Source organism: Streptomyces sp. NPDC037288 (assembly GCF_055603265.1).
Genome location: NZ_JBVJVY010000051.1, coordinates 1 through 40,834, shown reverse-complemented (window position 1 = coordinate 40,834; position 40,834 = coordinate 1). Strand labels below are relative to the sequence as shown.

The following is a 40,834-nucleotide window of genomic DNA, read 5'->3' as shown; positions in this document are numbered from 1 at the left end:
CTGTTGTTGCCTTTTTTTTGTTGTTTCCCCGTTGTCCAAAACACAACGAGAAAAGTCGCCGGGGACCGGCGGGGCGGGGCCCGGTTTGCACCCCCTGCCCCCCGGCACCGTCGCTCTCGCTACAGGCCCCGCGCCTGCTCGCCCGTTGCCGCGTATTCCGTCCGCGTCTGCTCAGGGGACGCCGCATATTCCCTCTGCGTCTGCTCGGGAATCGCTGCGTATTCTCTCCGGAACAGCAGGCAGAGACAGAGCGCGGCCAACGGCATGCACAGAGCAGTCAGAAAGTCCGCGAAGATCAGGTGCTTGTGAAGGTCGGACGCTCCCTCGGTCAGTACCACGGTCCAGAACTGGAGCACCAGGGCGAGTACCAGGCACACTGTCATCCGGCCCACGGCCCGTGCCGAATTCCGGGCCCAGGTCCGGCTGGCGAGTACGGCGCCGAGCGCTAGGGTGACGAGCCAGAGCAGCGGAATGAGGGCCGGCATCACATCGAAACCGTCGAAGATCTCGCTCACCACTGCGATCCGGTGCTCCTTGGCGTAAGGCGAATGACCGGATCCGGCCGGATAGGAGCCGAGGTACTCAAGGTCCAGTCGGGTCATCCCCTGCACTCCGCGTGCCCCCATGGCAACCACCCGACTTGGGTTCTCCAGGAAGTGAAGAACGATCTTGGCCGGTGTGACGTGCCTCTTGTAATCGTCCCAATAGGGCGTCCTGGCAGCGGAATTCTCAGAGATCATCGTGGTGTTCATGGCGGAGATAAGCCGGGGATCGGCGCCCAGCGCCCGCAGATCCCCCACCGGGTCGAGGCTGTGCGGCAGCATCTCTTTGAACACGGCGTCGTACCAGACGAGTTGGTTGAGCCGCTTGGGCTGAGACGCGGCGAATCCGGCGCCGACCCCGCAGAGCAGGACGCAAGCGATCAGCGCAGGCCAGCGCAACGCCAACCACCGCGTGAACCGCCGTTGGCGGCCATCACCCGCGTTCGCCTGATCCTCGCCCTTCTGCCGCACGCTCGGCATCCACAGCAGCGCCAGCATGGTGACCGGAAGCAGGGAGATCAACTGGGGCTTGGACGTCATCGCGAAGAGCACGGTGACAGTGGTCAGCACGATTCCGCCCAGCGACGAGGTCGGGTGCCGCCACAGCAGGAGCAGGGACGGACAGAGCAGGAGAAGCCCCACCAGTCCGGCCGGCTCGCTGAAAGGTGAGATGAAGAAGTCCGCGAACGCCGAGTCGCATACGACCATACCGAAGCCGGCGGTCGCCACAAGCCGCAACCACACAGGGCCCGGCAGCAGCACAACCAGCAAGGCGATGATCGCACCGAAGGCCAACGCGAGCAGCAGCCCGACCGCTCTCAGGTCGAGTGCGCCGGGCAGTCCGAGTACCGGCGTCAGGGCCTTGGCGAGCCCCAGCACCAACTGCTGCGACGAGTAATACGGTTCGCCCGAACCCTGCGCACCACATGTCTCCCCGTACCACGTGTGGGGCACCCACGTCGGATAGACGTAGGCCGATGGCGCGGCGTCCCAGGGGTGGTTGCTCACCACGCCGAACACGCAGAGCAGCCGGTCGGCGTCTCCGTTGTCCCCCATGCCGACCACCCCGCCCAACAGCAGGCGCAGCAGCATCACGACCGTCCAGACAACCCCCGCGGTCGCGGCTGCTGTTCGCACCGACCGCCGGCTGGGTTCTCCCATCGCCAGACGGCGTACTGAGGCCTTGGCCAGAGCAGCGCGTGCATAGTACGTGGTCATGCCCGTCCCTTCGCTCTCCCGCTGAGGGTGCCGACGATGGCTGTGCCCGGTTGGGCCGGGCCGACACCGCACTTCACCGTCCTGATGCCCTTCTCCCATTCGTCCCTGCCCGGCGTCTTGGCCTTGATCGCGAGATCTGGTGCGCGTTTCAGCTGTTTGTGAAGGAACTCCTCCACGAACGGCTTGCATACTTTGGCCGCTGCCGACTGGACGTCCGTGAAGCGCACCCTTCCATCAAGGTCGAGCCAGGCATTGACCTCCTCACGGTCATGCCCTTGATCGCAGGTGACGGCCATGCCGCCGTACTCGCAGTCGCGTACGGCCGATGACTCGGGCTTCTTCAGCACGTTGCGCAGCGGGAAGGCCACGAGAGGCCCGTGCTTGGCCTCACGAACCGGGGGCACAGCGTCGCAACGCAGGGTGCGCACGCCTCTGGCCCATTCCGCCCGGGTTGGATACCTCGGCCAGATTGAGAATGAGGTGGTGTCCCGTGGCCCGGCGCCCAGATACTGCCTGAGCATCTGGACGTCGCACCGGTCCAGCGCGTACGCCTGCAGTTGCTCCGGGTCGGGCCGTTCCGGGTAGGTGGCGAGTCGACCTTCGAGGGAGATCACCTGGAAGGTCTCGCTGCGGTGTGGCCGGTCGCAGGGCACGGGCGGCGCGATATCGCTGGGCTGGACCATTTCCTGCGGTGTGCGGAAGGTGTGGCAGCTGCCCACGGCCTGCATGACTGTCGGCACGGCCGCGGGTGCCGAATTGGCAACCGTGCAGCCGGTCAACAACACGAGCCCGGCAGCACCCAGCGGAACAGGATATTTGCGCATGTCCATCATCTCGTGTGTCGCGGAATGGGGTGGTCGCGGATGCGTCAAGCGTCTTTGGCGACCGGCTGACCGAGGGCGAAAACCTCGGCGTTGCGTCGCGTCTTGGCCCAGCCAACGCGGCCGATTAACAACCGTCCGAGGGCGCGCCAGGCGATGACGTAGAAAAGGTAGATCATCGTCGCATAGGCAATACCCCAGCCGAGGCACCGGAGCAGTCCGAGTGAGGGTTCACAGTGCCGGTGGTACAGATAGCCCCAGACCGCGAACTGCGCGATACCGAAGACCAGATAGAGCGAGAACTCGACGGCACCGCCGGTCCGGAGGAAGGTCAGGGTCGGCTCGGGATACAGGACCAGATTGTTCAGGAAGATCAGGATCGGCAGCGGGTAGATCACCGTTCCCACCAGCCATAGCCAGGGCTGGACCAGGTAGTACGAGATCTCCACGACCCCGGAGTTGGTCAGATGCGGTGAGCGCCACGCCTTGGACAGGTAGCGCATGCACTGCATGGTTCCCTGGCACCAACGAGTCCGCTGCGTCATGAAGCGAGGCAGGCTGTACAGCGCCTCCTGATCCACCCAGGCCTCGGTGGCGTAGCCGGTGCGGTAGCCCGCCAGCATGATGTGCAGACCGAGCTCGAAGTCCTCCAGCAGCGAGCCGCGCCAGGGCTCACGGTCGTGGCCTGCGAGTTCATCCAGCGCACTCATCCGGCTCAGCTGGCCGTTCCCACCCATGCACACGCTCTTTGTCGTGCGGCGGGAAATCTGAATGGCGGAGATCGCCGCCCGGAACTCGATGTCCTGTAGCCGGACGAGCGTACGGCCGAACCAGTTCTGCAGCTTGGTCCCGTCCGGCAACGGCTCACGGATGTTCCGGTTGACCATGCGGACCTCGATCTGCACGGCGCCCATCTCAGCATCACCGAACAGGCTCGGCCCCGCGCATACGTCGAGGGCGTTGATGGACGGACGTGCGTCCGCGTCGAAGACAGCCACGATGACAGAGGTTCGGTTTATGTCGGCCGGCAGCCAGTCGTCGAGTGCCTTATATGCGGCGTTCAGCGCATGACTCTTGCCAGTACGGGCGTGCGGGCGGCGCCGCCGCACCAGGTGCACATACGGTGAACGCTTGGCATGGTCGTGGACGATGGCCGCGGTCTCGTCCTCGGAGTCATCGTCGATGACCCACAGGTGCACGTCGGGGAAATACTCGCGGAGATAGTGGAGAGTGCCACCGATCACGCTCTCCTCGTCTCTGCATGGGATGAAGAAGTGCCATGAGAAGTCATTCGCGTCGCCCGGCGGTTGTGGCTTGGTGCGTAGGTATGCGAGGACCAGCAGGATCACATAGAGGGTGAAAGTTGCGCTGATGACGAGGGCCAAGGCCATCGCCAGGCCGACGAAGCCGCTCTCTTGGAAATGGTTCACTGTGATGATCCGTTCAGCCGGCCGTCCCGCTGCGGCCGTCGCATCGCGACGAGCAGCAAAGCCGTCACCGAGGCGGCCACACCCACCAGACTGAGGAGGGAGCCGACTACGGCGTGCGCCCAGCCGAAGCCCTCCTCTCCCCATCTCTGGGAAAACGATGCGATCAAACCGATGCGTACCTGGTTCGTCGCGATGAGCAAGGCAGCTCCGATGCCTGTTCCCGCGAGAATGCGGGAAACGGTGGAACGCCGGCTGAGCATGAAGCCGGCGCCCACCAGGAGAAGCGGGATGATCAGCATCGCCGAGCTGCACCCTGCTGTGATCCGCAGGCCCATCGCGTGCGGCGTGCCGAGACCGAAGAAGGTCACCGCCTCACCCCAGTCCAAAGCGGTGGTTCCCGTAGTGACCAGCCCGATGACGTGCTCGCCCGCCGCGGCCTCGGCCGAACGGAACCACTCGTTGAAGCCGAAGAGCGCACCAGCGGTGAGGAGCAGAACAGCTGCGAGTACGAGCCGGAGGTAGGGCGGCTGAGATGGCCGTGATGTTCCGAGACCGAGGGTCGGCACCGGTGGCTGCCCATCAGCGGGAAGCACACTCACCTGCGGCCCGGGGCGACGAGATGTCGGATTCGGGTGCACTCTCAGGCCTTTCTGACACAGCGACGCCCGCTGCCCGGACGCCTCTCGCACGAAAGGAGGGCTCGAGGGGCGAACGATGACGCCAGGCGAGGACAAATTCAGCACAGTAATGCGGCACATGGATTACGGAGCAAACGGCGCGCCCGCGCGGGGTACGGACCGGCGTCTGCTGCCGTGTTCCTGGAGAACGGGCACTGGAGGGACGTTCGGCTTCACCGCGGGAGGCCGTTTCACCTGCGGTGTTCCCGTTGTTCCGGTGTTCCCGGTCACCAGCAGCAGGGAAAGAGCCGTGCAGGAGTGTGCTGGCTGGTGCCTGCCCGGATTCTGTGCTCAGCGGCGGGATGACCCGTGCCTGTGACGCTTGACGGGAAATACATTCTGCTTGAATTCTCCAGCAAGATTGCCTGGATTCTCGAATTCGACCGCGATGTATCTCTCGTAGTGGCCGGGCTTGCCTCCAACTGCCCGTGCGGCTCCGATGCGTGTGCTGTCCTTCCACACCAATTGCGTGAAATGACCTGTCCGGGCGCTGAAGCCGGCGGAATTGAAATCATAGTCCGAGACCTCTGCGTACCATCGGTCAACGGCGGTACGTGCATCGACGGATCCGGAAGGCTTGCGGCTGGCACTGGCCCAGTAGAGAACTTCCCCCGTCCGCGATCGAAGCCCTTTGTGACCCTTGTCCAGTCTGTGCCCCTGCGACACCTCCAGCAGTCTCGCCTTCGCGTATTTGGTGAGGTTGTCGTCGAGGCGCACCGGAGGAACGCCATGCCTGGCTCGAACCGCGTTCACGGTGACCACGATTTGCTTGAGGAAGGCGTTGTCGGTCGCATCTTGAAAATCTCTGGGCTTTGAAATAGGAAATGCTGAGGCACTCAGGAGCCCGACAGCTCCGAGGAGTGAACCCACTTTGCTTAGCACCTACCCTCCATTTGCTAATGTCTCCACCGCCGGTCAGGCGAGTCACTACTGGCTCATTCACGCCAGGTGCCCCTTACCGCTTCCCTCGCCCTCCGCCCTTCCAAGCACGGGGCGCCTCCTGTCATCTATTGTATTGATAGAGCTCACGGAGTCGGGCGGCTTGCGTGTCGCGGGTGTGACTGTGGAAGGCGCGCCTCGCGCTCTCGGAATGCACATGGCGATCGGTGGGGGATCTAAGGAGACGCTGGACCGTAGCGGCCAGATCCTCGGGATGGGGAGCGAGACCGGGAAGCCGGAGAGCTTGGAGTGTGGGAATCGATCGGGCGGCGATGGGTAAACCCACCTGTGTTGCCTGCAGCAGAGTGTCGCAGCTCCCTTCCCACGCCGCCGTATGCACGTATACATCGGCCTTTTGCAGCAGTCGGAGTACGTTCCTTCGAGGCAGTTGGCCTGTGACACAGACTCCTGCCTTCTCAAGGAGGCGTCGATAACGAGGCTCGCCTTCCCCGATCCACATCCAGGTGGTGTCTGTTTTGGCCGCGGCTACCGCAGCCTGAAAGAAAGCTGGATCTCGCTGAGGGCCCAGCGGACCCATGGCCACTGCGATTGGCGCTTTCGCCGGAGGTGATGACCCGTCCGACAGACCGAGGGCGTTGCCGTGCGGCACATTGGGTACGTGGACGATTCTTCCGGTGCGGTGCAGACGAGCGGCCAGATGTCCTTCGCGAAGATTGCATACCGCGACTGTTCCGGTACGTGGTGCGAGCAGGTACTCGCAGGTGACATTCAGGATTCGCGAAGCCCTGGTGAGATCCCGGCGCTCGAACGTGTAGCAGTGCGGACTGTACACGATGCATTCTGCCGGGATCCGGGGCGCAAGGCGGACGTATGCGCCGGCGTTGAAAGAGTGTGCATGTACCCAGGTGGGCTTGACCGCGAAATATGCCTCGGTGATGGCGCGTACGCGTGCTCGATGCCCAGTGGGTAAGGACGCAATCCCAGCAGGCTGGGCGCCCGGGGAAAGCCTCAACGGCTTACAGGATTCCCAACCCACTAGCAGCCAATGCTCCATATGCCCCATAGCAGTGAGATATTCATTCAGGGCAATGGAGACATCCTCGTCAAGTGGATCAACAATGTGCAGCACCCGGTCCGGGGGGTGGTCCAAATCACAGGATGCGTTTCTCATCGATTAGATCTCCGGGGAGTCGCAGTGCATGGCATAGCACCCATAGCACATTGGCGATCGTCTGATGATAAGCGGCACCCGTGGCGCCTCATGCGTACGCGAGTTGGCGTACTCCTCAGGTGCGTCTGACGAGAGGCAGGGACCGATCTCGCACCCGCGGCGGTCATGCTGCGGCGGTCGGGGCGCAGGAGAGGGCTCGAGTGTGCCGACCGTGATCGTGACGACGGCTTCCCGCGAGCGGTCACCTGTCTGGATGGCCGACCGTCATGGGGAGGAAGCGTGAGGATCTAATACGCAAACCCCTTCCGACGATGCATGGGAAGGGCCCCTTCAATCCGATAGGTGAGTAAGACATATGAAGAAGCACTCAAGGCGGATGCTTGGCATCGCGCTCACGGTGGGCGGTGCTGCCGGCGCGTTGGGGCTGCTGGCTGCTCCGCAAGCCGTAGCGGCTGCGAGCGGTGCCGATCTGTCCGTCGCCAAAGCCGGTCCGGCGCTGGAGAATGCGGGAGACGCGGTGAAGTACGAGATCGTGGTCACGAACTACGGTCCCGACGCGTCAACCGGGTGGACGCTCACCGACCAGGTCCCGACGGGACTGCTCAACGCCAGTGTCAGTAGCTCAGACGCCAATTGCGGAATGAACGGCGGCACCATCGTGTGCCAGGGCGGCGGTTTAGCCGCCAATTCCAGCGCCATCGTCTATGTCACCGGCACTGCCGGCCCGAACGGTTTTCGGCTGACGAACACCGTCACCGTGGATGGAGCCGATCCGGACCCCTACACTGACAACAACGTTTCCTCTGCCAACACGAACATCCTGGCGATTCCCGTGATCGATCCGACGGTCGGAGCGGCAGCTGCCGCAGCCGCTGCCATCACCACCACGGGTGTGGTTCTCCGCCGCCGTCGGCGCATCGGGGGCGCCGCCCTCTAACAGCTCTCCTCGCCAGGCGCTTCAGCGGGGCACACCGGGGCTTTAGGGCTCAAGAGGACAGCACGAAAGGGATCAGTGCTCAAAACTGGTCCCGGCCCGGGGCCCGCCTTTGGGCACTATGTGTCCCGCGAAGCAGTCCTGGTGCCAACCGGCCCATGACAGATGGCGTCAAGGATGCCGCGTCATGACCCACGGCAGGAGGTGTTGTCTCGTTGCCGGGGGACGACCATGGCGTGGGCGCTGACCTGAGGTGGCTGGTCTTGTGAAAGCCGCGGATGGTGGGTGACCTGCTGCTTCTGCAATGACATTTTCCGTTGCTTCGACGCAGCAACATAGCAAATGCTGAGGTATGCGCAGAGGAAGGCCACAAAGAGGGACCAGGAGAGCACGAGGGCCGTAATGACGTATTTCATGATCGGTGACCATTCTCCGGTAAAGGGAAAGCATCGCTGATCAGCTTGGCATCGACTCAGTGGTGCCAGAATCGTTTCCCATCGCCGGGTGCGACGGGCTCATTCGTGTGCGCAGTACATGACCGGGGTTCTCCGTCGGCCACACATGAACATCACCTGGACGCCGCTGGGACGCATAGTCGGAGGCGCCTTTAGCCATGCGATGATGGATTTCTTGTATCCCTCCTCGAGATTTAGACGGTGCAGCTCATGGGGGCTGAACAGGCCGAACTGCTGGTGCTCGCCGCTCAGTACGGGTTCGGCATGAGGTGTCAGCACTGGACACCCGTACGTGACCGTGAGGACACTGCGGCCGGGTGCCGGCTCAGATGACCAGACGTCCAGGAGGGGGCCGGCCACCGTCTTCCAACCTGATTCCTCGGCGATTTCACGCACCACGCACTGCTCTGGTGTTTCACCCAGCTCAAGGCGTCCTCCGGGTAGTTCCCACTCGTCGCGTTCATTCAGTAAAAGAAGGACACGCAGATCAAGACTTAGGGTCACCCCCCTGACGTTCACTGAGTAGGCAGGTCGTGCGTGGGTCATCGTAGTCCTTCAACGCTGTGCTGGCCCGTAAAGAAGCGAGTTGAACTAAAATTCGAATTTATTCAGATAATAGGTGCGCGTAGGTTGCTGTGCCAAGTGCTACCGACCAGCGCCAACAGAGGCGGTGATTACCTCAAGCTCCGCTTCGGTGAAGGAGGTCTGCTCCGCTGCGGCGCACAACTCGTCTAGTTGCGCAGGGGATTCGGGAGTGATGATGGCTGACGACACGCGACGGTCCCGTAATACCCAGCTCAGAGCCAACTGTGCGAGGGTCTGACCCCGAGCCGAGGCGACCGTTTTCAGGAGGTCGAGATCAGTATGGTCTCTCATTGGCCACGCCAATTGGCCTCGATGGCTATTCACATTCGGGAACGTCTTCGTGTCGAGTAATCCGTTCGCCAAAGGGTTGTCGGCGACGAAACTGACTCGATAGAAATCGAGGACGTCCAGGAGCGCTTCTTCCGCCCATCGGTTGAGTACCGAAAAGGAACCTTGACAAACGATGGGGGAACTGCCGAGCTCATAAAGGATCTCAATGGCTCGGCGGGCCATCGTCGGCGCGTAGCCGGCAAGCCCGATATAGAATGCTTTCCCCTGGTTCACTGCCGAAACCAAGGCTCCCATGGTTTCTTCGAGAGGAGTGCTCGGATCATAGCGATCCGAGTAAAGGATGTCGACGTACTCCAGCGATAGTCCACGTAGAACGGAGTCGAGTGATGACATCAATTGCTTGCGAGAGCCGAAGCCGAATGACTGTCCTTGCCGGGTTCCAAACCCTACGTGCGCTGCCAGCACGATCTCATCACGCTGGCGGCGAATGCCTGCCAGTGCATCATTCATGCGTCTGCTGGACACTGACCTCCGCGCCATCCAGGAAGCGGGCAGGTCGAAGTGGGAGATGCCACGATCGAAAGCTCGTTGTGCCAGGGTTTTCCGTAGACCGGGCTGACGCCTGTTGCTGGCGCTGAGCGGCACGCACAGAGAGATAGCCGACACATGAAGACCGCTGTAGCCGCAACGGCGATAGGGCATGTGCGGCGTACGGGATAGGGCGGATTCATAAGCCAAGAGTTCCCCCTGCATGTGAGCAGTCCGTTCATTTCGACGGCAATGTTCAGGCACTGTCGATCGGTACAGATGCCGGTGGGCGCCCGTGATGGGAGGTGCACTTCATATCGAGGAGAGGAACTCACGGCCGATACATGACGGCGTGCGCACCAGACAAGGTGATGCGCGCCAAGGAGTGGCCCCGTACGGGCGGCGCTCCGCGGAGTGTGGCGCTGTGTGCCTGGTCAGCTGCCAGGCCGGCGGTGCGATCTCTGCGCTGATCGAGTGGTATTTGACCAGCTGGCAGCACGGTGGTTCGTAGCGTGATGTCATCCCTGCCTGCTCCAGGCGGTGGCATCTTCTGCCAAACGCACGGCGTGGAGTGACGTCAGGGAGAGATCGAGGCCCTATAAAGGGGTGGCAATCCGCCGCTGCGATCATGGGAGCCAACGCGTTGATGTCCTGGATCGACTCCTCGCCCCTTCTTGATTTGTGCCGTGATCCTAGCCATCGTCCTTCCTCGGTCCAGTGCTGAGCAATCCCATCGAGGGCACGAACTCTATGGTTCTTCCATCAGTGACTGATGCGTCGGTCCCGAATTGGCTGGACGCCGTTTTTTGTATACGTGCTGCGCGCGGAAATGAGCTGAGTCAGTCTTTCGGAATATATTTAATGGTCTTCTTCGAGCCTCGGCTGTGACGATTGATACGTAGCCTGGCATGGCGGCTCGCGCGATTTACCACAAGAAGAATTAAGTGGACTTCGCGAGCCGTGCACGTCCCTTTGGTGCATATCTAGTCGAGATCGAGGCCGACCGTCAGGTTTGCTCGCGGCGAGCCCTCATTCAGGAGCCGTCATGTCATATTCAACTGGACAAAGCACGCCGCAGGTCGGTCGTTCGGGCGGTGTCACTGCTTCCGGACGCGAAGCAGTGGAGTCCAGCGATCAGGAATTGGCTCAATCAGTGCGCGACGGTGACACAGAAGCCTTCGGCGTGCTTTTCCTCCGTCACCGAAACGCTGCCACTCGGCTTGCGTCGATGTACGCCGATGATGCGCATACTGTACAGGATTTCGTCGCCGAAGCATTTTCACGTGTGCTGCAAGCGCTCAGATCAGGCGGCGGTCCGTCCAGTTCCTTTCGAAGCTATCTGCTGAAGGTCTTGCGCAACGTGGTGGCCGAATGGGGGAGGAACGCCGGTCGGCAGGTATACGTGCCAGACGTCAGCCCTTATGAGATGGAGTATGCAGAGTCGGCTGGATGCGAAGCTCTCAAGAACTATGAATACGGGTTGGTGATAGAGGCGCTTACGTCCCTGTCCGAGCGATGGAGAACCGTTCTGTGGTGCACTGTTGTGCAATCTCAGCAGCCTGCCGCGCTTGCCAACATGATGGGTGCCAGTCCAAACGGCGTCGCAGCTCTGGCCTACAGGGCGAAAGAAGGGTTACGGCAGGCATATTTGAGTGTTCATTTGGATCAGAGGAGATGTCCCGGCCAGTGCTCCTATTTTGTGAGCCGGCTGGCCGCATTTTCTCGAGGGCGGCTCGGTGAACGCGCATCGGAAGAGGTGAGGCTGCACGTCAAGGGATGCGATTCATGCAGAGATCTCTATCAAGAGATCAATGAGTTGAATCAGTTCTTCCGAGTCTGAGATTGTCGAAGGTGGCGCGTGCTCGCGTCAGCCATCCTAAGTGATTACTGGAGCTGATCATTCGTGTATGAAGAAAATGACATCGCGGTAGTACTGGGCACCCGCCCGGAAATCATCAAACTGGCCGGAGTCATCCGGAACCTGGGGGCGCGTGCCTCGATTCTGTATACCGGGCAGCACTATGATGCTGAACTGTCTGAGAGTTTCTTTCACACATTCAAGCTGCCGCCGCCGGATTTACTGCTGAGTGGCATCAGTGGGTCACATCGCAGTATTCAAATCTCGAGTGCCACTTATCAGCTGGCTGACTATTTCCGGCAGACGCGACCGAGGCTGGTGATTGTTCAGGGCGATACAAACTCCACGTTGGCTGGAGCACAAGCAGCCAACTATTGCGGGATCCCGGTGCTTCATGTCGAAGCCGGCCTTCGTTCCAACGACCGTTCCATGCCAGAGGAAGTCAACAGGCGCCTGGTGTCTGTGTTGGCGGACATTCATTGCGCGCCGACGTCGTGGAATGCTGCAAACCTGGTTTCCGAAGGGATCCCCTTGTACGCTGTCCGCGTCACCGGAAATACCATCGTGGAAGCTACATGCGAGTCGCTGCCCGGGCTCGAGGAATCTCGAGAGATCCTTGCGAGATATGGGCTCTGTGAGAATGAATTCATTCTCACAACGATCCATCGACCGGAGAACACTGACGACCCTGAGAGGCTCGCGGAAATCCTGGACTCATTGTCCGAAACTCCCATCCCAGTGCTCTTTCCGGTCCATCCTCGGACGGCTGCCAGCGCTCACGGCTTTGGCTTGACGGAGCGACTTTCGATGGTTCGGCACGTTCCACCCATGGATTATTCCACGTTCCTTGCATTGGCGAGTCAGGCTCGCTTGCTGATTTCAGACTCCGGTGGGATTCAGGAGGAGTGCACAATTATCAAGAAGCCTCTGATTGTGGTGAGGCGAAACACTGAGCGGCCTGAAGCGATTGCAGCAGGGTTCGCCGTACGGGTGAGTCATCGGCGTGAGATTTCTGAGGAGATCGCCCGAATCCTGACGATGAGTGAGCTGGCGCGCGCTCTGGTCAACAGACCCTGCCCCTTTGGCGATGGAAAGGCCAGCGAGCGCATCACGGAGATTGCCCTGACCATGGCGGAGGGCGGGGCTCTTCCACCGAGTCAGGCATTCGGTGAATTCTCGTACTCCCCTGAACTGCATGGCACTCATGGCGGGGCTGCGGGAAGGACACTGCGTCGTTCCCCGGTTGAGGGGGGCTCGCTCGCACAATAGACGTGCGCTCGCCGGCAGCCACAGAGTGGAGTAGGGGCTCGTGCCCGCCGGCGATCGCGGTCAATTTCCGGCTATCGGCGCGACGCAGCTCTCTCGCGTCGGTAAAGAATGGCCCCCCCGGTCAGCAGGGCGGCAGCAGCGGCTGATCCTGTGAGCAGCACTTCAGTTCCAGTGCTGGCCATTCCGGCCCTCGGGACGGGGGGAGCGGCAGATACCGGGGCGGCCGGGCCGTGATTCAGCGTGACAGGTGCGATCGGAGTGCCGGGAAGTGCGGGGTCCATGAAGGCTCGAGTACGGGGACCACGTCCAGGGGAGGCGGGTGCTGTGGGGGCGCTTGAGTCTTGCTGCGTGGTCTGGCGTCGTGATGGGGTGGTCGCCTTTGCCGGGGCAGCCGGGAGTACTGAGGTGTGATGCCCCGGCGCCAACGGCGTGGAAGTGCTCGACGCTGACGGTCGTGTGCGGGGCAGAGACGGTTGCGAGGTGGTGGAGCCGTGGCGTGTCGGCTGCGGTGCTGTTGGCGTGGAGGGGGCTTGGTATGCCGGTTGCGAGGTGCTGGGCAAGAGGGGGGTGGTGGAAGCCGCCACGAGGTCTGCAGGCAAGTCGATTGCCTGGAGGGTGGGTGCGAGGGGTGGTGAGGTGGTCAGCGCGGAGAGAGGGGCCGGTGCCGAAACCACAGGTGCCCAAACCTGAGGTGCCGTCTGAGGGGTGAGGTCCTGCTGGGTTGGCTGGGCCGTTGTCGGTGTGGCCGCAGGACGGCCCGACGGCAGAGGTGCCGTCGGTGCAGCAGGAGTCTCAGTGGTCGAGCCCGTCGGAGTGATCGGGCTCAGGTCCGGCGACGGTGCTGTCCTCGGAGCCGTGGGGCTGTGACCCGGCGGCGTGAGCCGGCCGTTGCACGGGGGCCGATGTGCGGCGTGGCCTTCGGTGCCGTTCCTCTGGTCGGACCGCGCCGGGGGGTTGGACGCATGCGCGCAAGTACTGGGCGAGGCAGCATGCTGTTGCGTGATCACGGCGACGGCCATGTCACAGACGTTCGCCGGCAGCTCCGACGGAAGTTCCACTGTGTTGCCCGACAGGACGTCGGGCAATTCGAGGGTAGAGCTTTGCAGTTGGGCGGCAGCCTGCGCCTCGGAGCCGCATACCAGGACGCTTGTCGCGGCGGCGGCGATGACCATGCGCCTGCTCAGGGTTTTTCGCACTGTCGTTGTCTTCCTACTCGAAGAAGGTAGAAGTCGGCCTCGGGGCCAGTAGTGAGTCAGGAGTCGATACCGATAAGCACGCCTGACCGGTGGGTGATGGGGTCAGGAGTTGATATCGGTGCCGATCGTCAGGCTCTGCTGGTCGGCTGGTTTGTCGCACAGGCTCATGTGGATGGCCTGGAGCTGGTCCTTGCTGAGCCACAGCCGAGAGCCGTCTTCCTCCTGTGCGTCACCTGCTTCCCCTTCTTGTTTCTCAAGGGCCATGGACCGTCATGGTTTAAGCCGAGCGAGTCGCAGCGTGAGCGTCCCGCACCATGGCCTGCGGGCTGTAAACGAGTGAAGAGGGCTTAAGAAACCGATGGATTCCTGCACCGCCGGGGAATTCACTCTTGTCGTTCGTGGAGGCCGGTGCCGTGCGAGCGATGGAGCAGAAAGGATCTTTCGTTAAGTCACTAAATATCGTCGCACGGCGACACCGCCATCAGTGGTTGGGCAGGCCGCCCCCCTCCAGTCCGGACTGTCCGGACTCGACGAGCGGGAGACCGTCTGGCGGTGCTGGAGCAGCACACGCTCAGGGCGCGCGTGGCGATGCGAGACGGACGATCCCCATCAAATTACCCTGTTTCGGACTTCATGTAATGGGGGGGGCGAAATTGACGCTTGTACGAGCCCATCGATCATTCGGCCGGTCTGGCCACAAAGCGGAGAACGACTATGGACATCACTCTTGAGCAGCCGGTCCGCGCTCGTCTGGTCACCTTAGAGGACCCGGGGTGCCCGGCCGCCGCTACGCTGCGGTACACCTCCAGGGACCCGTTGGCCATCCACATGGACTTCCCGGCCGAGCTCTCACTCACCGGTGCTGACATCACTTGGTCCTTCGCCCGAGACCTGCTGTGGGCAGGCCTGACAGCCGTGGTCGGCGAGGGTGACGTTCATATCTGGCCCTGCGATCGGTCCACCACAGTGCTTGAGTTCTACGGGGCGGACGGCATGGCGCTGGTCGAGTTCGAAAGAGATGTCCTGCACTCCTTCCTGCTGCGTACGTACGCTGCCGTGGCTATGGGGCAGGAAGACGTCGGCCCGGCCATCGACAGCTGCCTGTCCGCGTTGATGGGCGGTGTGTGAGCGCATCGGGCGCTGTTGTGGTGTGTGGGGGAAGTTGCGGTGCGGACAAGCTGGGTTCGGCCGCGTTTTGGGGATAGAATTCGCGGATCGCGGAGCGACAGTGCAGCTGGCGCTCTTCAGGCGTGCCCAGGTGCACTCGGGTTCCGGGAGTGCTGGGGATGAACGGAGTCGGCGCCGGTCATCCCTGCACCGGTCATGGATCGCCAGTGATGGGGATCGTCCCTGGTGCTACCGCCGTTTACATGAAGGCACTTGCCCGGCGGATCAGTCGGCCACCGTCGCCGATACTGCTATGGAGCAGATCAGGTCCAGGTCCCGGCCGACGTCCCTGTCTTTTCGCCTCAATGGCTAACCGCACTGTTCAACCGGCGCGGGGTAGTTGCTCCGAGGCGTTGTATCTGGGATAGACAGTTGACGGCCGGGTCGGAATCGGAGGCCGTTCATGTCAACCCCTGTCTTTCATGAAAGGCTTCCATGCGTAGTTGGTTCATTACCCGTTCCTTACAGCGACTGACGTGCGGTTCACGCATGCAGGTTCTGGCCCTGGCCTTGGGCATCGGGGTGTCATGCTGCGCTCTGGCACTGGCCGGCAGCGACGGGGACCGTGTCAAGCCACGGGCCATCACGACCTCAGAGGCCCAGCGGCTGGCCATGGTGCGGTTCAAGGCTTTTGAAGCCAGCCCGCAGACAGTGACCGTGAAGATCGACGACGGTACGGACTCCTACGCGGTGCGGGGACTGATCGACTACGGCACTCGCCGTGGTGTGGGAACGTACGTCGCCGGGGCGACGGGCCAGAAGCAGCAAGCGGGACTGGTCGCCTGGGACAGCAGCGGTCTGGCCGTTGCTCTCGGATCGGGCGGAACGTCCCCTTCGTCGAAGTCCCCGCAGATCGCACGAGCTGCCGAGAAGGTCCGGGCCCGACTCTGGTCACCACGAGCCTACGCCGGGTATCCCCTGGACACCGCGCTGCGGGTGGTTGCGGCGCTGGGGGAGGACCGGCCGGACAACGCACAGCTGATGGCCCAGTTCGGGGCTCGGCGCCTTGGAGAGAGCACCCTGCGCGGTAAGTCGTACACGCGCTTCTCCGGGCCGCGCCCCCGGCCGCAGTCCAGCGGCGCGGCCGGTGCGCCGCGACAGCGCATCGCCTCCTCTTCCCCGCTGACGTACTGGGTTGACGAGGACGGAAACCTGGGCCGCTTGGAGATCAAGGGCTCGGCCATGGAAGAGCCCGTCACCATTGACTTCCTCGGGCATGAGGCACATGCGAAGGTGCCGGCCGCGCCCTGGCGGGGAACGTCACGGCACGCCCTGTGACGGCGACAGTAGTATGACGGGGAGGAGGAGAGACAGCGGGCTGTTCCTCCTCCCCCTCCATGGTCAGCGGCGCGGTCCGGGCAGGCCGTACGCCGCCAGGGTGACCTTGCCTGGCAGATGGAGCGCCGGACGGGCAGCCGCATGGCGGGCGTCGCGCATGCCCGGCTGCGGCGGGGGAGCCGCGACGTCGCGGAAGGAAACCCCTGGCGGAACCGCGCCAACCGTCGGCAAACGGCCAGGGACAGGCATGGCAGTGTTCCGTCCCGGGCAGGTCGTCAGGGCACGTGGCAGTGGGTAGGGGCTCGTGGGTGCTCGGCCGTTGTCGCTGTAGCAATTGTTCGCAGTGCGGTGCGCCATCACCACAAGTCCCAGCTGGCTGTCGTCCACGGCGTTGCCCTTGATCTGATTGCCGACGGCCGGATAACCCTGCACGTCCTGCAGGACGAAGGCACCCACGTGATTGCCCTCGACCCTGTTGTGTTCGAAGATATTGCGCGTACCCCCACCGATGCCGACTCCAATGCCGAAGCCCCCATCGGCCTGCTCAGGGCTGCGGTCGTCATTGTTGTCGCTGATCGTGTTGCCGACGAAGACGGCACTGTGCTGTGGGCCGAGCGCTTCCAGGTTGTTGGAGAGCACGGTCAGGCCGACGCGATTGCGATGGATGGTGTTGCCCAGCAGATACAGGCCCTTCGAGGCGTTCGTGACCTCCACACCCACCGCGTTGTGCTCGGTCAGGTTGTTCCGCACGATCGTGTGGCAAGGATTGCACTGGCCGACATAGATGCCCGAGTCTGCTTGTCCGGAACCGTAGGAGTTCTCGATCACTCCGTCACGGGCGTCGAAGGCGTAGATGCCGTAGAGAGCATTGTTGTAGGCCGTCACGTACGAGGCGCGAAAGCCGCGGAGCGCCGGGAACTTGATGGTGTCCAAGGGGTCGTAGTTCGCGCCGCCGCCGGCGCCTGCGCCCTGCAGGGCTTCGTCGGTGACACCGGTGAATAGCAGTCCATTGGCGAGATGGTTGCGTACGGTGAGGTTCTCGACGACCGATGCCGCTCCGGTGACGGTGATCCCGTTGGTGCGCTTGAACTCGCCGTCGATCACCACCCTTGAGCGGTCGGTCCCCCTCAGCACGATCTGAGGTTTGCTGATGGCGACGCTCTCCCGATAGACACCCGGAAAGACCAGCACGGTGTCGCCCGATCGAGCGGAATCCACTGCCTTCTGGATGGACGGGAACTGGCCAGGAACACGCAAAACCGTGGGCCGGCCGCTGGGTTCCAGCCGGTCTTCGGTCACCGGAGCGGCGCACGCCGCCAGTCCGAGCAGGGCGATCAGAAGGCCGAGGACGATACCCAGGAGCCCTGGCGAGGCGGTGCCGGCATGAGGCACGCGGTGTTTCGTGACGAGGAATCGCATGGCGCCCAGGTGTAGCCTGAGGCGCGCCGCAGCCGCTCATGATCGCCCCTCTCTGTCTTCGAGGCTCTCGTGCGCCCATGCGTGCATGCCTCGTGCGCCCGTGTGCTCACGAGGCAGCGCTGTCGGCGACCTCGCACCTCCTCGCGTGACGAACCCTGGAGCGCCGGTGATCAGCACGCCCTCCGATTCTCCTCCGCCGACCCGCCGCTCGTTGCTGGCAACGGGCGCGGCATTTGCTCTCGTTACGTCAGGCTGTGCGCCCGGGGGGCAGCACCGCGACCGATCGGCATCGGCCAAGGGCCAGCTCTCCGAGACACGCCCAGGTGAGCGAACAGCGCCGTCCCGGCAGCAAGGCATCAGTGGTCCCCAGCCGCTGCATGTCCTGGTTGCGGCCTATGACCTGGCACCGCATCAGCGTGGGTCAGACGGGCGCGGAGCTGTGCGCGGGGTTCTGAACCAGTGGTCAGCTCTCTCTCTCCCGGGCACTGCCACCCGCACCGTGGCGCTGGGCCCCGCGCTGTACCGCAAAGTCGGCCTTGCGGCCCCGGCCCGACTCCGGCAGATCCCGCCGTTCCCCCGTGACCAACTCGATCTCGGCCGGAGTGGCGGGGACATCCTGGTGCAGGTGTGCGGTGACGCTCCCGAGGCCCTCCACGAGTTTTCCAGCCGGCTCACCGCCGCCTCCGCCGGCACGCTCACGCGTCGCTGGCAAGAGCGCGGATTTCTGCCCGCGCACGCCCAGGGGGAGACGCCCCGTAACCTCTTCGGTTTCAAGGACGGCACGGAAAACCCAGCCGGAGCCGAACAGGAGCGCTGGGTCTGGAACCCCAACGGCAGTACCTATGTGGTCTACCGGCGTATCCATATGGATGTCCCCGCGTTCGCCGCTCTTCCGAGGGCCGGTCAGGAAGCGGTCATCGGACGTGAACGCAGCACCGGTGCACCGCTCGGGGCACACCGTGAGCACGATCAGGTGGATCTCTATGCCAAGTCTCCGGAAGGCCGCTACATCATCCCTGCCGACGCCCATGTGCGTCTCGCCAACCCGCGGTTGGACGGCGGCGCCCGCATGTTGCGCCGCGGATACTCATACGACAACGGGTCCGACGACCAGGGGTTGCTGTTTCTCGCCTACATGCGCGATCCCGCTGTCTTCACACGCGTGCAGGAACGCCTCGACCGGTCGGACGCGATGGGCAGGTTCATCGAGCACCGGGCTTCCGCCGTGGGCTATGTGCCACCAGGCATGGGCTCGGTGTGGCTGCCGGGCCGGTAAGGCGGACCACTCCTCAGGACGGACCCGGCACAGTCGGGTGTCAGCCATACGACAGGTGGGAGCACAGGTCGTCATCGGCGGACCGGGCGTCGTTGGCCACCGAGGTGGGCACGGTGGGCAGGCCGGACGAGGAAGAGCCGCTGCTGTACGACTCGCCCAGGATCACGTCGAGCCCTGACGAGTCGACCGATTGGAGCCGGGCGCCGGGAAACAGCCCGGCGACTGTCTGCGCATCGGCCCTCAGGCCTGAGCCGTACCGGATCACGGTGGTGCCGTGGTTCGGGTGATCGGCGTTCGTGATGTCGATGACCTTGAAGCCGTGCTCGGTGAGTGTCGATGCGACGCTGTGGGCCAGGCCGGAAGTGGTGGTGCCGTTGTAGACCGCGACATCGATGCCGTTGCCGATCAGGGCCTTCGTGCTGTTCGGCCGGACGCGCACGAACGGCGTCGCCGTGGCCTTCGCGCCCCTGGCATCCCTGCCGTCCATGGTGCGGTCGGCCTTGAGCGCGGCCCACAACTCGTCGGCGTCCGGTTGGACGATGGCGACGCGTGCGCCCTGATAGCGCCAGGGAGCCGTCACGAACTTGATGTCGTGCAGGTCGATGTCCTTCAATGACATGGCGAAGGAGATCAGCTTGCCCGCATTCCCCAGACCCGGGTCCACGGTCATCGACTTCGCGGCGGCCTGGGCGAGTGGCAGCAGCCTGGCCGGGGTCAGACCCTGGCTCTGGATCTTCCTGACAAGGCTGGCCATAAAAGCCTGCTGGCGCTTGATGCGCCCCATGTCCGAGCTGTCGCCGATGCCGTGCCGGATACGGACGTAGTTCAGCGCGTTCTCCCCGGAGACGACCTGCTCACCCTTGTTGAACAGGAGCTTGCCCCGGCTGGAGCGGTTGGGGTCGAGGTCGCTCTCGTAGATGTTCTTCGGCAGACACACCCGGACCCCGCCCACCACGTCCGTCAGTGCCGCGAAGCCCTTGAAGTTGATGACCAGGGTGTGGTCGACGCGCAGACCCGTGAGGTACTCCACCGTGTTCTGGGTGCAGGCCGGGTTGCCGGCCCTTGTCTCCCCGACCGAGAAGGCAGAATTGAACATGGCATGGGCCTGAGTCTTGGTCCATGTGCCGTCGGGCAATCTGCACGGCGGCACCGTGACCAGCGTGTCCCGGGGAATCGACACCGCTGTCGCGTGTCGGCGGTCGGCATGGATGTGCAGCAGGAACGTCGTGTCGGAACGTCCGGTGTCGTCCTTGCTGCCGCCGCCCAGCGAGTTGTTCCCGTTCGAACGCGCGTCCGAACCAATGATCAGGACGTTCTCACCCTTGGCGGAGATGGCTTCGGGGCGGTTGCTGGACAGACCTGATCCGTCGAAGGTGCCGATGTCGCCGCTTAGCCTCAGATAGAACCAGCCCAGGCCGGACATGCCGAGCACCGCGAGGGCCAGCGCGACGCCCAGGGTTTTCCGCAGCGGGCCGCGTCGGCGGCGCGGCGGCGTACAGCCGCCACGTGATGAACCATGACGGGGCGGCTCGGCCTGGTGCTGGTGGCAGGGAGGGGTGGCCCGGTGGCCGGTGACGGTCATCTGCGAGCCCTCAGCCGTGCCGCACCCCGGCGAAGAGAATGGACAGGGGAGAAGAACCGTAACGGGCTGGAGCCCAGGCGCCTGCTGATCATGGCGATCGCGGTCATCCTGCTTTTCAGATCGACGAAACTGCCCAAGTTCACCTGAGCGCGGGGAAGGCCATGCGGACCTTCAAGAGTGAACCAAGGCCATGAAGGACGCCGACACCGTACAGCGGGCCCCCGCCGCCCTGTAGCGACGACACGCCCGCCTGCCGTCAACTCGGTGCAGACCGTGGGCTCTTTGGAACCGGGGACGGATGTGCGACGGCGGCAGCGCGCTCACTTGTCGATCGCAACGCGGCCGCAGGAGTCGCCCGCGACCTCCGGTAGATGTGCCTCGCGGGACACACGCTGCCACCCGCCGCTGCCCGCCCGCATCAAAGACAGGGGAATGCCAACGGCCGCGGCCGCCCCGGCAGCCAGCAGCGTCGTGCTGCCGAGCCAGCCGCCCGCTGCGGCCGCGGTGGCCCCCGCTGTGCCGCCGAGTTGTCCCAGGACGAACCGGCGGCGTGGTGACATCGGGGTGATGACAGTCTTGCGGCCGGTGCGTCCGGTCCAGGAATTGCCCGTAATGAACGGCATGCCGCTGCGGCGCGCCAACCAGAACCCCGTGCGGACCGTCGGGCACCACACGATTCCGCTGTACGTCTCGCGCGGCAGCGCGTCGGATTGGCTTCCGCGCCCTCCGCGCAGGCGCACCCAGCGATGCGTGTTGACGCGCGTCAGCCACGCCCCGTCGCGGCGGCGCTGCCGGACCTTGGCGTGCAAGCCGCATCGGATCGCAAGGCATTGGAGCGCCTCGGCCTCCGTGCGATCCCTCCGGACGAAGCCGAACCCGTTGTCGTGCTGCCGGCTGCCGTCGCCGTCGACCAGCGCCTCCAGAAGCGCACGGCACTCGGCTTGCGGCCAGGCGAAGATGACATCGTAGGTCAGCGTTCCGGCGGGCACGACCGTGGTGAGCCACCGGGCGACGGTACCGCCGAGCACGAATTCGGACCGTGCGCATTTGCCGGATGCCGACGGCGCGCCGACGGATTGGACGCTGCTCAGCTCACGCCATTCGGCACCGACAGCGTCGAGCAGGTCACGGATCGCCTGGTACGTGTGCGGGTCCACTGTTCCGGACGGACTGATGACGGCTTGGCTGCCGTCGTACCGGCCCCGGCTAATGAACCAGCCGAGCAATGCGGCCAGATCCTCGCCTGGTCCTTCCCGGCCCTGAGGCGACCAGGGCGCTGCGAGTGGGACCTTGCAGTCCGTGCCGACGTCCTCGGCCGGCCTCACGTGCGTGCCGTCTTGTTCGGTCCACACGATCATCCGGTGCTTCGCCGTCAGGCGCTGGCTGCTGGACACCTGTTCAACGGTGATCAGTTGCTCAGTGACGTTGTAGCGGCTGAATGTCGCGGGTTCCCAGCCGAGTGTGCCGGTTACGGCGTCGTACGCAGCGATCAGGTCGCCGTTTTCCAGCTCGCTGTGGGGACGCCAGCCTTGCGGAGTGAGCGCCTGGGTTGCTTCGTCCACACAGGCGTAGTGCCGTCCGAGAAGCCACTCGCGGAGCATCGATCTCGTGTAGAGGTACTTGTTGTAGAAGTTCAAGATGGTGTAGGGCCAGAATCCGAGCAAGGCCTTCTTCCAGCCCACGACACGCGAGACTAGGTACGTCGTCAGCGCAGTATGGGCCATGAACCAATAGCCCATGTAACGGAACATGGACAGATGCTGCCAGGTGGCGAGGTTGTAGACGACGACGATGATCCACCACCACAGCGTCACGAGGTCGAACAAAGCGGTGCCGACCACGAGCAGGGAGCGCCAGTTCAGCATCAGACGCCGGTAGCGGGCCACGTTCTGGAAGTAACCGGCTGCCCACCGGGGCATCTGCGCCTTGTACTCCTTCCACGTCGCCGGATCGACGGTGAGGGTCAGGGCCTTGTCCGTGTACCACGCCTTGTAGCCGTGCTCATGCAGTTTCCAGGTGATGTCCATGTCGGCGCTGATCAAGCCGTTGGGAAAGCCCCCGACGGCCCGTACGACCTCGGTACGGAAGGCGTACGAGGCGCCCGTGAGGACCTGGATACGGCCGACCCGGCGCTGAGACAGCCGCCACCATTGGCTGCCGAGGCTGTAGGCAAAACGTCGTGCTTCGATGAAGAAGCCTGTGTCCTGGATGGGCAGGATTGACGAGCATGTGGCGTCGTAGCCCTTTTCTAGATCGGCCACCATCAGACTGATGCAATCCGGCTCGGGCCGTGAGTCACCGTCGAAGCCGACAATCACGTCTGCGGTGACGTGTGGAAGTGCGGCGTTCTGGTTGCTCGCCTTGTCCTTGAACGTCGTCTCCAGCACGAGCGTGGCCCCCGCCTGGCGGGCGACCTCGGCGGTGCGATCCGTGCACGAGTCCGCGATCACGATGAGTTGGCAGATGGGGTAGGGCTGGTCCAGGACGGCCCGGACCAGCTCCCCGATCGTCGCTTCTTCGTTGTGTGCAGGGATGACGACGGCGACCGTCAGGGTCATCCCTGGCCTTTCCAGAAGAAGAATCGCAGCACGGCTCCCGCAGCACTCATCGCCGCTGCGGCGAAGGTCAACACCATCGCTCCGATACCTGTATGGGCTAGTCCGTTGTACATGGTCTCTCCTCGTTGATCACAGCTCTCAGAGCCGCTCGATATGTGGGGCCTCCGGCATGACACCCCGCGTGTCCAGCACGTAGGGCGCCTCCGCGGCGATCTGGGTGAAGTCGAATTCCTTGTGCGCAGTGAGCAGCACGACGGCGTCGTAGTCCTGGTACGGCAGGGGGGTGAACAGGCCGTGGACCGTGCCGGTGACGTGCGGATCCACCGCATCGACGTGAGCGCCCTTCCGCTTCAGCTCCGTGACGACCTGGACGGCGGGGGACTGACGGGAGTCGGCTACGCCGGGTTTGTAGGCGAGTCCGAGCGCCAGGACGCGGGCATCTTTGAGGGCCTTGCCATGCCGGGCGTTGAGGGCGTTCTGGAGGCGGGTGACGACGTAGCTCGGCTGTGCCTCGTTGATGTCCTGGGCGAGCTCGACCAGCCGGAAGGGCTCTCCGAATTTCGTCCTCACGTGATGGCTCAGGAACACTGGGTCGACCGGCAGGCAGTGGCCGCCGACACCGGGGCCGGGCGTGAACTTCTTGAACCCGAACGGCTTCGAGCCGGCCAGGTCGAGCGTGCGCCAGACGTCCACACCGAGGGTGTGCGCGACCCGGCAAAGCTCGTTCACCAGCGCGATGTTGACGTGCCGGTAGGTGTTCTCGAACACCTTGGCCAGCTCTGCTTCTTCGAGGCTGTCCGCCGGGATCACGTTCTGCGTGATGCTGGCATAGAACTCCTGTACCCGGTCGCGGCATTCCTCGGTGAGCCCGGCGACGATCTTCGGGGTGTTGGCGAACGTCCACTGCTCGTTGCCCGGGTCGATACGTTCCGGGCTGAATCCGAGATGGAAGCTGATCCCGGCCCGCAGGCGGGAGCGGACTTCGAGGAGCGGCAGCACGATCTGGCGCGTTGTCCCGGGATGGGTGGTGGACTCCAGGACGACGGTCACGTCCCGGCGCACGTACCGCGCCAGCGTCTCTGTTGCCAGCCGGACGGCAGTGAGGTCCGGCAGCCGCTCCTTGAGCGGTGTGGGCACGGCGATGACCGCAACGTCGAAGCCGGCCAGACGCCGCTCGTCACACGTCGGCTGATACCGGCCGGACGTCAGTGCTTCCTGGAGGGCTTTGTCAGAGACGTCCCCGATGTATGACATACCGGAGCACAGCTGCTTGCAGCGCTGCTCGTCCACCTCGAAACCGATCACGTGGTGGCCCGCCTCGACGGCAGCCATGGCCAGGGGGAGGCCGACATAGCCCTGTCCCATGACGACAATGTTCATAGGCTTTCCTTCAGAGATACGTACCGTTGTGGCCGTGGGGCGGATCGCGCGCCGGCGGGGACCGAATGACGGCCGTCTCGCGCCAGCTGGGACATCGGCTTGGGCAGTCGCTCTGCCGCGACCGGGCCCCTATTCCTCCGATGCCGTGTCCTTGAGACACATCCGTCGGTCGGGGTGGTCCTCCGCTCTCGTCGAAGGGGACACCTCGTTGCCACGGGGCCGCATGTCCATCAGGCTGGTGACAGGGTGATGAGTCGGTGCGCACATGCGCGCAGCGCCGGTGCTCCGGCCTGGGCCGGTCAGCCGTCGGCAGCGAAGCTTTAGGGGGAACATCACTCTCCTTGGTCTCACGAAGGTGCGCTGACCCGCGATGGGCCGCGCCTCAGCCCGGCAGCGTTTCGGCGCTCATAGAGAAAGAGAGCGCAAGGCCGGACATATGATGACAATTGCCCCGATTGGTGTAGGAGGTCCGGTCTGTGGCCTCTGCCCGACACCCGTGCGTGATCACCCATGCATTGCTGTCAGCGCAGCTCAATGCAGACTCATCTGCTGTATCGAAAGTCGGTCATATCATGGTGAGTTGAGATGACTGACTGGTCAATCCAGTTTCTGACCGACATTCTGAGCTCCTCATTGTGTGCTTGCGGATCACCCGTGAGGGGCGGCACACGATCGGTACCTGCAGGCATTCCGCGGCGAACTTGTGCTACCCCTGAGCAGGACGCGTACCGACCGCTTGCGTGGTGCGCTGTTGAGAGCCTGCGCTGCTGGTCGGGTCGATGCAGAGCCAGTCGGCCATATGGCCCGGTCCTTAATCAGCACTCCCGGATCAGACGCACAGTGGCATTGCCATACACGGCCTGCGCCATTCGGCCTTCGAGTTGAAAGGTAATCCACCCTCTAGCCTGATCGTCGACCCGCTCACCACCTATATCGGAGACAACATGACCACGTGGCTGCGTTCCTTCAGCGCCTCGATCACGGGCCTTCTCGATGCCATCCCTTCGGCCGTGCCTTCCCCCATGAGTCGGGAAGAGGCTGCTTGGGTGCGTTCACACGCCTGGACGCCCGCGCTGCGCCGCATCGAACGCGCCCACCCCAACGGCTTCCATCGTTGGTGTGCATGTGAACGCGGCCTTTGTCACCCCTGCCGTGCGGGCTACCACGACCAGTGCGCCAGTACGGAGGGTCCGGCCCTGGATGATCGTGTCGGGACGATGACCGACCTCACCGGCGCCGTTGTCGCGCCAGTCCTGTGCGGCCCCGGCCGGCGTCCGTGCAGGTGGCTGTGTCCGTGCGCCCATCAGCGCGCGCGCCGAGAGGAACCTCAACCCGTCCGGGTCCCGGTAGGTGTCGTCTGAGACCGGCACGCATCCACATGAATACGCCAACGTCCCGCGAGTGCCTGCTCTTTGCCGAGCTTGCTCATCCTGAACGCTTGATTTGCTGAGCGATTGGTGCCAAGGAGGTGGCAATCTCCGTCAGCGGAGTAGCCCACGCCGGCAGGCACCGGTATGGATCTTCGTTTTACGGACTGTTGCCCTCGATGGTGTTCGTTAAGTGGCTCGCCCCAGTGATCGTCGCTGGCACAGGGTGGACTGAGCGACACGGTGCTGACCCGCACGGGCAGGGCAGCCTTGCGAGGGGAAAGAGGTGGGGTGGCCGCTCATGAGCGAAGTAGACGAGCCGGGCACCGGAGAATGCTGTCCTTCCGGAAGAAGTCGGTCAGCGCCGCTGGGTGTTCGCCCCGGACCTCCGTCGCCGTCGTGTCCCGACGAGGAGCGGGACACAAGGTGGACCGTCGCGTCATGTCGTTGTCGGGCGTTGGCCGGATCGGGTGCCCCCGCATCGGGCCGACTCGGTCACCCGACCGGTCGTGTCCGGACGAACCTGTGCTCAGCCTTCCGCCGTGAGAGCGGCAGTCCCCCCAGCTGTCGTGGCTGTCGTCCCGGTCTGCCGAACGTGTCCACATGCCGGAAGGCTGATGCCTCCTGGAACTTGCAGTGCGTGTCTCCGGGGCCACGTGGGCGGCGGGACTCCGGACCGAGGGGCCGATGAGATGTCACGCGACCACGACTACGCGAGGTACGTGACGCAAGCACCAGTGATGAACGCGGCCTGGGCGTTCGCTGAGACGTACTGGATCGACAAGGACATGCGGGGCGCATGGCGTGCCACGCATCCGACATTGCGTCGCTGCTGGACTCAGACCTGGTTGATCCCCCTCCTTGAGCAGGGGAGCGTCGGTGGGTACGACCCGAACGCGGTGGTCGAGGCGTTCGCTGAAGACGAGGTCGACCATGTGCTCTGGAAGCTTTTCGCCCGTGCACAGATCAAGCGGACCGCACCGGTGGCCGTTGACCGGGAAGCATGGGGAGTAAAGGCCGACCCGGAATTCGTGGCCCCTGATGTGGTACTCGTCAGGTTGCTGTCGATTCCGGCCGGAGGTGCCGTCCGCTTGGACGAGATGGTTGCCTCGGTGCCACTGCTGATGCAGTACGACGTCGAGCCTGGGTGGCGGCTGCTCAACTTCTTCAGTGATCAGATCCCGGTACCAGGCTGGCCTCCGCAGCTCGGTGGTGCGTGACGCTGTACGGCAGCACGACCGTCGGCCGAGCGGCGCCACCGTCCGGCGCGGCCCGGGCCTCGACATGATCTGCAATGGGACGATCATCCGACACCCCTGACTGTCAACCTGACGTCATCTATCCGCGCCTGACTGACGACACTGTATGGAAGCGCTTGTTTCAAGTGGGGTGGCCGAGTTCACACGGCGTACGATTTTGGCGGTGGCCAGGGGGCGTGTCAGAGAGACGGCGGCCGGGGTGCCCGCCTGTCGCTCAGCCCCGTCTCTGCTGCACGGCGAACCGCCCTCTCCGCTCGGTCCTCCTGGGCGTGAACCGGCATCGCGGCTGGGCAGTCAGGCCGGTGTCATCGTGCATGACCTGGGAAACATTGGCCGCATGTCGCGCGGACCGGACGGCGTACCGCATGGCGGGGGGATGGTCGCAAGCGTCCGCCGGGCGCGGCGTTCGACCATCAGCTGCCGAGTCGCGCTCACCTGCACTGTGTGTCTCACTCCTGTGTCCCGCGCATGGGCGAGCAAGGCGGCTCCTGTGCTGAAAGCGTTTTCAGACCCTCCAGGCGGGGCCTCGTCGGGCCTTACCGTCACTCGCATAACGCAGCGCAACTCCCGTCACAGGACGAACTGACAGGCGAGTCCGGCGCTGCGTGAGCGCGACCACACGAAGTGCCAGGGGAGTCCATGCGGCGTTTGAGTACGTCCCACTTGGAATCAGGGACAGAACGCCCCCGATTAGCCAGAAGCGCCAGTCAGCCTCGCAGTGGCAAGGCGCGGTGGTACCTGCCTCTGACGTTGGCCGTGGACGCGGCGGGTATGGGCGCACCCCTCCTGGCCGTATACACCGTCACGGACCAGCCGCACCCGGTGCTGGCCGCGTTCACCAGCGCGGCTGCCTGGCTGGGCGTGCGCGTGTCGCATGGGCGGTACGCCGCCCAGGAGCTGGGCGAGTCGCGGGGCGGCCTGCCGGTGTTGCGAGACTGGTTGACGCTCCTGGGACTGCTGGCGCTGATACGGGCTTTCACCGGTGAGGCCTCCGAGCCGGCTCTGGCACTGCTGGCGCTGTGCGTGGCACCGACGATGACGTTGCTGTGCGGGAAGGCGACGCATCGGCATCTGACCGCCTTGCGGCGGGAGACCCGGTCTGTGCACCGGGTTCTGGTGGTCGGGGAGCCGAGCGCGGCGTCCGAGGTCGTTCAGCACCTCGCGGCATGTACCCACCACGCGTATGTCGTAACTGGGGTCGTTCCCGTTGGTGAAGGCCACCCCATGGCCGGGGCGCCGGCCATGGACCGGATCTGTCCTGCGCCGCCTGCCGCCTGGGACGATGACCGGGTGCCGGTGGTGGCGGCCGCCGAGCGGCTGGGCGCGGACCTGGTGCTGGTGGCGCCGGGCCCGCTGCTGAGCAGCGATCGGCTGCGCCGCCTGTCGTGGGCCCTGCACGACCGGGGCCTGCGGATGGCCCTGGCACCGGGGCTGACGGACGTGGCGCCGCGCCGGCTGAGGACCACGACCGTCGCAGGGCTGTCGCTGCTGCACATCGCACCGCCCACGCGACGCGGGGCGCAGCTGGCGGCGAAGGCTGTACTCGACCGGGTGGGCGCGGGCCTCGGGCTGCTGGTGTTGGCTCCGTTGTTCGGGGTGCTGGCGTTGGCGATACGGATGGATTCCCCTGGTCCGGTGCTGCACCGGCAGACACGGATCGGTCAGGGGGGTGCGCCCTTCACGATGTGGAAATTCCGCACGATGGTGGCGGACGCGGAACGGCGGCGTGATGAGCTGGCGACGGCGAATGAGCAGCAGGGGCTGCTGTTCAAGATGCGCCGAGATCCGCGGGTGACCCGGGCGGGGCGCTGGCTGCGACGCAGTTCACTGGACGAGCTGCCGCAGCTGGTGAACGTGTTGCGAGGTGAGATGTCGCTCGTCGGCCCGCGCCCGCCGTTGCCGGATGAAGCGGCACACTACGACGAGGTGGAGGCGCGCCGACTGATCGTCAAGCCGGGCATGACCGGGCTGTGGCAGGTCAGCGGACGGTCCGACCTGTCGTGGGACGAAACGGTGGGGCTCGACCTGCGCTACGCGGACAACTGGTCGATCAGCGGTGATCTCGATGTCATAGCTCGCACCTTCCGAGCGGTCGTCGACGGCCGAGGAGCGTACTGACGTGGCCGGTGACTCCGGGGCCCGCTCCCGGGAGGGGGCGGCCGAGCAGGCCCTTCCCGCTGCCGGGGCCGAAGGCCGCGCAACGCAGGTCTGGGCCGTCGCAGGAAGACCGTGTGCGGGAGGATCCCGCACAGGAAATCGCGCCTCCACGTCCCCGCGGGGCGAAGCCGCGCGCCGACCGCCGACCTGGCGTTGCTCGCTTCCCCGCAGGGTCGGTCCCCGCCGATTATGCGGGGCCGGTACCCGCCGATTACGCGTGGACGGGCCCGGCCGATCAGGCTTCGGTGGTCGTGTGCCAGTTCTCGTAGACCGCCGCAATGCCGTCGCGAAGGGGGATCTTGGGCTTCCAGCCCAGGGACGAGATGCGCGAGATGTCGAGAAGTTTGCGGGGTGTGCCATCGGGCTTGCTCGGGTCGAAGGCGATGGAACCCGGGTAGCCGACGACGTCCCGCACCGTCTCGGCAAGCTCGCGGATGGTCAGATCCTTACCGCAGCCCACGTTGACCGGCTCATCGGCGTCGTACGAGTGCAGCAGAACCGTGCATGCGGCCGCGAGGTCGTCGACGTGCAGGAACTCGCGGCGCGGCGTGCCGCTGCCCCACAGCACCACCTCGTCCGCGCCGTTGCCCTTGGCCTCATGGAAACGGCGGATCAGCGCCGGCAGGACGTGCGAGGTTGCCAGGTCGAAGTTGTCGCCCGGCCCGTAGAGGTTCGTCGGCATGGCGGCGATGTACGAGGCGCCGTATTGCCGCCGGTAGGACTGAACCTGCACAATCCCAGCGATCTTGGCGAGCGCGTACGGCTCGTTGCTCGGCTCCAGCGGGCCCGTCAGCAGGGCGTCCTCGCGAATGGGCTGAGGCGCGTGCTTGGGATAGATACAGGAGGATCCGAGGAACAGCAGCCGGCGGACCCCCGCGGCGTGTGCGCCGGAGATCACGCTGAGCTGAATGCGCAGATTGTCCTCGATGAACTGCACCGGATATGTGCTGTTGGCCATGATACCGCCCACCTTCGCCGCAGCCAGCACTACCGCCTGCGGGCGTACGTCTCGCAGATACGCCGCCGTTCTGGCCGCATCCCGGAGGTCCAACCGGTCACGGCCTGCGCTGACCACTTCGTAGCCGTCGGCTGCCAAGCGGCGGGTGATCGCGGATCCGGCCAGTCCGCGATGGCCCGCCACGAAGATCCGGGACCCGCCCGGCAGTAAGTCGTTCCCTTGCGTCATAGCACCCATGGCTCCGGATTCTGCCAGGCCACTCCACGCACATCATCACCAGCAGGAATCAAGTAGCACCCCATACAGGAGACAAGATCCACCATGACCAAGACCGCACTGATCACCGGGGTCACCGGACAGGACGGCTCGTACCTCGCCGAACTCCTGCTGTCGAAGGGCTACACGGTGCACGGCCTCATCCGCCGCTCATCCTCTATCAACACCGAGCGGCTCGATCACATCTACCAGGGTCCGCAGGAGCCCGATCGCCGCCTCGTGCTCCACCATGCCGACCTCTCCGACGGCGTGGTGCTGGTGAACCTCCTGCGTGATCTGCGCCCTGACGAGGTGTACAACCTCGGCGCGCAGAGCCACGTCAGAGTCTCCTTCGACACCCCGCTCTACACCGCGGACGTGACCGGTGTGGGCTCGCTCCGGCTGCTGGAGGCGATACGGGCGAGTGGCATCGACACACGGATCTACCAAGCTTCGTCGTCGGAGATGTTCGGGTCCACCCCGCCCCCGCAGAACGAGTCCACCCCGTTCCATCCCTGTAGCCCCTACGGCTGCGCCAAAGTCTTCGGGTACTGGGCGACTGTCAACTACCGTGAAGCGTACGACCTCTTCGCCGTCAACGGCATCCTCTTCAACCACGAGTCGCCCCGCCGCGGCGAGACCTTCGTCACCCGCAAGATCACCCGCGCCGTGGCCCGGATCCGGGCAGGCTTGCAGGACCACCTCTACCTGGGGAACCTCGACGCCGTACGTGACTGGGGCTATGCCCCGGAGTATGTCGAGGCGATGTGGCGGATGCTCCAGCACGACAAGCCCGACGACTACGTCGTCGCGACCGGCACAGCCGGCACCGTGCGGCAGTTCCTGGAAGTCGCCTTCGCCGTGGCCGGGCTGGAATGGACCGATCACGTGCGCTTCGACCCCAAGTACGAGCGGCCGAGCGAGGTCGACGCGCTCATCGGCGATGCGTCGAAGGCGGAGCAAGTGCTCGGATGGAAGCCGCGGGTGCTGTGGCCGGACCTCGCCCGGATCATGGTGGAGGCAGACATATCGCAGCTGGAAGCTGAATTATCCGGTGTGCTCTTACGCTGACGGCCATTGATCGGCAATGGGCAGTCAGTGGCACGGCAATCGGTTTGTCAGTCGATGGAGTGGGCAGGGCGGCGGCATTTTTCTGCCGTTGCCTTCAGATGCGGTAAGGGGCTGGGGAAACACATGCGTGTTCCGGCGGGAGTGGGTACGGCCGTTTTATTCGCGGAGGCTGTGCGGTTGGGCTGGGCGAAAGCGGTGAGGGTGCCTTCGTCCGCGTTGCATGGGTGGACTGCGCCATGCCCGTCGGCCGCCGTTCACGATGGGCTCGGGGCCGGCGTCCGCGTCCGCCCACAGAAGCGACTCCGGACATCGGCGCGTGGGGTCACTGGTCGTGCACCGGCCGGCTGCTCCTTCGAGCCCATGCTTCACATGGGCAGATCGACGAGACCGCCATCCAGCCAAGCACGTTGCCCGCACAGTTCGCACAACACCACGACTTCGGCACCAGAGGAGCACAGTGATAACGATCAAGCCTGCGACGCGCACCAGGATGGGCCGCGTAGTCGCCACCTGTACTGGCGTGGTGACAGCGGTGCTCTTGGCGGGAGGGTGCGGCAGCGGGACAGGGCCCGATGACAGGCCTGCCAAGAGCCCGTCGATGGCGGTCTCAACTCCGACGCACACCACTCGGAACGACGCCGAGGTCCCGGCAGGCCCCACGGTGCCGAAGGCCGAACTCACCCCGGCCACTGGATCCTTCACCAAGAAGCAGAAGGAGTACCTGACCGGCCGAGTACCCAAAGGCGTCGACCCTGCAGCCATTCTGGAAGCCGGGCAAGACGCCTGCGACCGTATCGGTCGCATAGCTCAGCATGACCGCAATGCAGCTATCGACGCGATCCGGAGCGGAGAGATCGCCGGCGCCCGGGACGCCATCATCCAGCTCTGCCCAGAACACGAACCACTACTGGAAACAGCGGATAAAGAAAGCAAGCGGTGAGGAACTCCCATTGCTGTTGCATGTGGGGGTCGCTCAAGTGGAGCGGCGGCAGTACGTGTCGACAGAATACCGGAAATGAACTATCGGAATGAGCGGGTTGAGGAAGAGTGTGGGAAGGAATATGCGATTGCGTGCGCGTTCGGTGGGGGGTGGTGCGGCCGTCTTATCGGTGATGGCCGGGTCATTGGTCGGGCTGGGCGTGGTGGGTGCTCCGTCGGCGGGCGGTCTTACCCCTCCGGTCGCGATGACGGCGGGGGCGCTGCCGACATGGCAGACCAATGGCATTGTGTGGGCGATGGCCCATACCGGCGGTGTGGTGTTCGCGGGGGGCACGTTTTCCACGGTCAGGCCGCCGGGTGCGGATGCGGGGACTGATGAGCGGCCGGCGGTCAATTTTGTGGCGCTGGATGCGGCGACTGGTGTCCCGACCTCGTGCAAGCTGTCGTTCACGGTGGGTAGGGGCTCGGCAACGGTGCGGGCGCTGGCGGTGTCTCCAGATCGCAAGGTGTTGTACGCGGGTGGGCGTTTCGGGGCGGTCAACGGAGTCAAGGTGAGCAATCTGGCGGCCATCGACATCTCCACGTGCATGCCGAAGGCCGGATTCAAGGTGTCGGTGGATGCCACTGTGCGGACGCTGGACGTCACCGGTGAGGCGGTATATATCGGGGGCGACTTCACCAATGTCGCGGGGCAGCGCCGCCGTTACTTCGCCTCCGTCAGCAGCACTACTGCGGCGCTGCGCCCCTGGACGTCCAACGCCGACGAGCCCGGCCGGGCGATCAAGGTGGCCCCGGACGGGAAGAACGTCATCCTGGGCGGCGACTTCTTCCACCTCAACGGGGCTGACTCCCACGCCCTCGCCGTCGTCAGCAGCATCAACGGCACTCTCACCAAGAACTACCCGGCAGGCTTCATCGACGCCAAGTCGGTGGTGAAGGACGTCACCACCGACGCCACTGGCTTCTACACGGCCAGCGAAGACGTCGGCGGCACGGACGAAGGCCGGATCGCCTTTAATCTTTCAAACTTCAACCAACGTTGGCGGGACACCTGCAGGGGCGCCACTCAGGCGGTCGAGGTCCACATGGGCGTGCTGTACTCCGCCTCTCATGCGCACGACTGCAGCAGCATGGGTGAATTCCCGGAACTACATGAGCGCCAGCATCTGCTCGCCGAATCTGTCAAGAATCCGTCGCTGCTGGGCTGGTTCCCCGACACCAACGACGGAATCGGCGAACATATCGGGCCACGTGTGCTGACCAGCGCCTCGAAGCATGGCACCGACTACATGTGGGTCGGCGGTGAGTTCACCACGGTCAACAACAAGCCGCAGCAAAGCCTGACCCACTTCGCCAGCCGTCCGGACGCCACGCCCCCCTCGGTCCCGCGGCCCAGCGTCACCAGCACCGCACCTGGCCGGATCGATGTGCGCTGGCAGTCAAGCCTCGACCTCGACGACAGTAAACTGACCTACCGGGTCTATCGCGATGACTCCCGCACACCCATCTACACAGTGACCGGGTCATCGCTGTTCTGGAAACGCCCGCAGCTGACCCTCACGGACACCGACGTCACCATTGGATCCACCTACCGATACCGGGTCACCGCAAGCGACGGAACCAACACCAGCCGATCCGCACCCATCACGATCACACTCACCGCCCAGCCGCCCAACACCCCGTTGCGCCGCGGCTACAACCCCGGCCAGGGCAGCCACGTCGCCACCTCCCGGCCCCTGCCGCCCGGATTCACCCTTGAGGCGACCTGGTATCTCTCCAGCACCCGGCAGCCCGGCACGGTCCGGCTCTACGAATGCCAGGTCGGCAAAGGCTCCTTGTTGACCCGTGACCCCGGCTGCGAACGCCAGCGCCCCCTAGGCCCTGTCGGCTACATCCGCACCATCCACATACCCGGAACGATCCCCCTCTACCGCTGCTACGTCCCGGGCAACGGCGACCACTTCGTATCCCCCCGATCGGACTGCGAGGGCCCCTACGCCAGAGAGTCCCTTCTCGGCTACGCCACCCCGTGACGTCCGCTTCGGCCACCGCGCCGTCCAGTCGATTTACCGCTGCCGAAAGCGGCGGAGAAAGGAAGTACGGGGTGACGAAACTCCCCATTGTCGTGGCGATACCGACCAAGAACGAGGCCGCGAACATCACCGCGGCCATCCGGTCTGTCATCGATCATTTCGAGGCCGTGGTGGTCGTCGACTCGCACAGCACCGACGACACCTGCACGATCGCGAAGTCGCTGGGTGCCGCGGTGGTCCCATACGAGTGGGACGGCGCGTACCCGAAGAAGAAGCAATGGTGCCTGGATCATGTGTGGCCCCAGATCCCATGGATGCTGTTCCTCGATGGCGACGAGCGGATGAGCCTCGAGCTGCTGGCAGAGCTGCGATACCTCTTCTCACGTCCGCAGGAGGTCGCGGCGTTCGACATCCCGCTGGACTACTGGTTCGCGGGCCGCCGGTTGCGGCACGGCTACACCATCGTCAAACGGGCGCTGGTGGACCGTAAGCGGTGCCATTTTCCGGTGCTGGAAGACCTGGACGCGCCGGGCATGGGGGAACAAGAGGGCCACTACCAGCCGGTGGTGGAGGGCGGGGCGGCGGCCGTGCGGCGGCTGAAGTCACCGATAGAACACGAGGATCTCGACCCGGTGCGCACCTGGTTCGATCGGCACAATCGCTATTCGGACTGGGAGGCGTGGCTGGAGCACCACCCGGAGGCGAAAGAGGTCATTCGCCAGGCCAAGACGCGGCAGGGTCAGTTGTTCCACAAGGCGCCGCTCAAGCCGCTGGTGTCCTTTGCCTACGCCTACGTCTACAAGCGGGGGTTCCTGGATGGTCGGGCCGGTTTGGATTATGCCCTGGCCATGGCCTTCTACCGTTGGCAGATCGGGCTCAAGGAAAGGGAAATCGCACGGCATTACTGTAGATCCGCACGACGCCCCTCACAACCTTCAAGCGCCGGCGACGCCAGAGAGAATAATTATCATGCCATTTCTGATTTATAGCTCACTGAGCGGAGATGGAGCCGGGAAGTGGTTTCGCATGCCTATTTTTTCGTGGCGTATGGGGTACCCTCGAACAATCGCTGGGCTCTCCACATGGCAATGGTGGACACCCAGGTCAATTTGGCATGCAAGGAAGATGAGCGATGGTACGTCACATGCAGCACTGCAAAGAGCTGGGATTGAGGTGGAATTTGGTACTGCGAGTTGGTGCCGTCGCCTCCTCCGTTTCCGCTGGATTTATGTTAATCGTTGCGACGAGCGCGTCCGCCCGCGAGCTCGAAACGCATACGCAATCGCTGCAGCCTACGCAGAAACGGCAAGGACCCGCGCTGGCCAGCCCTCAGCCGCAGTCCGGACACTCCGACACCGCAGGAGACGGCGCCAAAAGCTCCGAGAGGTTTGTCAGCGGCGATGACGGAGTGAAGACTTGGTCGGGTCCTTTGGCACGCAATCACGTCACCGGAACCGTCAAGTACCCGACCCACCCGCCGGTCGGCGGCCCACACAACCCGGTGTGGCTGAATTGCAACGGCGACGTCTACACCGAGCCTGTCAGGAACGAGAGGGCTGTGCATTCGCTTGAGCACGGCGCGGTCTGGGTGACGTACAACAGCAAGGCCTCGAAAGCCGACGTGAACGCGCTGGCGGCGAAGGTGAAGAGGACGCCGTACACGATGATGAGCCCCTACGAGAACCAGAAGGAGCCCCTCATGCTCACCGCGTGGGGCCATCAGCGCACGGTGACGAGCGCGATCGACCCGGACGTCGACAGGTTCTTCGAGAAGTACGTCCAGGGCCGGCAGACGCCCGAGCTGGGCGCCCCCTGCATGGGCGGGGCGATGAACTGAGGATTCGCCGAACTGGAGGCGCATCGGCTGGAACGAGATCGGCGGGGCCGCAGTGACGATCTCGTGCGACCCGTGGGCACATGTGCTGGCCGGCGAGGGCGGCACTGGTGAGCAGCAGGGGTTTACTGAGTCGCCGTCTGAGGTGCGATCGCCGGGGCGGCGGACCGGGTGCCCATAAGCTGATGGAAGGTGCCCGGGACCGGCAGGGTGCTCCAGCGGCTGACCGGCCAGGCGACGACGATGGCGCGGCCGATGACCTTGTCCACGGAAACCATGCCGCGGTTCTTGTCGAACTGGTTGTAGCGCGAATCACTCGAGTCCTGCCGGTGATCGCCCATCACCCAGATGTAGCCCTTGGGGACCTTCACCTTGAACTGGCCGCCCATGTCGTCGAAACTGCACGGCGTGTTACCGGGGTACACGTACGGCTCGTGCAGCGCGTGGCCGTTGACCAGCAGTGGTCCGGTCCCCTTGCACTCAACGGTGTCACCGCCGATGCCGATCACGCGTTTGATGAGGTCCTTCTCGTCCGCCGACGGCATCAGACCGATCCAGCTGAGAACCTTCTTCACTGGGCCAGGTCTCGGCGTCGGCTCGCCCGCCAGCCATGTGTCCGGGTCGTGGAAGACCACTACCTCGCCACGCGCGGGTTCGGAGCCGAACCACGGGGTCAGCTTGTCGACCAGGACGCGGTCACCCACCTGAAGCGCGTTCTGCATCGAGGCGGACGGGATCGAGAACGCCTGCACCAGAAATGTCTTGATCAGCAGCGCCAGCACCAGCGCGATGCACATCAGGATGGGCAGCTCCTTCCACAGCGAGCCGTGTTTCTTCGGCTTGGGGGAGACCTCTTCCGCCCTGTGGTTGTCGCTCGGGTCTTGCCCACCCGCTTCCCTGTCGTCGCCGGGCCCCTCGAAGCTGCTCCCGGGGGTCACGGCGCTGTCCGCAGCTGGGACGGCTGCCGCCACACGGCGTCCGCGCCCCTCATCGGCACTCCCGGACCGTGCGTCAACCGGCAGATCCCCCATGCCGACTCCTTACTCAGCTCAACCAACTCCTTTGCATCGTCCGGATATGCGAAACCGACTCGACGAGGGGGTATGGGCGGCCACGACTCGTTTCCACTTGTGTGCCGGGTGGCGCCCTGCACCCGCTGCCTATATGACGCCACGACGAAGTGGACTATTACGCCGACCCCAGCGCCTTTGAGTGTGACATGGAGCACAGTGACCCGAGGGAGGGTCGCCGTCCACAAGAACCTCACGAGCCGTGGAGCACGTTCCGCAGGGGTTCCTGCTCTCGGCTGAGCACAGACCTGGAACCAGATCGCGTCACGGCGCCACGGGCGGCGGGCAGACGAATGGCAGGATGAGGTCCGTACACGTGGCTTTCCTTCGCAGCTCCTCGCTTCGGTCGAGGTCCTCCTGGATCTCCTTCCGGCGCCTCTGTTGGGATTCGCTGGCCTCGTCCTCCACTCGTTTCTGCACCCTATTGTTCAGGTCCTGCCGCTGGTTTTGGTCGGCCGTCCGCGGCTCTTGCAGCCCGGCTTCCCTCTTCTCCCTTTGCGTGGCGGTGTCCTGGTTTCCCAGCACGCTGTTGTTCAGGTTGTGGAGCTGTTGGTAGAGCTCCTGCCTCCTCCGCTGGTTTTCCTCTTCCCGCCTCCTTTGCTGGCCTTCCTCTTCCCGCTTCCTCCGCCGCGCTTCCTCATCTTGGTCCCGCCCGTCGGCCATCGCCGGATGCGTCGCCAACTGGGTGGCCTTCGTACGCCGTGGAACAAGTCCAGCGGCTCGCTGGGCCGGTTCGGTGAGGCGGTGGTCTTTCGCCCGTTCAGTGGCCTCGTATGTCCCCCGGACCGTGTGCGGCCTGTCCGTTACACCCGGAGCCGCTGTTGCGACCTGCGAAGTACCCCACAGCCCAACTGTGCCCATCGCGAACACTGTGGTGAGCAACCCCTTCGAAACGCGTTTCTTCATCTGTGTCAGTCACCGATCTCTCCTCGGAGGCATTTTCCAACCAGAGCGTCACGCCTTCTTTAGGTGACGCTCAGGTGCCCCGGACGGGTGAGGGATTCGGCGACTGCGGGTAGGGCTGTTGCCGGCCAGCGGTGCGAACTGATGAAGGCGATCACCCCGGCGGCATCGTGGTGTGCCCGCGCGGTGGTGGAGTCGATACCGACCAGGGACAGGTCCACCTCACCCCGCTTCCGCGATCAGGCCCTCCAGCAGCGTCTCGAAGACGCCGGCGTCACGCCACTGCCGGAAGCGGGTCTGCACGGTCGACCAGGCGCCGAACTCCTGCGGCATCTCCCGCCACTGCCCGCCGGCCTTGAACCGCCAGATCACACCCTCGAACTGCTGCCGGAGCCGCTCGGGGTACGGGCCGTACTCGCCTATCGGCAGGTACGGCCCGATGAACTCCCACTCTGCGTCCGCCAGTTGCACTCGCGTCACGCGAGAAGACCTACCGGACAGGACCCGGTCGCCAGAGCGAATCCCGCAGATTGATCACGACTCGATACGCGCCCTAGGCCTGGCGCGCGACACTCACCGCCTCAAAGCCTCTGGGGCTGTAGTACCGGTCCCCTTTCGGGCGTTTCACAAGCGCGCAATCTTGCGGAGGATGCCTACCATTTTCCGATCCATCCCCGGTCAAACCTCTTCGGTTGGGCGTAACACTGTAGCAGTCATGACCGGCATGGCCTGCGACCTTTTATAGCCGCTGAGCTCGGGGTGAGGTCTAGTGAACAGTGGGTTGCTAGAACGTCCCCACCGGGTGATGCCTGTATGGTTACCGCTGTTCTATAGCGACCCGCTGGAGATTGCGTCTGGCCAAGGCTGCATGTTGAGCGATGTTCAGGGCGTGGACTACTTAGATTTTGATTCTGGAATCGCAGTAAATGTGCTGGGCTACGACGTTCCTGAGATTCGGGACGCTATCGAGCGACAGTTGGCGACAGGTGTGGTGCACTCCTCGACCTTGTACCTCATCCGGTCGCAGGTGGAACCCGCCGAGAAGATCTGCGAGCTGAGCGGATCGTTGATCCGGTGGTGTTTTTACCACTTCGGCCACAGAAGCTGGGGATACTGCGCTGATGCTCGCCAAGCAGTACTGGCGGAGCAGCCAGGTGATCGCACTGCGTGGAGCTTACAACAGAGTCGCATACCGCGAGCGCGAGCAGCAGTGCACCAGCTGCTCCTCGGCTGCGCGGTGCGGGCCCGGGCGGTGCCTGTACGAGTCGGTTGGCCGTCTCCAGGACGCCTACCTCGCTCAGCAGCGGCGGTGACGTTGACCCTGTCAGGTGAGACAAGACCGCAGCTTCCTGCCTACGCGGCGCTGTTCAACCAGGCCGATCGCCCGCACGACGGGCGGTTGGTCTTTCCCACGCCTCTGGCCCGGCACGGCTCGGGCTCGTCCCGTCAGGAGTTCTCATGCAGTGCAGCACCCAGCTCGACACGGCCCCAGCCGCTGTCGGCACCACCCGGCTGCCGACCTCGCTGTGCACCCACATCCCGAAGTGCCCGGCGGCCGACAGCCCGGACCGGGAGGCCGCGCACACCATCACCAGCCACCCGGAGCAGGGATGGAGCCTGCTGTGCAACGGGGTCCTGGTCTTTGAGGACACCGGCGAGGTGCTCCCCGACGGCCGCATCGTCGCCCCGCACCGGCCCGTCCCGCCGCCGACGACGAGAAAACCCTGTTCGTCGCGTACATGAAGGTGTTCGAGGGTGTTGGACGCCGGCCTGGGGGCAGGCGTCGGCAAGGGTCCGGGTGGTGTACGGGCGCCGTGGTCGGTGTGCATGACCGCCCCGGCGAGGCTGCCGCGGGTGCGTTCGGCCGCGGCCAGTGCGTCGATGACGAGAGTGGTACGCATGTGATCCGCGATCGCCCAGCCGGCCAAACGGTGCGAGGCGAGGCCGATCACGGTGGCCAGGTAGAGGAACTTGCCGCCCTCCAGCGGGAGTAGGTGATATCGCCGACGTACTTGGTGTTCGGTTCAGTGAACCGTTTTCATCCTGTCCTGCTGGGGTGAAGGTGCAGGTCAGCGGTGTGGGGTGACGAGACGAGGCTCCTGGTCGTTGCGGTGGTGTTCTCTACGCACCACGCATCGTCCGAGGAGCCTCGCTTGGTCCCGTATCGTGCCACGATCGATGTCCCGTATGAGCTGGTTGAGCATGTGTCCTGGCTCATCTATGCCCGAAGGTGTGAACGTCGCTCGCGATGGCGCAAGTTGGGCTGCTTCAAGCAGGCCCTGCTGGCGCTGGTACACCTGCGCAAGAACGAGACGCTGCCCCAGCTCGCAGCGGGGTTCGGCGTCTCCACCGCGACCGCGTGGCGGTACGTGCACGAAACTCTTGAGGTCCTGGCCTCCTGGGCACCCGGCCTGCACGAGGCCCTCGCCGGCTTGGGCGAAGGGGACTTCGTC

General features: G+C 64.5%; 32 protein-coding genes and 4 pseudogenes. 17 read left to right on the top strand and 19 right to left on the bottom strand.

Annotated elements, in window-relative coordinates; all coding sequences use genetic code 11:
- Positions 1 to 119 precede the first annotated feature (119 nt).
- The 6 genes from wsfD to ACZ7GZ_RS36375 all read right to left on the bottom strand — a co-directional run bounded on the left by wsfD (position 120) and on the right by ACZ7GZ_RS36375 (position 6,165).
- Positions 120 to 1,760: a glycan biosynthesis hexose transferase WsfD gene (wsfD, locus tag ACZ7GZ_RS36400; RefSeq protein ID WP_471031081.1), complete on the bottom strand. Its 1,641-nt coding sequence runs from the start codon at positions 1,758 to 1,760 to the stop codon at positions 120 to 122.
- Complete coding sequence (locus ACZ7GZ_RS36395; protein ID WP_471031080.1) at positions 1,757 to 2,584, bottom strand: septum formation family protein; 828 nt, start codon at positions 2,582 to 2,584, stop codon at positions 1,757 to 1,759. The genes wsfD and ACZ7GZ_RS36395 overlap by 4 nt, the downstream gene beginning before the upstream one ends.
- 44 nt (positions 2,585 to 2,628) lie before the next feature.
- Positions 2,629 to 4,011, bottom strand: a complete 1,383-nt coding sequence (locus ACZ7GZ_RS36390; RefSeq protein ID WP_471031077.1) for a glycosyltransferase family 2 protein — start codon at positions 4,009 to 4,011, stop codon at positions 2,629 to 2,631.
- Positions 4,008 to 4,577: an archaeosortase/exosortase family protein gene (locus tag ACZ7GZ_RS36385; RefSeq protein WP_471031075.1), complete on the bottom strand. Its 570-nt coding sequence runs from the start codon at positions 4,575 to 4,577 to the stop codon at positions 4,008 to 4,010. The genes ACZ7GZ_RS36390 and ACZ7GZ_RS36385 overlap by 4 nt, the downstream gene beginning before the upstream one ends.
- 402 nt (positions 4,578 to 4,979) lie before the next feature.
- Positions 4,980 to 5,558, bottom strand: coding sequence for a CAP domain-containing protein (locus ACZ7GZ_RS36380; protein ID WP_471031073.1), 579 nt, complete (start codon positions 5,556 to 5,558; stop codon positions 4,980 to 4,982).
- A gap of 133 nt (positions 5,559 to 5,691) precedes the next feature.
- Positions 5,692 to 6,165, bottom strand: a complete 474-nt coding sequence (locus ACZ7GZ_RS36375; protein ID WP_471031089.1) for a glycosyltransferase — start codon at positions 6,163 to 6,165, stop codon at positions 5,692 to 5,694.
- 949 nt (positions 6,166 to 7,114) lie between these two features.
- Here ACZ7GZ_RS36375 and ACZ7GZ_RS36370 point away from each other — a divergent pair.
- Entirely contained in the window at positions 7,115 to 7,696 is a 582-nt protein-coding gene (locus tag ACZ7GZ_RS36370) for a DUF11 domain-containing protein (protein ID WP_471031071.1), read from the top strand.
- 512 nt (positions 7,697 to 8,208) lie between these two features.
- Here ACZ7GZ_RS36370 and ACZ7GZ_RS36365 read toward each other — a convergent pair.
- Entirely contained in the window at positions 8,209 to 8,694 is a 486-nt protein-coding gene (locus ACZ7GZ_RS36365; RefSeq protein WP_471031069.1) for an NUDIX domain-containing protein, read from the bottom strand.
- Between the two features lie 99 nt (positions 8,695 to 8,793).
- Positions 8,794 to 9,777 (bottom strand): aldo/keto reductase, encoded by a 984-nt coding sequence (locus ACZ7GZ_RS36360; RefSeq protein WP_471031067.1) that lies wholly within the window; start codon positions 9,775 to 9,777, stop codon positions 8,794 to 8,796.
- 820 nt (positions 9,778 to 10,597) lie between these two features.
- Between ACZ7GZ_RS36360 and ACZ7GZ_RS36355 the strand changes: the two genes are divergently transcribed.
- Together ACZ7GZ_RS36355 and wecB are read left to right on the top strand one after the other, a co-directional pair.
- A complete protein-coding gene (locus tag ACZ7GZ_RS36355; protein WP_471031066.1) occupies positions 10,598 to 11,392 on the top strand; it encodes a sigma-70 family RNA polymerase sigma factor in 795 nt (264 codons plus the stop codon).
- Positions 11,393 to 11,455: 63 nt separating this feature from the next.
- A complete protein-coding gene (gene wecB, locus ACZ7GZ_RS36350; RefSeq protein ID WP_471031063.1) occupies positions 11,456 to 12,679 on the top strand; it encodes a non-hydrolyzing UDP-N-acetylglucosamine 2-epimerase in 1,224 nt (407 codons plus the stop codon).
- 71 nt (positions 12,680 to 12,750) lie between these two features.
- Here the strand turns inward: wecB and ACZ7GZ_RS36345 are convergent, their stop codons facing one another.
- Together ACZ7GZ_RS36345 and ACZ7GZ_RS36340 are read right to left on the bottom strand one after the other, a co-directional pair.
- Complete coding sequence (locus ACZ7GZ_RS36345) at positions 12,751 to 13,851, bottom strand: chaplin family protein (protein WP_471031061.1); 1,101 nt, start codon at positions 13,849 to 13,851, stop codon at positions 12,751 to 12,753.
- 126 nt (positions 13,852 to 13,977) lie between these two features.
- Entirely contained in the window at positions 13,978 to 14,139 is a 162-nt protein-coding gene (locus ACZ7GZ_RS36340; RefSeq protein ID WP_471031060.1) for a hypothetical protein, read from the bottom strand.
- Positions 14,140 to 14,589: 450 nt separating this feature from the next.
- Between ACZ7GZ_RS36340 and ACZ7GZ_RS36335 the strand changes: the two genes are divergently transcribed.
- Positions 14,590 to 15,003, top strand: a complete 414-nt coding sequence (locus ACZ7GZ_RS36335; protein WP_471031059.1) for an SsgA family sporulation/cell division regulator — start codon at positions 14,590 to 14,592, stop codon at positions 15,001 to 15,003.
- Positions 15,004 to 15,531: 528 nt separating this feature from the next.
- Entirely contained in the window at positions 15,532 to 16,320 is a 789-nt protein-coding gene (locus ACZ7GZ_RS36330; RefSeq protein WP_471031056.1) for a hypothetical protein, read from the top strand.
- 63 nt (positions 16,321 to 16,383) lie between these two features.
- Here the strand turns inward: ACZ7GZ_RS36330 and ACZ7GZ_RS36325 are convergent, their stop codons facing one another.
- Complete coding sequence (locus ACZ7GZ_RS36325; RefSeq protein WP_471031054.1) at positions 16,384 to 17,739, bottom strand: right-handed parallel beta-helix repeat-containing protein; 1,356 nt, start codon at positions 17,737 to 17,739, stop codon at positions 16,384 to 16,386.
- Here ACZ7GZ_RS36325 and ACZ7GZ_RS36320 point away from each other — a divergent pair.
- Positions 17,738 to 19,015 carry a Dyp-type peroxidase gene (locus ACZ7GZ_RS36320; RefSeq protein ID WP_471031052.1) on the top strand — a complete coding sequence of 426 codons (1,278 nt, stop codon included), beginning with the start codon at positions 17,738 to 17,740 and terminating at the stop codon, positions 19,013 to 19,015. The genes ACZ7GZ_RS36325 and ACZ7GZ_RS36320 overlap by 2 nt on opposite strands.
- Positions 19,016 to 19,055: 40 nt before the next feature.
- On the opposite strand, the gene ACZ7GZ_RS36315 is transcribed toward ACZ7GZ_RS36320, so the two are convergent.
- The 3 genes from ACZ7GZ_RS36315 to ACZ7GZ_RS36305 all read right to left on the bottom strand — a co-directional run bounded on the left by ACZ7GZ_RS36315 (position 19,056) and on the right by ACZ7GZ_RS36305 (position 24,535).
- Entirely contained in the window at positions 19,056 to 20,597 is a 1,542-nt protein-coding gene (locus tag ACZ7GZ_RS36315; protein WP_471031051.1) for an LCP family protein, read from the bottom strand.
- Positions 20,598 to 20,917: 320 nt separating this feature from the next.
- A complete protein-coding gene (locus ACZ7GZ_RS36310) occupies positions 20,918 to 23,155 on the bottom strand; it encodes a glycosyltransferase (protein ID WP_471031049.1) in 2,238 nt (745 codons plus the stop codon).
- Positions 23,156 to 23,293: 138 nt separating this feature from the next.
- Positions 23,294 to 24,535, bottom strand: a complete 1,242-nt coding sequence (locus ACZ7GZ_RS36305; protein ID WP_471031047.1) for a nucleotide sugar dehydrogenase — start codon at positions 24,533 to 24,535, stop codon at positions 23,294 to 23,296.
- A 944-nt stretch (positions 24,536 to 25,479) separates the two neighbouring features.
- On the opposite strand from ACZ7GZ_RS36305, the gene ACZ7GZ_RS36300 reads away from it, so the two are divergent.
- From ACZ7GZ_RS36300 to ACZ7GZ_RS36290, 3 genes are all read left to right on the top strand, one after another.
- Positions 25,480 to 25,896 carry a DUF6248 family natural product biosynthesis protein gene (locus tag ACZ7GZ_RS36300; RefSeq protein ID WP_471031045.1) on the top strand — a complete coding sequence of 139 codons (417 nt, stop codon included), beginning with the start codon at positions 25,480 to 25,482 and terminating at the stop codon, positions 25,894 to 25,896.
- Positions 25,897 to 26,642: 746 nt separating this feature from the next.
- Entirely contained in the window at positions 26,643 to 27,122 is a 480-nt protein-coding gene (locus ACZ7GZ_RS36295) for a hypothetical protein (RefSeq protein WP_471031043.1), read from the top strand.
- A 678-nt stretch (positions 27,123 to 27,800) separates the two neighbouring features.
- Positions 27,801 to 29,279 carry a sugar transferase gene (locus ACZ7GZ_RS36290; protein WP_471031041.1) on the top strand — a complete coding sequence of 493 codons (1,479 nt, stop codon included), beginning with the start codon at positions 27,801 to 27,803 and terminating at the stop codon, positions 29,277 to 29,279.
- 274 nt (positions 29,280 to 29,553) lie between these two features.
- Here ACZ7GZ_RS36290 and ACZ7GZ_RS36285 read toward each other — a convergent pair whose 3' ends face one another.
- Positions 29,554 to 30,504, bottom strand: coding sequence for a GDP-L-fucose synthase family protein (locus ACZ7GZ_RS36285; RefSeq protein ID WP_360099860.1), 951 nt, complete (start codon positions 30,502 to 30,504; stop codon positions 29,554 to 29,556).
- Between the two features lie 93 nt (positions 30,505 to 30,597).
- On the opposite strand from ACZ7GZ_RS36285, the gene gmd reads away from it, so the two are divergent.
- The 5 genes and pseudogenes from gmd to ACZ7GZ_RS36260 form a co-directional block, all read left to right on the top strand.
- On the top strand, positions 30,598 to 31,602 hold the full coding sequence (gmd, locus tag ACZ7GZ_RS36280) for a GDP-mannose 4,6-dehydratase (RefSeq protein WP_360099844.1): 1,005 nt from the start codon (positions 30,598 to 30,600) through the stop codon (positions 31,600 to 31,602).
- Positions 31,603 to 32,263: 661 nt separating this feature from the next.
- Positions 32,264 to 32,542, top strand: coding sequence for a hypothetical protein (locus tag ACZ7GZ_RS36275; RefSeq protein ID WP_471031038.1), 279 nt, complete (start codon positions 32,264 to 32,266; stop codon positions 32,540 to 32,542).
- Between the two features lie 121 nt (positions 32,543 to 32,663).
- Positions 32,664 to 34,574 carry a hypothetical protein gene (locus ACZ7GZ_RS36270; RefSeq protein ID WP_471031037.1) on the top strand — a complete coding sequence of 637 codons (1,911 nt, stop codon included), beginning with the start codon at positions 32,664 to 32,666 and terminating at the stop codon, positions 34,572 to 34,574.
- 71 nt (positions 34,575 to 34,645) lie between these two features.
- Entirely contained in the window at positions 34,646 to 35,563 is a 918-nt protein-coding gene (locus ACZ7GZ_RS36265; RefSeq protein ID WP_471031035.1) for a glycosyltransferase family 2 protein, read from the top strand.
- A 353-nt stretch (positions 35,564 to 35,916) separates the two neighbouring features.
- Positions 35,917 to 36,411, top strand: a pseudogene (locus tag ACZ7GZ_RS36260) (DUF3105 domain-containing protein); the annotation flags it as partial.
- A gap of 122 nt (positions 36,412 to 36,533) precedes the next feature.
- On the opposite strand, the gene lepB reads toward ACZ7GZ_RS36260, so the two are convergent.
- The 3 genes and pseudogenes from lepB to ACZ7GZ_RS36245 form a co-directional block, all read right to left on the bottom strand.
- A complete protein-coding gene (gene lepB, locus ACZ7GZ_RS36255; RefSeq protein WP_471031032.1) occupies positions 36,534 to 37,439 on the bottom strand; it encodes a signal peptidase I in 906 nt (301 codons plus the stop codon).
- 303 nt (positions 37,440 to 37,742) lie between these two features.
- On the bottom strand, positions 37,743 to 38,141 hold the full coding sequence (locus ACZ7GZ_RS36250; protein WP_471031029.1) for a hypothetical protein: 399 nt from the start codon (positions 38,139 to 38,141) through the stop codon (positions 37,743 to 37,745).
- Between the two features lie 395 nt (positions 38,142 to 38,536).
- Positions 38,537 to 38,861, bottom strand: a pseudogene (locus tag ACZ7GZ_RS36245) (transposase); the annotation flags it as partial.
- Between the two features lie 325 nt (positions 38,862 to 39,186).
- Between ACZ7GZ_RS36245 and ACZ7GZ_RS36240 the strand changes: the two are divergent.
- Together ACZ7GZ_RS36240 and ACZ7GZ_RS36235 are read left to right on the top strand one after the other, a co-directional pair.
- Positions 39,187 to 39,432, top strand: a pseudogene (locus tag ACZ7GZ_RS36240) (aminotransferase class III-fold pyridoxal phosphate-dependent enzyme); the annotation flags it as partial.
- Between the two features lie 473 nt (positions 39,433 to 39,905).
- Positions 39,906 to 40,124: a DUF5999 family protein gene (locus ACZ7GZ_RS36235; protein WP_471031088.1), complete on the top strand. Its 219-nt coding sequence runs from the start codon at positions 39,906 to 39,908 to the stop codon at positions 40,122 to 40,124.
- Positions 40,125 to 40,142: 18 nt separating this feature from the next.
- On the opposite strand, the pseudogene ACZ7GZ_RS36230 reads toward ACZ7GZ_RS36235, so the two are convergent.
- Positions 40,143 to 40,404 (bottom strand): annotated as a pseudogene (locus ACZ7GZ_RS36230) (DDE-type integrase/transposase/recombinase); the annotation flags it as partial.
- 88 nt (positions 40,405 to 40,492) lie between these two features.
- Between ACZ7GZ_RS36230 and ACZ7GZ_RS36225 the strand changes: the two are divergent.
- Positions 40,493 to 40,834, top strand: a 342-nt coding sequence (locus ACZ7GZ_RS36225; protein WP_471031085.1) for a helix-turn-helix domain-containing protein, incomplete at its 3' end; no start/stop codon positions are given.

Excerpts from the sequence above, each read along its gene's own strand:
- ACZ7GZ_RS36395 (WP_471031080.1), bottom strand. The coding sequence starts at position 2,584 with ATGCGCAAATATCCTGTTCCGCTGGGTGCTGCCGGGCTCGTGTTGTTG.
- ACZ7GZ_RS36335 (WP_471031059.1), top strand. The coding sequence starts at position 14,590 with ATGGACATCACTCTTGAGCAGCCGGTCCGCGCTCGTCTGGTCACCTTA.
- ACZ7GZ_RS36325 (WP_471031054.1), bottom strand. The coding sequence starts at position 17,739 with ATGCGATTCCTCGTCACGAAACACCGCGTGCCTCATGCCGGCACCGCC.
- ACZ7GZ_RS36355 (WP_471031066.1), top strand. The coding sequence starts at position 10,598 with ATGTCATATTCAACTGGACAAAGCACGCCGCAGGTCGGTCGTTCGGGC.
- ACZ7GZ_RS36300 (WP_471031045.1), top strand. The coding sequence starts at position 25,480 with ATGACCACGTGGCTGCGTTCCTTCAGCGCCTCGATCACGGGCCTTCTC.
- ACZ7GZ_RS36315 (WP_471031051.1), bottom strand. The coding sequence starts at position 20,597 with ATGACCGTCACCGGCCACCGGGCCACCCCTCCCTGCCACCAGCACCAG.
- ACZ7GZ_RS36345 (WP_471031061.1), bottom strand. The coding sequence starts at position 13,851 with ATGGTCATCGCCGCCGCCGCGACAAGCGTCCTGGTATGCGGCTCCGAG.
- ACZ7GZ_RS36370 (WP_471031071.1), top strand. The coding sequence starts at position 7,115 with ATGAAGAAGCACTCAAGGCGGATGCTTGGCATCGCGCTCACGGTGGGC.
- ACZ7GZ_RS36250 (WP_471031029.1), bottom strand. The coding sequence starts at position 38,141 with ATGGCCGACGGGCGGGACCAAGATGAGGAAGCGCGGCGGAGGAAGCGG.
- ACZ7GZ_RS36270 (WP_471031037.1), top strand. The coding sequence starts at position 32,664 with ATGCGATTGCGTGCGCGTTCGGTGGGGGGTGGTGCGGCCGTCTTATCG.
- gmd (WP_360099844.1), top strand. The coding sequence starts at position 30,598 with ATGACCAAGACCGCACTGATCACCGGGGTCACCGGACAGGACGGCTCG.
- ACZ7GZ_RS36340 (WP_471031060.1), bottom strand. The coding sequence starts at position 14,139 with ATGGCCCTTGAGAAACAAGAAGGGGAAGCAGGTGACGCACAGGAGGAA.
- ACZ7GZ_RS36295 (WP_471031043.1), top strand. The coding sequence starts at position 26,643 with ATGAACGCGGCCTGGGCGTTCGCTGAGACGTACTGGATCGACAAGGAC.
- ACZ7GZ_RS36310 (WP_471031049.1), bottom strand. The coding sequence starts at position 23,155 with ATGACCCTGACGGTCGCCGTCGTCATCCCTGCACACAACGAAGAAGCG.
- ACZ7GZ_RS36330 (WP_471031056.1), top strand. The coding sequence starts at position 15,532 with ATGCAGGTTCTGGCCCTGGCCTTGGGCATCGGGGTGTCATGCTGCGCT.
- ACZ7GZ_RS36365 (WP_471031069.1), bottom strand. The coding sequence starts at position 8,694 with ATGACCCACGCACGACCTGCCTACTCAGTGAACGTCAGGGGGGTGACC.
- wsfD (WP_471031081.1), bottom strand. The coding sequence starts at position 1,760 with ATGACCACGTACTATGCACGCGCTGCTCTGGCCAAGGCCTCAGTACGC.
- ACZ7GZ_RS36290 (WP_471031041.1), top strand. The coding sequence starts at position 27,801 with ATGCGGCGTTTGAGTACGTCCCACTTGGAATCAGGGACAGAACGCCCC.
- ACZ7GZ_RS36305 (WP_471031047.1), bottom strand. The coding sequence starts at position 24,535 with ATGAACATTGTCGTCATGGGACAGGGCTATGTCGGCCTCCCCCTGGCC.
- ACZ7GZ_RS36320 (WP_471031052.1), top strand. The coding sequence starts at position 17,738 with ATGGCGCCCAGGTGTAGCCTGAGGCGCGCCGCAGCCGCTCATGATCGC.
- ACZ7GZ_RS36285 (WP_360099860.1), bottom strand. The coding sequence starts at position 30,504 with ATGACGCAAGGGAACGACTTACTGCCGGGCGGGTCCCGGATCTTCGTG.
- ACZ7GZ_RS36375 (WP_471031089.1), bottom strand. The coding sequence starts at position 6,165 with ATGGGTCCGCTGGGCCCTCAGCGAGATCCAGCTTTCTTTCAGGCTGCG.
- lepB (WP_471031032.1), bottom strand. The coding sequence starts at position 37,439 with ATGGGGGATCTGCCGGTTGACGCACGGTCCGGGAGTGCCGATGAGGGG.
- ACZ7GZ_RS36360 (WP_471031067.1), bottom strand. The coding sequence starts at position 9,777 with ATGCAGGGGGAACTCTTGGCTTATGAATCCGCCCTATCCCGTACGCCG.